57 protein-coding genes, 1 tRNA gene and 1 pseudogene (1 of these 59 cut by a window edge) are annotated in these 55,655 nt (G+C 72.0%); 37 read left to right on the forward strand and 22 right to left on the reverse strand.

The features are described from left to right. Positions 1-234 precede the first annotated feature (234 nt). Together AB0G01_RS09430 and AB0G01_RS09435 are read left to right on the forward strand one after the other, a co-directional pair. Positions 235-1,950 (forward strand): DEDD exonuclease domain-containing protein, encoded by a 1,716-nt coding sequence (locus AB0G01_RS09430; protein ID WP_360941738.1) that lies wholly within the window; start codon positions 235-237, stop codon positions 1,948-1,950. 36 nt (positions 1,951-1,986) lie between these two features. Beyond that, positions 1,987-2,271 (forward strand): Lrp/AsnC ligand binding domain-containing protein, encoded by a 285-nt coding sequence (locus tag AB0G01_RS09435; RefSeq protein ID WP_360941741.1) that lies wholly within the window; start codon positions 1,987-1,989, stop codon positions 2,269-2,271. A 60-nt stretch (positions 2,272-2,331) separates the two neighbouring features. Here the strand turns inward: AB0G01_RS09435 and AB0G01_RS09440 are convergent, their stop codons facing one another. The 4 genes from AB0G01_RS09440 to AB0G01_RS09455 are packed head-to-tail and all read right to left on the reverse strand — an operon-like array spanning position 2,332 to position 6,585. Beyond that, entirely contained in the window at positions 2,332-4,002 is a 1,671-nt protein-coding gene (locus tag AB0G01_RS09440) for a cytochrome bc complex cytochrome b subunit (RefSeq protein ID WP_360941744.1), read from the reverse strand. Continuing rightward, positions 3,999-5,123 (reverse strand): ubiquinol-cytochrome c reductase iron-sulfur subunit, encoded by a 1,125-nt coding sequence (locus AB0G01_RS09445; protein WP_360941747.1) that lies wholly within the window; start codon positions 5,121-5,123, stop codon positions 3,999-4,001. Before AB0G01_RS09445 ends, AB0G01_RS09440 begins: the two co-directional genes overlap by 4 nt. Further along, positions 5,120-5,929, reverse strand: a complete 810-nt coding sequence (locus AB0G01_RS09450) for a cytochrome c (protein ID WP_360941750.1) — start codon at positions 5,927-5,929, stop codon at positions 5,120-5,122. The genes AB0G01_RS09445 and AB0G01_RS09450 overlap by 4 nt, the downstream gene beginning before the upstream one ends. A gap of 47 nt (positions 5,930-5,976) precedes the next feature. Beyond that, positions 5,977-6,585, reverse strand: coding sequence for a heme-copper oxidase subunit III (locus AB0G01_RS09455; RefSeq protein WP_360941753.1), 609 nt, complete (start codon positions 6,583-6,585; stop codon positions 5,977-5,979). An 83-nt stretch (positions 6,586-6,668) separates the two neighbouring features. Here AB0G01_RS09455 and AB0G01_RS09460 point away from each other — a divergent pair. From AB0G01_RS09460 to AB0G01_RS09475, 4 genes and pseudogenes are all read left to right on the forward strand, one after another. Beyond that, positions 6,669-7,064: pseudogene (locus AB0G01_RS09460) on the forward strand (hypothetical protein); the annotation flags it as partial. 58 nt (positions 7,065-7,122) lie between these two features. After that, positions 7,123-7,533 carry a hypothetical protein gene (locus AB0G01_RS09465; protein WP_360941756.1) on the forward strand — a complete coding sequence of 137 codons (411 nt, stop codon included), beginning with the start codon at positions 7,123-7,125 and terminating at the stop codon, positions 7,531-7,533. A gap of 5 nt (positions 7,534-7,538) precedes the next feature. Continuing rightward, on the forward strand, positions 7,539-8,594 hold the full coding sequence (trpD, locus tag AB0G01_RS09470) for an anthranilate phosphoribosyltransferase (protein ID WP_360941759.1): 1,056 nt from the start codon (positions 7,539-7,541) through the stop codon (positions 8,592-8,594). Between the two features lie 84 nt (positions 8,595-8,678). After that, complete coding sequence (locus tag AB0G01_RS09475; RefSeq protein ID WP_360941762.1) at positions 8,679-9,353, forward strand: lysophospholipid acyltransferase family protein; 675 nt, start codon at positions 8,679-8,681, stop codon at positions 9,351-9,353. 108 nt (positions 9,354-9,461) lie between these two features. On the opposite strand, the gene AB0G01_RS09480 is transcribed toward AB0G01_RS09475, so the two are convergent. After that, complete coding sequence (locus AB0G01_RS09480) at positions 9,462-9,878, reverse strand: cytochrome c oxidase subunit 4 (protein ID WP_360941765.1); 417 nt, start codon at positions 9,876-9,878, stop codon at positions 9,462-9,464. A 12-nt stretch (positions 9,879-9,890) separates the two neighbouring features. After that, the gene (locus AB0G01_RS09485) at positions 9,891-10,844 is read right to left on the reverse strand and encodes a cytochrome c oxidase subunit II (RefSeq protein WP_360941768.1); all 954 of its coding nucleotides are present in this window, start codon (positions 10,842-10,844) and stop codon (positions 9,891-9,893) included. A 191-nt stretch (positions 10,845-11,035) separates the two neighbouring features. On the opposite strand from AB0G01_RS09485, the gene asnB reads away from it, so the two are divergent. Next, positions 11,036-12,964 (forward strand): asparagine synthase (glutamine-hydrolyzing), encoded by a 1,929-nt coding sequence (asnB, locus tag AB0G01_RS09490; RefSeq protein ID WP_360941771.1) that lies wholly within the window; start codon positions 11,036-11,038, stop codon positions 12,962-12,964. 72 nt (positions 12,965-13,036) lie between these two features. Here asnB and AB0G01_RS09495 read toward each other — a convergent pair whose 3' ends face one another. Beyond that, positions 13,037-13,450 (reverse strand): MerR family transcriptional regulator, encoded by a 414-nt coding sequence (locus AB0G01_RS09495; RefSeq protein ID WP_360941774.1) that lies wholly within the window; start codon positions 13,448-13,450, stop codon positions 13,037-13,039. Between the two features lie 112 nt (positions 13,451-13,562). Between AB0G01_RS09495 and AB0G01_RS09500 the strand changes: the two genes are divergently transcribed. Both AB0G01_RS09500 and AB0G01_RS09505 read left to right on the forward strand, forming a co-directional pair. Beyond that, complete coding sequence (locus AB0G01_RS09500; RefSeq protein ID WP_360941780.1) at positions 13,563-14,747, forward strand: MFS transporter; 1,185 nt, start codon at positions 13,563-13,565, stop codon at positions 14,745-14,747. Between the two features lie 77 nt (positions 14,748-14,824). Further along, the gene (locus tag AB0G01_RS09505; RefSeq protein ID WP_360941783.1) at positions 14,825-14,995 is read left to right on the forward strand and encodes a hypothetical protein; all 171 of its coding nucleotides are present in this window, start codon (positions 14,825-14,827) and stop codon (positions 14,993-14,995) included. Between the two features lie 97 nt (positions 14,996-15,092). Here AB0G01_RS09505 and AB0G01_RS09510 read toward each other — a convergent pair whose 3' ends face one another. Then, positions 15,093-15,467: an iron-sulfur cluster assembly accessory protein gene (locus AB0G01_RS09510; protein ID WP_360941786.1), complete on the reverse strand. Its 375-nt coding sequence runs from the start codon at positions 15,465-15,467 to the stop codon at positions 15,093-15,095. 90 nt (positions 15,468-15,557) lie between these two features. Further along, positions 15,558-16,580, reverse strand: a complete 1,023-nt coding sequence (locus AB0G01_RS09515; RefSeq protein WP_360941789.1) for a glycerate kinase — start codon at positions 16,578-16,580, stop codon at positions 15,558-15,560. Positions 16,581-16,631: 51 nt separating this feature from the next. Between AB0G01_RS09515 and AB0G01_RS09520 the strand changes: the two genes are divergently transcribed. The 5 genes from AB0G01_RS09520 (at position 16,632) to AB0G01_RS09540 (ending at position 20,178) form a co-directional block, all read left to right on the forward strand. Next, positions 16,632-17,261 carry a DUF3043 domain-containing protein gene (locus AB0G01_RS09520; protein WP_360941792.1) on the forward strand — a complete coding sequence of 210 codons (630 nt, stop codon included), beginning with the start codon at positions 16,632-16,634 and terminating at the stop codon, positions 17,259-17,261. 243 nt (positions 17,262-17,504) lie between these two features. Next, positions 17,505-18,152 (forward strand): hypothetical protein, encoded by a 648-nt coding sequence (locus AB0G01_RS09525; protein WP_360941795.1) that lies wholly within the window; start codon positions 17,505-17,507, stop codon positions 18,150-18,152. A gap of 51 nt (positions 18,153-18,203) precedes the next feature. Next, positions 18,204-18,755 (forward strand): DddA-like double-stranded DNA deaminase toxin, encoded by a 552-nt coding sequence (locus AB0G01_RS09530; RefSeq protein WP_360941798.1) that lies wholly within the window; start codon positions 18,204-18,206, stop codon positions 18,753-18,755. Beyond that, a complete protein-coding gene (locus AB0G01_RS09535; RefSeq protein WP_360941801.1) occupies positions 18,749-19,162 on the forward strand; it encodes an Imm1 family immunity protein in 414 nt (137 codons plus the stop codon). Before AB0G01_RS09530 ends, AB0G01_RS09535 begins: the two co-directional genes overlap by 7 nt. A gap of 29 nt (positions 19,163-19,191) precedes the next feature. Next, positions 19,192-20,178, forward strand: a complete 987-nt coding sequence (locus tag AB0G01_RS09540; protein WP_360941804.1) for an aldo/keto reductase family protein — start codon at positions 19,192-19,194, stop codon at positions 20,176-20,178. A 91-nt stretch (positions 20,179-20,269) separates the two neighbouring features. On the opposite strand, the gene AB0G01_RS09545 is transcribed toward AB0G01_RS09540, so the two are convergent. Continuing rightward, the gene (locus tag AB0G01_RS09545; RefSeq protein WP_360941807.1) at positions 20,270-20,470 is read right to left on the reverse strand and encodes a hypothetical protein; all 201 of its coding nucleotides are present in this window, start codon (positions 20,468-20,470) and stop codon (positions 20,270-20,272) included. 75 nt (positions 20,471-20,545) lie between these two features. Here AB0G01_RS09545 and cobU point away from each other — a divergent pair, with 75 nt between their 5' ends. The 3 genes from cobU to cobS are packed head-to-tail and all read left to right on the forward strand — an operon-like array spanning position 20,546 to position 22,894. Next, entirely contained in the window at positions 20,546-21,103 is a 558-nt protein-coding gene (gene cobU / locus AB0G01_RS09550) for a bifunctional adenosylcobinamide kinase/adenosylcobinamide-phosphate guanylyltransferase (protein ID WP_360941810.1), read from the forward strand. Next, entirely contained in the window at positions 21,100-22,137 is a 1,038-nt protein-coding gene (cobT, locus tag AB0G01_RS09555) for a nicotinate-nucleotide--dimethylbenzimidazole phosphoribosyltransferase (RefSeq protein ID WP_360941813.1), read from the forward strand. Before cobU ends, cobT begins: the two co-directional genes overlap by 4 nt. 40 nt (positions 22,138-22,177) lie before the next feature. After that, entirely contained in the window at positions 22,178-22,894 is a 717-nt protein-coding gene (gene cobS / locus AB0G01_RS09560) for an adenosylcobinamide-GDP ribazoletransferase (RefSeq protein ID WP_360941816.1), read from the forward strand. A gap of 27 nt (positions 22,895-22,921) precedes the next feature. Here the strand turns inward: cobS and AB0G01_RS09565 are convergent, their stop codons facing one another. Further along, complete coding sequence (locus tag AB0G01_RS09565; protein WP_360941819.1) at positions 22,922-24,022, reverse strand: branched-chain amino acid aminotransferase; 1,101 nt, start codon at positions 24,020-24,022, stop codon at positions 22,922-22,924. A 119-nt stretch (positions 24,023-24,141) separates the two neighbouring features. Next, positions 24,142-25,338 carry an amino acid permease gene (locus AB0G01_RS09570; RefSeq protein WP_360941822.1) on the reverse strand — a complete coding sequence of 399 codons (1,197 nt, stop codon included), beginning with the start codon at positions 25,336-25,338 and terminating at the stop codon, positions 24,142-24,144. Between the two features lie 196 nt (positions 25,339-25,534). Here AB0G01_RS09570 and AB0G01_RS09575 point away from each other — a divergent pair, with 196 nt between their 5' ends. Next, a complete protein-coding gene (locus tag AB0G01_RS09575) occupies positions 25,535-27,031 on the forward strand; it encodes a leucyl aminopeptidase (RefSeq protein WP_360941825.1) in 1,497 nt (498 codons plus the stop codon). 73 nt (positions 27,032-27,104) lie between these two features. Here the strand turns inward: AB0G01_RS09575 and AB0G01_RS09580 are convergent, their stop codons facing one another. Then, a complete protein-coding gene (locus tag AB0G01_RS09580) occupies positions 27,105-27,713 on the reverse strand; it encodes an NAD(P)H-binding protein (RefSeq protein WP_360941828.1) in 609 nt (202 codons plus the stop codon). A gap of 52 nt (positions 27,714-27,765) precedes the next feature. Here AB0G01_RS09580 and AB0G01_RS09585 point away from each other — a divergent pair, with 52 nt between their 5' ends. Continuing rightward, on the forward strand, positions 27,766-28,329 hold the full coding sequence (locus tag AB0G01_RS09585; protein ID WP_360941831.1) for a TetR/AcrR family transcriptional regulator: 564 nt from the start codon (positions 27,766-27,768) through the stop codon (positions 28,327-28,329). Between the two features lie 52 nt (positions 28,330-28,381). Here AB0G01_RS09585 and AB0G01_RS09590 read toward each other — a convergent pair whose 3' ends face one another. Continuing rightward, positions 28,382-28,702: an oxidoreductase gene (locus AB0G01_RS09590; protein WP_360941834.1), complete on the reverse strand. Its 321-nt coding sequence runs from the start codon at positions 28,700-28,702 to the stop codon at positions 28,382-28,384. A 175-nt stretch (positions 28,703-28,877) separates the two neighbouring features. Between AB0G01_RS09590 and lpdA the strand changes: the two genes are divergently transcribed. The 7 genes from lpdA to AB0G01_RS09625 all read left to right on the forward strand — a co-directional run bounded on the left by lpdA (position 28,878) and on the right by AB0G01_RS09625 (position 36,103). Then, positions 28,878-30,248, forward strand: a complete 1,371-nt coding sequence (gene lpdA / locus AB0G01_RS09595) for a dihydrolipoyl dehydrogenase (RefSeq protein WP_360941836.1) — start codon at positions 28,878-28,880, stop codon at positions 30,246-30,248. Positions 30,249-30,302: 54 nt separating this feature from the next. Beyond that, entirely contained in the window at positions 30,303-32,174 is a 1,872-nt protein-coding gene (gene sucB, locus AB0G01_RS09600) for a 2-oxoglutarate dehydrogenase, E2 component, dihydrolipoamide succinyltransferase (RefSeq protein ID WP_360941839.1), read from the forward strand. A gap of 138 nt (positions 32,175-32,312) precedes the next feature. Further along, positions 32,313-33,197, forward strand: coding sequence for a TIGR01777 family oxidoreductase (locus AB0G01_RS09605; RefSeq protein WP_360941842.1), 885 nt, complete (start codon positions 32,313-32,315; stop codon positions 33,195-33,197). Further along, a complete protein-coding gene (locus tag AB0G01_RS09610) occupies positions 33,194-33,811 on the forward strand; it encodes a phosphatase PAP2 family protein (protein ID WP_360941845.1) in 618 nt (205 codons plus the stop codon). Before AB0G01_RS09605 ends, AB0G01_RS09610 begins: the two co-directional genes overlap by 4 nt. Continuing rightward, positions 33,798-34,541 (forward strand): lipoyl(octanoyl) transferase LipB, encoded by a 744-nt coding sequence (gene lipB / locus AB0G01_RS09615; RefSeq protein ID WP_360941848.1) that lies wholly within the window; start codon positions 33,798-33,800, stop codon positions 34,539-34,541. The genes AB0G01_RS09610 and lipB overlap by 14 nt, the downstream gene beginning before the upstream one ends. 61 nt (positions 34,542-34,602) lie before the next feature. Next, positions 34,603-35,616, forward strand: coding sequence for a hypothetical protein (locus AB0G01_RS09620; protein ID WP_360941851.1), 1,014 nt, complete (start codon positions 34,603-34,605; stop codon positions 35,614-35,616). Between the two features lies 1 nt (position 35,617). Then, positions 35,618-36,103, forward strand: a complete 486-nt coding sequence (locus AB0G01_RS09625; RefSeq protein WP_360941854.1) for a helix-turn-helix domain-containing protein — start codon at positions 35,618-35,620, stop codon at positions 36,101-36,103. On the opposite strand, the gene AB0G01_RS09630 is transcribed toward AB0G01_RS09625, so the two are convergent. Beyond that, positions 36,088-37,023 (reverse strand): LLM class F420-dependent oxidoreductase, encoded by a 936-nt coding sequence (locus AB0G01_RS09630; protein ID WP_360943269.1) that lies wholly within the window; start codon positions 37,021-37,023, stop codon positions 36,088-36,090. The two genes, AB0G01_RS09625 and AB0G01_RS09630, sit on opposite strands and share 16 nt — an antisense overlap. Positions 37,024-37,369: 346 nt before the next feature. Between AB0G01_RS09630 and AB0G01_RS09635 the strand changes: the two genes are divergently transcribed. Together AB0G01_RS09635 and lipA are read left to right on the forward strand one after the other, a co-directional pair. After that, the gene (locus AB0G01_RS09635) at positions 37,370-38,290 is read left to right on the forward strand and encodes an oxidoreductase (RefSeq protein WP_360941857.1); all 921 of its coding nucleotides are present in this window, start codon (positions 37,370-37,372) and stop codon (positions 38,288-38,290) included. Positions 38,291-38,304: 14 nt separating this feature from the next. After that, positions 38,305-39,306: a lipoyl synthase gene (gene lipA / locus AB0G01_RS09640; protein ID WP_360941860.1), complete on the forward strand. Its 1,002-nt coding sequence runs from the start codon at positions 38,305-38,307 to the stop codon at positions 39,304-39,306. A gap of 148 nt (positions 39,307-39,454) precedes the next feature. Here lipA and AB0G01_RS09645 read toward each other — a convergent pair whose 3' ends face one another. The 4 genes from AB0G01_RS09645 to AB0G01_RS09660 form a co-directional block, all read right to left on the reverse strand. Then, positions 39,455-39,634 (reverse strand): hypothetical protein, encoded by a 180-nt coding sequence (locus tag AB0G01_RS09645; protein ID WP_360941863.1) that lies wholly within the window; start codon positions 39,632-39,634, stop codon positions 39,455-39,457. Positions 39,635-39,800: 166 nt separating this feature from the next. Next, positions 39,801-39,875, reverse strand: a tRNA-Val gene (locus AB0G01_RS09650). Between the two features lie 39 nt (positions 39,876-39,914). Then, positions 39,915-40,379, reverse strand: coding sequence for a peroxiredoxin (locus AB0G01_RS09655; RefSeq protein WP_360941866.1), 465 nt, complete (start codon positions 40,377-40,379; stop codon positions 39,915-39,917). A 91-nt stretch (positions 40,380-40,470) separates the two neighbouring features. Further along, on the reverse strand, positions 40,471-40,902 hold the full coding sequence (locus AB0G01_RS09660; protein WP_360941869.1) for a DUF3052 domain-containing protein: 432 nt from the start codon (positions 40,900-40,902) through the stop codon (positions 40,471-40,473). A 294-nt stretch (positions 40,903-41,196) separates the two neighbouring features. On the opposite strand from AB0G01_RS09660, the gene aceE reads away from it, so the two are divergent. The 3 genes from aceE (at position 41,197) to AB0G01_RS09675 (ending at position 47,573) form a co-directional block, all read left to right on the forward strand. Beyond that, positions 41,197-43,944 carry a pyruvate dehydrogenase (acetyl-transferring), homodimeric type gene (gene aceE, locus AB0G01_RS09665; RefSeq protein ID WP_360941872.1) on the forward strand — a complete coding sequence of 916 codons (2,748 nt, stop codon included), beginning with the start codon at positions 41,197-41,199 and terminating at the stop codon, positions 43,942-43,944. 334 nt (positions 43,945-44,278) lie between these two features. Continuing rightward, positions 44,279-46,315, forward strand: a complete 2,037-nt coding sequence (locus AB0G01_RS09670; protein WP_360941875.1) for a substrate-binding domain-containing protein — start codon at positions 44,279-44,281, stop codon at positions 46,313-46,315. After that, a complete protein-coding gene (locus AB0G01_RS09675) occupies positions 46,308-47,573 on the forward strand; it encodes an ABC transporter substrate-binding protein (RefSeq protein ID WP_360941878.1) in 1,266 nt (421 codons plus the stop codon). Before AB0G01_RS09670 ends, AB0G01_RS09675 begins: the two co-directional genes overlap by 8 nt. 23 nt (positions 47,574-47,596) lie before the next feature. Here AB0G01_RS09675 and pnuC read toward each other — a convergent pair whose 3' ends face one another. Beyond that, complete coding sequence (gene pnuC / locus AB0G01_RS09680) at positions 47,597-48,220, reverse strand: nicotinamide riboside transporter PnuC (protein WP_360941881.1); 624 nt, start codon at positions 48,218-48,220, stop codon at positions 47,597-47,599. 229 nt (positions 48,221-48,449) lie between these two features. Between pnuC and AB0G01_RS09685 the strand changes: the two genes are divergently transcribed. After that, positions 48,450-48,617, forward strand: coding sequence for a hypothetical protein (locus tag AB0G01_RS09685; RefSeq protein ID WP_360941884.1), 168 nt, complete (start codon positions 48,450-48,452; stop codon positions 48,615-48,617). Between the two features lie 24 nt (positions 48,618-48,641). Here AB0G01_RS09685 and AB0G01_RS09690 read toward each other — a convergent pair whose 3' ends face one another. Both AB0G01_RS09690 and AB0G01_RS09695 read right to left on the reverse strand, forming a co-directional pair. Next, the gene (locus tag AB0G01_RS09690) at positions 48,642-49,451 is read right to left on the reverse strand and encodes a hypothetical protein (RefSeq protein WP_360941887.1); all 810 of its coding nucleotides are present in this window, start codon (positions 49,449-49,451) and stop codon (positions 48,642-48,644) included. Between the two features lie 214 nt (positions 49,452-49,665). Then, the gene (locus AB0G01_RS09695; RefSeq protein ID WP_360941890.1) at positions 49,666-51,222 is read right to left on the reverse strand and encodes an alpha/beta fold hydrolase; all 1,557 of its coding nucleotides are present in this window, start codon (positions 51,220-51,222) and stop codon (positions 49,666-49,668) included. A gap of 609 nt (positions 51,223-51,831) precedes the next feature. Here AB0G01_RS09695 and AB0G01_RS09700 point away from each other — a divergent pair. The 5 genes from AB0G01_RS09700 to AB0G01_RS09720 form a co-directional block, all read left to right on the forward strand. Next, entirely contained in the window at positions 51,832-53,019 is a 1,188-nt protein-coding gene (locus AB0G01_RS09700) for a helix-turn-helix domain-containing protein (RefSeq protein ID WP_360941892.1), read from the forward strand. A 170-nt stretch (positions 53,020-53,189) separates the two neighbouring features. Then, the gene (locus AB0G01_RS09705; RefSeq protein WP_360941894.1) at positions 53,190-54,125 is read left to right on the forward strand and encodes an ACP S-malonyltransferase; all 936 of its coding nucleotides are present in this window, start codon (positions 53,190-53,192) and stop codon (positions 54,123-54,125) included. Then, the gene (locus tag AB0G01_RS09710; protein WP_360941896.1) at positions 54,122-55,099 is read left to right on the forward strand and encodes a beta-ketoacyl-ACP synthase III; all 978 of its coding nucleotides are present in this window, start codon (positions 54,122-54,124) and stop codon (positions 55,097-55,099) included. Before AB0G01_RS09705 ends, AB0G01_RS09710 begins: the two co-directional genes overlap by 4 nt. Positions 55,100-55,163: 64 nt before the next feature. Further along, positions 55,164-55,403 (forward strand): acyl carrier protein, encoded by a 240-nt coding sequence (locus AB0G01_RS09715; protein WP_360941899.1) that lies wholly within the window; start codon positions 55,164-55,166, stop codon positions 55,401-55,403. Continuing rightward, on the forward strand, positions 55,400-55,655 hold the 5' portion of the coding sequence (locus AB0G01_RS09720; RefSeq protein ID WP_360941902.1) for a beta-ketoacyl-[acyl-carrier-protein] synthase family protein. Its footprint extends 980 nt past the window's final position; 256 of the gene's 1,236 nt are visible here — the first part of the coding sequence; the start codon lies at positions 55,400-55,402; its stop codon lies off the right edge, out of view. The genes AB0G01_RS09715 and AB0G01_RS09720 overlap by 4 nt, the downstream gene beginning before the upstream one ends.

Below are 55,655 nucleotides of genomic sequence, written 5' to 3' on the forward strand. Positions count from 1 at the left end.
GCGGAGCGGGGAGAGCGGAGCGGGGAGAGCGGAGCGGGGAGAGCGGAGCGGGGAGAGCGGAGCGGGGAGAGCGGAGCGGGGAGAGCGGAGCGGGGAGAGCGGAGCGGGGAGCGTGATGGGAGGCGGTAGAGCGGGGAGGAGGGCGGGGGCTACAGGGCGGCGAGGGGCGATTGCGGTGGGATGTGGTCGTCGGGGGTGCGGGGAATGTCGTACCTCCTCGCTACGGTGCCCTCGATGAGTACCGCCGTCCCCTCCCAGCTCTCGTTCGACGAGCTCGGCACCCCGTTGCGCGACATCACGTTCGTCGTGTTCGACCTGGAGACGACCGGTGGCAGCGCCGCCGCCGACACGATCACCGAGATCGGCGCGGTCAAGGTGCGGGGCGGGCAGGTGCTCGGCACGTTCTCCACCCTGGTCGACCCCGAGCGCGGGATACCGCCGCAGATCGTCGCCCTGACCGGGATCACCCAGCTCATGGTCACCGGCGCGCCCCGGCTGGCCACCGTGCTGCCCGCGTTCCTGGAGTTCGCCGCCGGGGCCGTGCTGGTCGCGCACAACTCCGGTTTCGACGTCGGCTTCATGAAGGCCGCCTGCGAGCGACACGGCTACCACTGGCCCCGGCCGAGCGTGGTGTGCACGGTCAAGCTCGCCCGCCGGGTGCTGTCCCGCGACGAGGCCCCGAGCTGCCGGCTGTCCGCGCTGGCCGAGCTGTTCCGGGTCGCGACCACCCCCAACCACCGGGCGCTGGTCGACGCGCAGGCCACCGTGGAGGTGCTGCACCACCTGCTGGAGCGGGTCGGCTCGGTCGGCGTGCACTCGCTGGAGGAGCTGCTGGCCTACCTCCCCGAGGTGACGCCCGCGCAGCGCCGCAAGCGGGAACTGGCGTCGCACCTGCCCTCGACGCCCGGCGTGTACCTGTTCCGCGGTCCGTCCGAGGAGGTGCTCTACGTCGGCACGGCTTCGGACCTCCGCAGACGGGTGCGGCAGTACTTCACCGCGTCGGAGGGCCGGCAGCGGGTGCGCGAGATGGTCGCGCTGGCCGTGCGGGTGGACGCGGTCGAGTGCGCGCACTCCCTGGAGGCCGAGGTGCGCGAACTCCGGCTGCTCACCGCGCACAAACCCGCCTACAACCGGCGGTCGAAGAACCAGGGCGGCTGGTGGTGGCTCGCGCTCACCGAGGAGCCGTTCCCGCGCCTCTCCCTGGTCCGCACACCGCGCGCGGGTGCCCTCGGCCCGTTCCGGTCCCGCCGGGTGGCCGAGGCCGCCCAGGAGGCCCTGCTGGACGCCGTGCCGGTGCGGGCGTGCGCGCAGCGGATCTCGGCCCGGAAACCGACCGGCACGCCGTGCGCGCTGTTCGAGATGGGCCGGTGCCGGGCCCCGTGCGCGGGCCGGCAGTCGGTCGAGGAGTACGCCCCCGCCGTGACCGCGCTGCGGGACCTGGTCGCCGGCCGGGACACCGCGCCGCTGCACGGCGTGGCCGCCCACCTGGCCGAGCTGTCCGGCGCGCACCGGTTCGAGGACGCCGCGGCCCACCGCGACCGGCTCTCGACCCTGGTCCGGGCGCTGGACCGGGGCCAGCGGCTGGCCGGCCTCGCGGCGCTGCCCGAACTCGTCGCGGCCCGCCCGGACGGTGCGGGCGGCTGGGAGTTCGCCGTGGTGCGGCACGGCCGGCTGGCGTCCGCCGGCGTGGCCCGCCGGGGTGTGCCGCCGATGTCCGTGGTGGCCGGCCTGGTCGCCGCCGCCGAGACCGTCCTCCCCGACGACGGCCCGCTGCGCGGCGCGCCGCCCGAGGAGACGTCGGTGGTGCTGCGCTGGCTGGACCGGCCGGGTACCCGGCTCGTGCACTGCGACCGGCCGTGGACGTCACCGGCGGCGTCCGCCGGGGCGTGGCGGGCGTGGGTCGAGCTCGCCGAGGCCGGCCGGGACCAGTACCGGATCACGGGCCACTAGCATGTGCACACCCCGACCTTGAACGAGGAGGACGCCGTGATCACCGCGATCGTGTTGATCCAGGCCGCCGCCGAAACCATCCCGGACGCGGCACAGGCGATCGCCGACATCGAAGGCGTCACCGAGGTCTACTCGTGCGCGGGCGATGTCGACCTGATCGCCCTGGTGAAGGTGGCTCGGCACGAGGACCTGGCCGAGCTGGTGCCCGGCCACATCTCCAAGGTGCCCGGCGTGCTCAACACCGACACCCACATCTCCTTCCGCTCCTACTCCAAGCGCGACACCGAGGCCTCCTTCTCCGTGGGCCTCGACGAGAGCTGACCCGGGCGACGCGAAACGGCCCCGCACCCTCCCGGGTGCGGGGCCGTTCGGCTGTCGTCGTCAGTCCTCGGGCTGGGCGGGCCTGCCCGCGAGCTCGTCCGAGGGCTTGTTCTCCCCGGTGAGGGCCGTCTTCGGCTGGCCGGAGTCGTGGCGGGCCCGGCCGAGCGCCGCCGTCTCCTCCGGCGAGTCCGGCGTCATGAAGCTGCCGGGCACCGGGTGACCGGCGGACCCGAGCTTGTTCATCTTCTTCGGCACCGGAGCGCCCTGGTAGGCCAGGGGCAGCGGGTGGCCGTGGTCGTCCACCGGACTGAGGGGCTGGTGGACCTCGATGAACTCGCCGTGCGGCAGGCGCTTGATGATGCCCGTCTCCACGCCGTGCTCCAGCACCTCGCGGTCGGCGCGCTGGAGGCCGATGCACAACCGGTAGGTGAGGAAGTACGCCACCGGCGGGATCACCAGCAGGCCGATGCGGCCCATCCACGTCGTCGCGTTCAACGAGATGTCGAACTTGTACGCGAAGATGTCGTTCGCGCCCATCACCAGCAGCACCATGAAGTACGAGATGGCCATGACGCCGAGCGACGTCCGGACCGGCACGTCGCGCGGGCGCTGGAGCAGGTTGTGGTGCGCGTAGTCCTTGGTCAGCTTGCGCTCGATCCACGGGTAGACCGCCGCGAGGCCGGTCAGCAGCGGCAGGCCGAGGATGAACGGCCAGAACGGTGCCGGGACCGTGTAGTCGCCGAGGTACATCTCCCACGCGGGCCACACGCGGACCAGGCCGTCGGTCCAGCCCATGTACCAGTCGGGCTGCGAGCCCGCCGAGACCTGGGCCGGGTTGTACGGGCCGATGTTCCACACCGGGTTGATCTGGAAGACGCCGCCCATGATGGCCGTGACCGCCACCACGACCGCGAAGAAGCCCCCGCCCTTGGCCGCGAACACCGGCATGATGCGCACGCCGACGACGTTGGTCTCCTTGCGACCGACCCCGGGGAACTGGGTGTGCTTCTGGTACCAGACCAGACCCAGGTGGACCGCGATGAGCGCCAGGATGATGGCCGGGATGAGCAGGATGTGCAGCGTGTAGAGCCGGGGGATGATCTCCGTGCCGGGGAACTCCCCGCCGAAGGCCAGCCAGTTCAGCCAGGTGCCGATCACCGGGATCGAGATCAGCAGGGCCGCCATCACCCGCAGGCCGGTGCCGGAGAGCAGGTCGTCGGGCAGCGAGTAGCCGAGGAAGCCCTCGATCGCGCCCAGCATGAACAGCAGGATGCCGATGACCCAGTTGATCTCCCGGGGCCGGCGGAACGCGCCGGTGAAGAAGATCCGGAACATGTGGATCACGATCGCGCCCATGAACAGCAGTGCGGCCCAGTGGTGGACCTGGCGCACGAACAGGCCGCCGCGCACGTCGAAGGAGATCTGGAGCGTCGACTCGAACGCCCGCGACATCTCCATGTTGTTCATGTTCGTGACGCTGCCGTGGTACAGGACCTCCTCCATGGAGGGGTCGAAGAACAGCGCCAGGTACGTGCCGGACAGCAGCAGGATGATGAAGCTGTACAGCGCGATCTCGCCGAGCAGGAACGACCAGTGGGTCGGGAAGACCTTGTTGATCTGCCGCCGGATGCCACCGGCCATGTGGAACCGGTCGTCAGCCCACTTCGCGGCCCCGCCCGCCACCCTGGCGGCGGCGTTCTGCCGCTTCGTCGGCGTCGTGATGCCGCTCATGACTTACGCTCCCAGAACGCCGGACCCACAGCCTCGATGAAGTCGCCGCGGGCAATCAAGTATCCCTCTTCGTCCACCGTGATCGGAAGCTGGGGAAGGGCGCGGGTCGCCGGACCGAACCGGGGCTTGCCGTAGTGGAAGACGTCGAACTGCGACTGGTGGCACGGGCAGAGCAGCAGGCCGGTCCGCTGCTCGTACAGCGAGGTCGGGCAGCCCAGGTGCGTGCAGATCTTCGAGTAGGCGTAGAAGTCGCCGTAGTTGAAGTCCTCCTGGCCGTCCCGCTTGATGACCTCCTGGCCGGGGCGCAGCCGGATCAGCATGACCGGGTTGTCGGCCCGCTTCATGGCCGCGATCAGGGCTTCTTCGTCGCCGCGCTCCGACTCGCGGAACGGGAACACCGTTTCGAAACCGCCGGCGTCCAGGTCCTCCGGGCGCACCAGCGCGACCTCGTGCATCCGGCCGGTGCTGCGGCGCAGGTAGATCTTCTCGCCGTTCTCGGCCTTCCAGCCGGTGTGCCAGAGGGAGTTCTTGGTCTCGCTGTCCGACCACGGGTTCTTGATCAGGCCGCCGAGCGGCACCGCCAGCACACCGAGGCCGAACACGCCCGCGCCCAGGCCGGCGGTCCGCTTGATGAGCGACCGGCGGCCGAGGGTGGAGCGCGCGCCCGTGTCGGCCAGCTCGGCCAGCACGGTCGCCCGGTCGACCTCCGGGGAGCCGCCGTCGTGGCGCTGCTGGACGGCCAGCTCCTCCGGGATGAACTTCTTCGTGTAGAGCAGCGCGCCCACGCCCAGCGCCAGGATGGACAGACCCAGCGTCGCGCCGATGACCGGCGTGTACAGGCTGTAGATCCAGTGCCCGGGGGTGTTGGGCTCCTCGTACTTCCAGGGCCAGAACAGGAACGCGGCGAGGAAGGCCACACCGGACAGGGCCGCGATGAGGAACCACAGCGCGACGGAGCGCTCGGCGCGCCGCTCGGCGCGGGTGCCCTTGACCGGCCACCGCTCCTCGTAGTGGACGAGCTCGACGCCGTCGAGCTGCGTGCCGAGCCGCACCAGCTCGTCCCGGCTCATCCCGGCGAGTTCGGCCTCGTCGGGCACGTTGTTCGGCTTCTCGCCGCTCATGCCTTGGCTCCGATCCAGAGGGTCACGCCGATCAGGGCGGCGATACCCACGATGAACGCGATCAGACCCTCCGATACCGGCCCGAGGCCGCCGAGGGGGGCTCCGCCGGGGTTGTTGTTCCCGTCGGTCACCGACTTGATGTACGCGATGATGTCCTTCTTCTCCTCCGGCGTGAGCTGCCGGTCGGAGAACTTCGGCATGTTCTGCGGGCCGGTGAGCATCGCCGTGTAGAGCTGCTCCTCCACCACGCCGTCCAGCTCGGGTGCGAACTTGCCGGACGACAGCGCCCCGCCGCGACCGGTGAAGTTGTGGCACGCCGCGCAGTTGAGCCGGAAGAGCTCGCCACCGCGGGCCGGGTCCTCGCCGCGCAGCGCCTCGCCGCGCTCCTCGGGGGTCTGCGGGCCCGCGCCGCGCGACTGGATGAACGCGCCGAGCGCGTCGATCTCCTCCGGCGTGAACACCGGGGGCTTGCGCTGGGCCTGGGCCTCCTGGCGGGCCATCGGCATCCGGCCGGAGGACACCTGGAAGTAGACGGCCGCCTCGCCCACGCCGATCAGGCTCGGGCCCCGGTCCTCGACGCCGTCGAGGTTCTTGCCGTGGCAGGAGATGCAGGTGTTGTTGTAGAGCTGCTCGCCCAGTCGCACCTGGGCCGGGTCGTCCTGCGCCTGCGCGGTCTGCGGCTGCGGCGCGAGCGCGCTGAACAGGAAGCCCGCGGACAGCAGCGCGAAGCCCAGCGCGAGGAGGCCCGAGATCCGCCTGCGCAGCTTGGTGCCGCGCTTCCGGGCCCGTGTGGTGTTGGTGGTCATGTGTGCGGCAACCCTTGCTGGTGTGAGTTCGGGGTTCGTGCTGGTCGTCAGGGCACGATGTAGATGATGGCGAACAAGCCGATCCAGACGACGTCCACGAAGTGCCAGTAGTACGACACGACGATCGCCGAGGTCGCCTGAGCCGGGGTGAACTTGCTCAGCTTCGTGCGGACCAGCAGGTAGCCGAACGCGATCAGACCACCGATCACGTGCAGACCGTGGAAGCCGGTCGTGAGGAAGAAGACGGTGCCGTACGCCGAGCCGGGGATCGTGGTGCCCTCTTCGACGAGGGTCACGTACTCCCCGGCCTGACCGGCCACGAAGATCGCCCCCATGATCAGCGTCACGAGGTACCACCGGCGCAGGCCGAAGACGTCACCGCGCTCCGCGGCGAACACGCCCCACTGGCACGTGAACGACGAGGCCACGAGGATGATCGTGAAGAACAGTGCGTAGGGCACGTTCAGGTGCGTCGGTGCCGGGGGCCAGGGGCCTTCGTTCTGGGCCTTCACCGTGAAGTACATGGCGAAGAGCCCGGCGAAGAACATGAGCTCACTGGACAGCCAGACGATCGTGCCGACGCTGACCATGTTCGGGCGGTTCAGCGAGTGCACGCGCTGGCCGATGGAGGGCGCTGCCGTTGTCACACGACGCATTATTGCTTGCAGGTTTTCGCTCCGCCCATCGGGTCCGGAGCTGTCCGGCGGGTTGTCCAGGTCACACAGGTGGTGAGGTCCTCGTGGGGTTGTTGAGCCGGTTGCGCGAACGCCGGAGGCGGAAGGCCGAACCGGTCCCGGAGGTCGATTCACCCGGCCTGGTCGTGGTCGCCGGGTCCTTCGACTTCGCCGACGCCGACTCGGCGGTGCTCGCAAGATCGACAAATCTCCGCCCCGACGCGCCCGCCGTCCTGCGACACCACCTCACGCTGCCGCCTGACCAGGTAGAACGCGCGCGAGAACTGCTCGCGCAGGACGGTTGGACGCTCACCGGAGGTGCGGTCGCGCACGCCCTGAGGGTCCAGGTCCTGACCGCCCTGTCGTGCGCGCAGGAGCGTTCCAGGATGGCGAGCCTGGCCCAGCGGCTGGGCGGCGACTGGATCGGTTGGGATGCTCTCCAGGTCCCGCAAGGGCCCGCGCAGGCGAGCCCGCTAGCATCAGCCAACCTGGCACCCGACCCGCCGGAGGATCACGCAGATGAGCACGCAGACGACCAGGATCCTGGTGTTCAGCCACCGCCCCGAGGTGCGTGAGACGATCATCACTGCGGTGGGCCGCAGGCCGGCCCCCGACCTGGGCCGGGTGGAGTACGTCGAGTTCGGCGCGATCGCCGACGTCCTGTACGAGATGGACAACGGCAAGGTCGACCTGGCCATCCTCGACGGCGAGGCCCAGCCCACCGGTGGCATGGGCCTGTCCCGCCAGCTCAAGAACGAGATCACCGACTGTCCCCCGATCGTGGTGGCGGTCCGCCGCAAGGACGACCGGTGGCTGGCGACGTGGTCGCAGGCGGACGCGGTGCTGGTGCACCCGCTCGACCCGCTGGCCGCCGCCGAGACCGTCGCCGAGGTGCTGCGCTCGACCTCCACGCCCGTAGTGCGGGGGTGAGCGCGGTGACCGAGCGGAGCTGGCCGTTACTGCTCAACCAGCTCATCGACCGGGTCGACCTGTCCGAGGACGACACGTCGTGGGCGATGGACCAGATCATGTCCGGAGCCGCCACCGCCGCCCAGGTGGGCGGTTTCGCCGTCGCGCTCAGGGCCAAGGGCGAGACCCCCGAGGAGGTCGACGGCCTGGCGAACGCGATGCTCAAGCACGCGCGCCGGTTCACCGTCGAGGGCCGCGCGGCGGACATCGTCGGCACCGGCGGGGACAACTCGCACTCGGTCAACATCTCCACGATGGCCGCCGTCGTCACGGCGGCGGCCGGCGTGCCGATCGTGAAGCACGGCAACCGCGCCGCGAGCTCCCAGTGCGGCACCGCCGACGTTCTGGAAGCCCTCGGCGTGGCGATCGACCTCCCCCCGGCGGGCGTCCAGGCGACGGTCGCCGAGCTCGGCATCGGCTTCTGCTTCGCCCCGGTCTTCCACCCGGCGTTCCGCTACACCCTCGCCCCGCGCCGTGAACTGGGCATTCCCACCTCGTTCAACCTCCTGGGCCCCCTCACCAACCCGGCGCTGCCGAAGGTCGGCCTGATCGGCTGCGCCCGGAAGTCGGCCGCGCCCCTGATCGCGGGCGTGTTCGCGAGGCGGGGCAACACGGCCCTGGTCGTGCGCGGGGACGACGGCCTCGACGAGATCACCACCACCACGACCACCACCGTCTGGGTCGCCCAGGACGGCGTGGTCCGGGAGACCAGGATCGACCCGTCGGTCCTGGAGATCCCCCCGGCCCTGCCCGACGACCTGCGCGGCGGTGACGCGGCGTTCAACGCCGAGGTGGTGCGGGACCTGGTGGGCGGGAAGCCGGGAGCGGTGCGCGACGCGGTCCTGCTGAACGCGGCCGGGGCCATCGCCGCCCACACCGGCCTGGGCGACGACCTGCACGCGGACCTGGCCGGTGCCCTGGGCCGGGCCGCCGCCGCGATCGACACGGGCCGGGCCGCCGACCTGCTGCGCAGGTGGGCGGCCCGCTCGACGGAGCTGAAGGCCGAACTACCGGACGCCTGACCGCGAACGCCCCCGCCATCACCCGATCTGAGGTTTCCACCACCTCTCCACTGCCGGGTGATGGCGGGGGTGGATGCTGTTCCCATGCTCTACACGGTGATGAAACGGGTGGTCGCCCCCACCGCGAAGCTGGTCTGGCGGCCGACGGTCGAGGGCTTGGCGAACATCCCCCGGACGGGCCCGGTGATCCTCGCCCCGAACCACCTGTCGTTCATCGACAGCATCGTGATCCCCGTGGTCGTCCCCCGCCGGGTGTCGTTCCTCGCGAAGGCCGAGTACTTCGAGGGCACCGGCGTCAAGGGAGCCCTCTCCCGGTACTTCTTCGGCGCGCTGGGGCACGTTCCGGTGCGCCGCGGCATCGGGAGGGCCGCCCGCGCCTCCCTGGACACCGCGGCCGAGATCCTGGCCGCCGGCGGAGCCTTCGCGATCTACCCGGAGGGCACCCGCTCCCTGGACGGCCACCTGCACCGCGGCCGGACCGGCGTGGCCAGGATGGCCCTGGAATCCGGTGCCCCGGTCGTCCCGGTGGGCCTGATCGGCACGGACCAGGTCCAGCCGGTGGACGCGAAACTGCCTCGCATCCGGCCCGTGACCATCCGCTTCGGCGAGCCCCTGGACTTCTCCCGGTACGCCGGGATGCACGAGTCCCTGCCCGTCCTGCGCTCGGTCACCGACGAGATCGTCTACCGCATCCTCGACCTGTCCGGCCAGGACTACGTGGACCGCTACCAGGCGGGCTCCACCGACCAGGCGGCCTGACCCGGCCCCCCGACCCCGGAAACGACACGGGGCCGCCTCCCCGAGGGGAGGCGGCCCCGGCACGCTCACGTGCCCGGTCGTACCCGGTCCGGCAGTGCCCGGCCGTGCTCAGTCGTGGTTCGGCCCGGTGTGGTACTCGAACACCAGTCCACCCACCATCACCAGCAGCACGACCACGGCGATCACCAGCAGCCACACGTACCAGAACGCCAGCGCCACGGCGGCCAGCGCCGCCGACGCCGCCAGGCCGATCGGCCAGTACGAACCCGGGCTGAAGAAGCCCAGCTCACCGGCACCGTCGGAGATCTCGGCGTCGGCGTTGTCCTCGGGCCGGACCTCGATCCGCCGGGCGACGAACCGGAAGTACGTGCCCACGATCAGCGCCAACCCACCGGTCAGCGCCAGGGCGACCGTGCCGGTCGGCTCCACGTGGTCGGTGTCGGCCCACGTCCAGTAGCCGTACACCGCGGCCACCAGGAACGAGAACACCATCACCAGGTCGAAAATGCGCGCTTCGATCTTCATCGCAGATCCCTCCTACCGACCGCCGCCGGACGACGCCTCGCGGACGGTCCGATCGGTGTCGAAGGGCTTGGTCGTGACGGCGTAGGGCGTGCAGAGCTCACCGCAGTCCAACTCGGTGAGCGCCTCGGACGCCGTGTACAGCAACCCGGTCTCCGGGTTCTTCTCCGCGCGCAGGTCCATGTACCGGTCGAACACCGCCGGCTCCAGCACGCGGATCTCGAAGTTCATCACCGCGTGGTAGACGCCGCACAGCTCCGCGCACCGGCCGACCAGCGACCCGGTCCGGTCGATCCCGCTGATCTCGAAGGACGCGTCCTGGTTGTTCTTGTGCGGCTGCGGGAAGACGTCCCGCTTGAAGTGGAACTCCGGCACGTAGAACGAGTGGATGACGTCCGTGGACTCCAGGTTGAACAAGATCCGCTTGCCCTGCGGCAGGACCATCAGCGGCACCTCGCCGGACGAACCGACGGTGCTCACCACGGGGTCCTCGCCGTTCACGGGCTGCGCGCCGGGGATCTTGTACTGGGGGTACTTGAACTCCCAGTTCCACTGGAACGCGACCACGTCCACGGTCACGTCGGCGTCGCCGGTCTTGTTCGTGACGAAGTTCTGGGTGATCGCGGTGAAGTAGAACAGCACCGCGACGATCACCGTCGGCACGACGATGAGGACGAGCTCCAGCGGCAGGTTGTAGGCCACCTGGCGGGGCAGTTCCTCGCCCTTCTTGCGGTGGAAGGCCACCGACCAGAGGATCAGGCCCCAGACGATCGCACCGACCGCGAGCGCGGCGACGACCGACCAGGTCCACAGCTCCTGCATGCGGTGCGCCTGCTCCGTCACGCCCACTGGCCAGCCGAAGCGCAACACCTCTTCCGTGGAGCAACCCGTGGCCCCGACGCCGACCAGGCCGACCAGCCCGACGACTTTCGCCAGCCGCGCTGCCCTGGTGCCCTCCTTCAGGCCCACTGCTCGCCGCCTCCTCGTTGAAAGCTCGCAGGCAAGAGCGGACTTCAACCCTTGCCGGATCATGCGGGAGCGTAGCTCAGGCACCGTGTCACCACCCCTCGGGGGCCGCACCCGCACGGTGCAGTTTCGGTCACACGAAGGGGTCCCGGCATACTGGTCACTTCTCCACACCCCACGAAAGGTGCGACGGCGTGTGCGGCCTGGTTGGACTGGTTTGCCCTGGCGAGAACGAAGCGCACCACTCGCGCTCTGCGGTGGCGGCCGCCATGCGCTGCCAGCGGCACCGCGGCCCCGACGAGACGGGTACCTGGCAGGGTGGCGAGGTCGTGTTCGGCTTCAACCGCCTGTCCATCATCGACATCGAGCACTCGCACCAGCCGTTGCACTGGGGGCCGCCGGAACTGCCCGGCCGGTACACCGTCAACTTCAACGGCGAGATCTACAACTACCTGGAGCTGCGGGCCGAGCTGACCAAGCAGTTCGGCGCGGTGTTCGCCACGGACGGTGACACCGAGACAATCGTCGCCGCCTACCACTACTGGGGGCCGGCGGCCGTCGGCAAGCTGCGGGGGATGTTCGCGTTCCTCATCTGGGACTCCGAGCGCAAGGTCGTCTTCGGCGCGCGGGACCCCTTCGGCATCAAGCCGCTGTACTACGCGTCCGGCCCCGGCGGGGTGGCGTTCTCCAGCGAGAAGAAGTCCGTGCTGGAGCTCGCGCCGACCCTGGGCATCCGCCCGGAGCTGGACCGCAAGGCCCTCCAGCACTACCTGATCCTCCAGTACGTGCCCGAGCCGGAGTCGCTGCACGGGCAGGTCCACCGGGTCGAGTCCGGCACCTCGTTCACCGTGCAGCCGGGCGGCCAGGTGGTCGCCGAGCGCTACTTCCCGGCCACCTTCCGGCCGCGCGCGGTGCACGGCGCGGCGGACGAGAACCGGCTGTACGACGAGATCACCGCCGCGCTGCGGGACTCGGTGGCCAAGCACATGCGGGCGGACGTCACGGTCGGCGCGTTCCTGTCCGGCGGCATCGACTCCACCGTCATCGCGGCGCTGGCCAAGGAGCACAACCCGGACCTGATCACCTTCACCACCGGGTTCGAGCGGTCCGGCTACTCCGAGATCGACGTGGCGGCCGAGTCCGCCGCCGCCATCGGCGTCAAGCACGTGGTCCGGGCGGTGACGGCGCAGGAGATGATGGACGCGCTGCCGCTGATCACCTGGTACCTGGACGACCCGGTGGCCGACCCGGCGCTGGTGCCGCTGTGGTTCATCGCCCGCGAGGCGCGCGAGCACGTGAAGGTCGTGCTGTCCGGCGAGGGTGCCGACGAGCTGTTCGGCGGCTACACGATCTACCGCGAGCCGCTGTCGCTGGCCCCGTTCGAGAAGGTGCCGGGCGCGCTGCGCAAGGCCATGGGCCGGGTGTCCACCAAGATCCCGCAGGGCGTGCGCGGCAAGGACCTGCTGCGGCGGGGCGCGCTGACCCTGGAGGAGCGCTACTACGGCAACGCCCGGATCTTCCTGGACGACCAGCTCAAGCAGGTGCTGCGCACCTACGACCCGAACGTGTCGCACCGGGACGTGACCGCCAAGCCGTACCGCGAGTCCCAGCAGTGGGACCCGGTGACCCGGATGCAGCACGTCGACCTGTTCACCTGGCTGCGCGGCGACATCCTGGTCAAGGCCGACAAGATGACCATGGCGAACTCGCTGGAGCTGCGGGTCCCGTTCCTGGACCCCGAGGTGTTCCGGATCGCGTCGCAGGTGCCGTCCGAGCTGAAGCTCACCAAGGAGACGACGAAGCACGCCCTGCGCCGGGCGATCCGCGACATCGTCCCCGCCCACGTGCTCAACCGCCGCAAGCTGGGCTTCCCGGTGCCCATCCGGCACTGGCTGAAGGACGAGATGCACGACTGGGCCGTGGACATCGTCCGCCAGTCGCAGACCGACCAGTACATCGACAAGAACGGCGTGCTGCGGATCATCGAGGAGCACCGCTCCGGCGTGGCCGACAACAGCCGCCGGATCTGGGCGCTGCTCGTGTTCATGCTCTGGCACGGCATCTTCATCGAGGGCCGCCTCCGCCCGGTGGTCCCCGAGCCGCACTACCCCGTCAAGCTCTGACCAGCGCGAACCTCGAAAGCCCCCGGCACCCGCCGGGGGCTTTCCGCTCGTCCACCCGCCGCCCGGACGTGCTCAGCCGGGAACGTCCACGCACTCCCCCGCGCCGGCGCGCTTGGCCACCAGGAGCACCTCGACGTCGGCCACCAACCGCGTCAGGTGCGCTTTGCTGCGCTCCAGCGAGCCGATCCGCCGCTCCACCGCCGACAACTCGTCGTTGAGCATCTCCAGCAGCGGGACGCACCTGGCCTCGTCCTCCGGCAACTCGATCTCCTCGCCGAACGCGTGCGCCAGCACCAACCGCACCAGCCGCACGTTCAGCCCGGACGCGATCAGGCAGCGGACGCTGCGCACCCGCTCCACATCGGACTCGTCGTACACGCGGTAGCGCGATTCCGTGCGCCGGGGCCGCACCAACCCGTGCTGGTCGTAGTAGCGCAGCATCCGCACGGTCGCCCCGGTCCGCTCGCTCAACTCGCCGATCCGCACCCGCCACCTCCACGTCGGTCCCGGCCCACGGGTATTCCCGAACCCGGGCAGAAGAGCCCTCGATCACCGAAGCTTGACCCTGACGTCAGTGTCACACTTTAGCGTCGTCCGCGTGATCGCTCTCGTCCTGATGTTGTGCGCGTTCGCCGTCGGAACCTCCGAGTTCATCGTCGTCGGCGTGCTGCCCGAGGTCGCCGCGGACCTCGACGTGACCCTGCCCACCGCGGGCCTGCTGGTCACCGCGTACGCGGTGTCCGTCGCGGTCGGCGGTCCCGTCCTCACCGTCCTGACCGGCCGCCTGCCGCGCCGGTCCCTGCTGATCGCCGTCATGGTGCTCGCGCTGCTGGCCACCTCGGCCTGCGCCCTGGCCGGCGACTACACCACCCTGATGGCCGCCCGCATGGTCGCGGCGCTGGCCCAGGGCCTGTTCTTCGCCGTCGCCTCCCAGATCGCGGTGGCCGCCGTGCCGCCGGAGAAGCAGACCGCCGCCATCGCCAAGGTGGTCAACGGCGTGGCGCTGTCCACCGTCCTCGGCATCCCGGTCGGCACCCTGGTCGGCCAGAACCACGGCTGGCGCGCGTCGTTCGCGCTGGTCGCCGCCCTGACCCTGGTCGGTCTGATCGGCGTCGTCCTGGGCGCGCCGAAGGTGGCGCACGAACCGGACGCGGGCGTGCGGGCCGGCCTGTTCGCGTTCGGCAAGCGGACCGTGCTGCTGGGTCTGCTGACCACCGTGCTGTCGTTCACCGGCATGATCACCGCGTTCACCTACCTGGCACCCGCGCTGCGCGACGTCACGGGCTTCAGCCCGGCGTGGGTGACCGGGGTGCTGCTGGTCTACGGCCTCGGGACGATGGTCGGCAGCACGATCGCCGGCCGGGTCCCACCGGGCTCCACCGCGAAGGTCCTGCCGATCCCGCTCGCCGCCCTGACCGTGCTCCTGCTGGCCCAGGGCTTCCTGCTGGAGACCGCGGTGACGGCGGTGGTCGCGGTGTTCGTGCTGGGCGCGACGGCGTTCGCCTCCGGTCCCCTGCTGCACACGTTCCTGATGAGCCAGGCCGGCTCGGCGGCGGGTCTGGTCGCCTCGGTGAACATCTCGGCGTTCAACGTGGCCGCCGCGCTCGGCCCGATGCTCGGCGGGGCCGTCATCGCGGGCGGCTTCGGCTTCCAGTGGATCGCCGCGGTGGGTGCGGTCCCGACCGTCCTGGGCGTGCTCGTGGCCCTGGTCGTCGCGAGGCTGGTGCGTCGAGGGGCCGCACCCGCCACCGAACCGTCCGGTACCGCCCACGCACCCGCGTGACCAGGGACAACCCCCGCCGGGCGACTACCGCCCGGTAGGGGTGTCCGCAGGGGCGGTGTCCGCATAACGTCGCGGGCGTGAGGAACACCGAAGCGGACACCCTGGACGAGTTGATCGACGACTGCACCGCCATGCCCGCGGAGCTGCGCGGCCGGGCCGACACCCCGCCCGAGCCCCGGCCCGCCACCCCGTGGCAGGTCACCGACGACTGCGTGGCCCAGGTCGCCGGCCTCGACACCTACGTCTGACCGACGACCCGCCGGCTCCACGCGCACCGGACGACGCGAACGGCCCCCGCCGGAGCGGGGGCCGTTCGCGGTCTGGCCGAGAACCCGGGTGGACGACTCAGTGGAAGGAGTCGCCGCAGGCGCACGAGCCGCCCGCGTTCGGGTTGTCGATCGTGAAGCCCTGCTTCTCGATCGTGTCCACGAAGTCGATCACCGCGCCCTCGACGTACGGGGCGCTCATGCGGTCCACGGCGACCTTGAGCCCGCCGAAGTCCCGCAGGGCGTCACCGTCGAGCGTGCGCTCGTCGAAGAACAACTGGTAGCGCAGACCCGCACAGCCGCCGGGCTGGACGGCGATGCGCAGGTGCATGTCGTCGCGCCCCTCCTGGTCGAGCAGCGCCTTGGCCTTCACGGCCGCCGGGTCGGTCAGCGTCACGCCGTGGGTGGGCGGTGCTTCAGGAGTCGGGGTGACTGCGTCCTGAGCGGTCGTCATAGCTCTCCCTCGGAGGTCCTTTGCGGGCATCTGTTCCCTGGAAACACGGGCGGTACCCGCTTTGTTCCTTACCTCATGGTCGCACAGTCGTCAGGAGCGGGAGTGTGACCACTGCCTCGCCACGTGGGCGGCGAGCGCCGACAGGGTGCCCGCCGGGTCGCCCAGGGACCTCGTCGCGGACCCGGCGTGCTCGCTGACCGAGTACGACTCCCGCACCCCCGCCGCACCGGCCTCGCGCCGCCCCACCGTCACCTGACCGGCCAGGACCAGGCAGGGGATGCCCCGCTCGGCGGCCCCGCCCGCCACCGCCGTGACCAGCTTCCCGCGCAACGACTGCCAGTCGAAACTGCCCTCGCCGGACACCGCGAGATCGGCGGCGTCCAGCGCCTGGTCCAGCCGCGTCAGCGACCGGACCAGCCCGGCCCCCGACACCACCGAGGCACCCAGCGCCAGCAGCGCCGCACCCAGCCCGCCCGCCGCACCCGCGCCGGGCAGGTCCCGCACCGGCTCCAGCGCGGCCATCGAGGCCAACCGCGCCTCCAGCCGCCGGACGACCTCCGGCGAGGCACCCTTCTGCGGTCCGAACGTCGCAGCCGCCCCGTGCGGGCCCAGCAGCGGGTTCTGCACGTCCGAGGCGGCGACGAGCCGAGCGGAGACCGACGACACCGCGGACAGCAACCCAGCGCCGCCATCCGTCGTCGCGGACCCGCCCAGCCCCACGACGATCGTGTGACACCCGGCACCGTCCGCAGCCGCGACCAGCTCACCCACGCCGCGCGTCGAGGCGGTCTCCACGGACGACGCCCGTTCGTCGGCGGGGATCAGGTGCAGGCCGCAGGCCGTCGCGGACTCGACGTAGGCGGTTCCGTCCCCGCTCACCAGCCACCGCGCCTCGACCTCCTCCCCCCGAGGTCCCGACACGACGGACGTGCGCACCTCACCGCCCAGCGCGCCGTGCAGCACGTCGACGAACCCCGGCCCGCCATCCGCCAGGGGTCGGAGCAGCAGGTCGTCACCGGGAGCCGCCGACCGCCACCCGGAGGCGATCGCGTCGGCGGCTTCCCGAGCTGTCAAGGTCCCGCCGAAGCAGTCCGGAGCGATCACCACGCGCACCTCGCGAAGGGTACGTAACCCCCCACAGCGCCCATCTCCTACTCTTGGGGAGTGAGGTTCCTGCGCCGCAACGCCGACGAAGCCGTCCCGACCGCCGAAGAGACGCCGGCGGAGGTGACGTCCGCCGACCCGGCGCGCACCCCGGCGAAGGGCAAACCCACCCCGAAGCGCCGAGAGGCCCAGAACAAGCGCAGGGGCCCGGTCCCGCCCCCGCCCCGCACGCAGCGCGAGGCACTCAAGCGGATGCGCGGCAACAAGCAGAGCAAGGAAGAGCGCCGCGCGGCCTCCGTCGAGCGCCGCCAGCGCATGATGGCCGGCGAGGACAAGTACCTGCTCCCCCGCGACCGGGGGCCGGTCAAGGCCTACATCCGCGACGTCGTCGACTCCCGCCGCAACCTCATGGGCCTGTTCATGCCCCTGGCGATCCTGGTCTTCGTCGCCCTGCTGGTACCGCAGCCGGCGGTGCAGCAGTACGCCACCCTCCTCACGACGTTCATGCTGTTGGCGATGGTCGTCGAAGGCGTGGTCCTCGGCCGCGTGGTCGCCAAGCGCGTCCGGGCGAAGTTCCCGGAGGACACCACCCGGGGCCTGTCCATCGGCTGGTACTCCTTCATCCGGGCCAGCCAGCTCCGCCGCCTGCGCGTCCCCAAGCCCCGCGTGACCTACGGCACGAAGGTCTGACCAGCTCCACCCCACCGGTCCAGCCGACGCACCCCGTCCCGGGCTGGGCGGCACGGAGTTCCGACCCCTCGGCCGCAGCGGTCTGACCACCAGCGAGACCTCGCACGGCAACCGGCTCACCCTGAACGGGGCTGTGCTCTCCGTTCGGAGGTCACGACGGTGACCGGCCCAGTAACGTCGAACTCCCGCACGCACACGTGGGAGTGGCCGATGGGCACAGCGGAGCAAGGCGCGGACAACCGGGTGATCGCCGACACGGTGACCGGTCCTGTCGTGATGGCCTACAACATCCACGGCGGCGTCCATTACAAGGCCCCCTCGGCTGCGGGACGGGCGGGCAAGGTCGCGGCCGACGCAGGGGTCACGCTCCTCCTCGTCGTCCTCTGCGCGGCCGGCGTGAAGCAAGGGCTCGACGACACCCGGTACGACCTGGACGACCCCGTGTTCACGTCCACGCCGGACGTGTGCGGCGTACTCAGGGCCACCCCCGGGTTGGAGCGGTGGTTTCCAGGTGCCGAGGAACGCAGCCCCTTGGACAGAGGGCCGGGCACGAGATCCTGCTCGTGGTTCCGCCCCGAACGGAGCGACTTTCTCCACGTGAGGGTCACCCTGACCGTCGACGCACGGGCCGCCGCCGAGCACATGGGACCGCTACGGGCCACCACGGACCGCTGGAGCGCCGAACCGGGCCTCGGCGACGAGGCGTTGACGGACCTCCCGGCGTCGACGGGTGGCAAGCAGGAGTTGCGGACGGTGGTCTTCCGGGTGCGCAACGCCGAGGTCCAGGTCAACCACAGTCGGCACGACGGCGAGAGAGGTCCGGGACTCGTCGACCGCGCGCTCGTCATGGAAAGCGCCTTTGCGATCGAAGCACAGCTTCTCGATCCTTGAACCCGGACAGTTCATGAGCCACCCGAATGATCCGGTACCAGGCTGAGTCGCATGGAGTTCCGACGCCCGGCCGCAGCGGCCCGACCATCAGCGGAGACCTCGCACGGCAACTGGCTCACCCACGGCTCGCAGGTCGAGGACCAGACGCTCAGCCAGAGCCTCGAATCCCGCTTTCCGCTCCCCTCTGAGATTGCCGGGGCTGCACGTGCCGACCGGCTCCGTCGGCGACTTCCGCCACCTGTGCAACCCGGGGCCGGCACCAAGTCACACGGCTGGTGGTTCGTCGATGAAAGCCCGGCGGAAGAACTGGTCGGTGGCGAAGGTCCGGACGCACAAACCGCCTTCGAAGCCCTTCGACGAGAGGGCTATCCGCGTCCGGGGATGCCCTTCGTGTCGATGCACGTCGAGATGAAGCCGGCCGTGCGAATGATCAAAAACGATATCCGCCACGCCACACTGGTGATCGACAATGTGCCGTGCGGGCTCATCCTCGGTTGTGAAAAACTGCTCGGCGTCGTGCTACCCACCGGCTTCTCGCTCACCGTGCACGGTACCGACGGGTATCGGCGGACCTTCACCGGAGGACAGGAACCACCGTGGTGACGTTGCAGGCGATCTACGACCAGTCAACCGCGGAGAACCCGTTCCTGATCCGCACTCAGGAAGACATGGACGAGTTGGTGGAGCGGGTGCGCACCGCGTCCGCCGGCCACCCCTGCCCCACCATCGTCGAGATCACCAACGCCGAGAATCCGTTCAGGTCCCCCGTCGTCAACGCGGGCATCGGCGCGGACCGGGGCTTCGTCCACGAGAACTGGCACCCCCAGCGCGCCACGCAGGGCGACCCGGACGCGACCGGCGTCGTCGTGTACGACGTGCAGGGGAACGCCGCCGACATCCCCGCCATCCGGGAAGTCCCCCTCCACGTCGTCCGCGAAGTCCTCGCCGCCCACCTCGCAGGCAACGGCCAGGCCCCCGAGGACTCTCCCGACCTGCACATCGTTAGCTAGCCGAAGCACCCGGTACTAGGCTGGGTCGCATGGAGTTCCGACGTCTCGGCCGCAGCGGCCTGAACATCAGCGAGATCTCGTACGGCAACTGGCTCACCCACGGCTCGCAGGTCGAGGAAGACCAGGCCACCGCCTGCGTCCGGGCCGCGCTCGACGCCGGCATCACCACCTTCGACACCGCCGACGTGTACGCCAACACGAAGGCCGAGGAGGTGCTCGGCCGCGCCCTGGACGGTGAGCGCCGCGAGTCCGTCGAGATCTTCACCAAGGTCTTCTGGCCCACCGGCCCCGGCGGTCCCAACGACAAGGGGCTCGGTCGCAAGCACATCCACGAGTCGATCAACGGTTCGCTGAAGCGGCTCAAGACCGACTACGTCGACCTCTACCAGGCGCACCGCTTCGACCGCACGGTCCCGCTGGAGGAGACCATGCAGGCCTTCGCGGACGTCGTCCGCCAGGGCAAGGCCCTCTACATCGGGGTCTCGGAGTGGAACGCCGAGCAGATCGCCCGGGGCGCGGCGCTCGCCCGCGAGCTCAACGTGCCCTTCATCTCCAACCAGCCCCAGTACTCGATGCTGTGGCGGGTCATCGAACCGCAGGTCGTCCCGACCTCCGAGCGCGAGGGCATCAGCCAGATCGTCTGGTCCCCGATCGCCCAGGGCGTGCTCACCGGCAAGTACCTGCCCGGTCAGCCCGTCCCCGCCGGCTCCCGCGCGACCGACGAGAACGGCTCGAAGTTCATCGGCCGCCTGCTGCGCGACGAGGTCCTGGAGAAGGTCCAGAACCTGAAGCCGCTCGCCGAGGAGGCCGGGCTGTCCCTCGCCCAGCTCGCCGTCGCGTGGGTGCTCCAGAACCCGAACGTGGCCTCGGCCATCATCGGCGCTTCCCGCCCCGAGCAGGTGACCGAGAACGTCAAGGCCGCCGGCGTGAAGCTCGACGCCGGACTGCTGGAGAAGATCGACGAGGTCCTGGACGGCGTCGTCGAGACGGACCCCCGCCACACCGTCACCCCGTGACCTGACGAAGGCCCCCGCCGAGCGGGGGCCTTCCTCCTGCTCCACCGCACGGCCTGCTCCACCGCACGCCGGCATCACCGCACGGCAGGCATCACTTCACGGGCGACAACGACATCGGCCCGTACACCTCGGATTCGCTGCGCAGCAGCGTCACCTGGGCGACCCCGAGCGCGGCCAGCGATTCCCACGAGGCGTTGAACCAGTCCTCGGCCTCGCCCTGGCCCGAGAATTCCACAGCCGGTCCGTCGAGCTCCCGGCCCTGCTCGTCCTGGTACCGCCAGCGGTACTCCACGACGGCCTCCCGTGCTGTATTCCAGGTAACGTCTCCTGGTCAGGCTATGTCTTCCCAACCCGGATGGAGTGCGGTGTGACGCGTCGGACACTGGTCCTGGGCGGCGCGCGATCAGGCAAGTCGGCCCACGCCGAGGGCCTGGTCACGGATGACGTCGTCACCTACGTGGCGACCGCCCGCCGCTACCCCGACGACGTGGACTGGTCGCTGCGCATCGCGCAGCACGTGGCCCGCCGCCCCACCACGTGGCACACCGTCGAGGCCCCGGCCCCGGGCGACCTGGTCGCGCTGCTCACCGCCACCGCCGAGAGCGACCCGCCGATCCTGGTGGACGACCTGGCGACGTGGCTGGCCGGCGCGCTGGACGACGCGGGCGCGTGGGAGGGGCACGGCATCGCCGAGGTCGAGCAGCGGTGCCGGCAGCTCGTGGACGCAGTGTCCCAGACCCGCGCCCGACTGGTCCTGGTCTCGGCGGAAGTCGGGCTGGGGGTGGTGCCCGGCACGCATTCTGGCAGGCTCTTCCGGGATCACCTCGGTTCGCTCAACGCGCGGCTGGCCGAGGTCTGCGACGAGGTGCTGCTGGTCGTCGCCGGAATCCCACTGCGACTGCGCGAAGCCGGAGGTACTCGGTGACCATCGTGTTCCCGCCCGTCGACCCGCCGAACGAGGGCACCCGCCGCGAGGCCGTCGCCCGGCACGGGGTGCTGACGAAACCCGCCGGCTCGCTGGGCAAGCTGGAGGAGCTGGGCGTCTGGGTGGCCGCGTGCCAGGGCGCGTGCCCGCCGCGACCGTTCACCCGGCCGCGGGTGATCGTCTTCGCGGGCGATCACGGCGTCGCCCGGCACGGCGTGTCCGCCTACCCGAGCGAGGTCACCGGTCAGATGGTGGCGAACTTCCTGGCCGGTGGCGCGGCGGTGAACGTGCTGGCCACGGTCGCCGGCGCGACCGTCCGGGTGGTCGACGTGGCGGTCGACTCGGACACCTCCGTGGGCGACTCCAAAGTCCGTCGCGGCTCGGGGTCGATCGACCGCGAGGACGCGCTGACCCGCGAGGAGGCCGAGCAGGCGATCGAGCTCGGTCGCAGGCTGGTGGACGACGAGGTCGACGGCGGTGCGGACATCCTGATCGCCGGCGACATGGGGATCGGCAACACCACCCCGTCCGCCGTGCTGATCGCCGCCCTCACCGGGTCCGAGCCGGTGGCCGTGGTCGGCCGGGGCACGGGCGTGGACGACCGGGGGTGGATGCGCAAGACCGCCGCGATCCGGGACGCGCTGCGCCGCGCCCGCCCGGTGATCAGCGACCCCGTGCGACTGCTCGCCACCGCCTCCGGCGCGGACATCGCCGCCATCGCGGGCTTCCTGGCCCAGGCGGCGGTGCGCCGCACCCCGGTGATCCTGGACGGGGTCGTCGTCGGGGCGGCGGCGATCGTCGCCGAGGAGCTCGCCCCCGGTGCCCGTGAGTGGTGGGTGGCCGGGCACAAGTCGGCGGAGCCCGCGCACGCCCTGGCGCTCAACCACCTCGGCCTGGAGCCGCTGCTCGACTTCGACCTCCGGCTCGGCGAGGGCACCGGCGCGGTCGCCGCGCTCCCGCTGGTCGCGATGGCGACGAAGGTCCTCGCGGAGATGGCGACCTTCGACGGCGCGGGCGTGTCCGGGCCGGCCTGATGGACGGCCCGCCCCCCGGCACGCCCCCGGGCACCGCCTGATGCGCTTGGCCCTGTCCTGGCTGACCGTGCTGCCGGTGCACGTCGACCACGTGGACGCGCGGTCGGCCGGGCGCGCCATCACGTGCGCACCGCTCGTCGGTCTCCTGCTCGGCCTCGCGTCCGCCGCCGCGCTGCACGGCCTCGCGCTCCTCGGCGCTCCCCCGCTGCCGGCCGGTTTCCTGGTGGTCGGGGGTCTGGCGCTGGCCACCCGGGGCATGCACCTGGACGGCCTGGCCGACACCGCCGACGGGCTGGGCTGCTACGGCCCGCCCGAACGCGCCCTGGAGGTCATGAAGCAGGGCGGCGCGGGCCCGTTCGGGGTCGTCGCGCTGATCGTCGTCCTGGGCGGGGAGGCCGGCGCGCTCCCCGCCGTGTCGTGGGGCGCGGTGGTCCTGGCGCTGACCACCGGACGCGCGGCGTTCGTCCTGTGCTGCCGGAACGGCATCCCGGCCGCCCGCCCGGAGGGGCTGGGCGCGCTCGTCGCGGGCACCCAACCGGCACCCGTCGCCCTCGCGTGGTGGCTGGCGCTCATCGCGGCGGGCTGCTTCGTGTCCCCGTGGCACGGGCCGATCGCCGTCGTGCTGGCCGGCGCGCTCGTGCTGCTGCTGATCCGGCACACCCGCCGCCGGTTCGGCGGGATCACCGGCGACGTGCTCGGCGCGGCGTGCGAGACGGCGAGCCTCGTGGTGCTCGCCGTCTGCTCACTCTCCCCGTGAGACACCCACCGGGCCGGTCCGGCCGGCTCAGGCCAGCGTGGTCATCCAGCCGTGCGGGTCCTCGGCCAGACCCTGCTGGATGCCGGTCAGCCCTGCCCGCAGCCGGAGGGTCACCTCGCCGGTCGCCCCGCCCGACACGCTGAACTCGCCACCGGCGTGCTTCACGTGGCCGACCGGCGTGATCACCGCGGCCGTGCCGCAGGCGAACACCTCGGTCAGCTCGCCGGACCCGGCCTTCTTCTCCCACTCCTCGGTGGAGAAGCGCCGCTCCTCCACCGCGTAGCCGAAGTCGGCGGCCAGCCGCAGCAGCGAGTTCCGGGTGATGCCCGGCAGCAGCGCGCCGGACAGCTCGGGCGTGACGATCCGCGCGTCCGCGCCGGAGCCGAGGACGAAGAACAGGTTCATCCCGCCCATCTCCTCGACCCAGCGCCGCTCCACGGCGTCCAGCCACACCACCTGGTCGCAGCCCTGCTCGGCGGCCTGGGCCTGCGCCACCAGCGACGCCGCGTAGTTGCCCGCGAACTTGGCCGCGCCGGTGCCGCCCGGCGTCGCGCGCACGTACTCGGTGGACAGCCACACCGTCACCGGCTTGAGGCCGCCCGAGAAGTACGACCCGGCGGGCGAGGCGATGAGCACGTAGACGTACTCGGACGAGGGCCGCACGCCGAGGCCCTTCTCCGACGAGTACATGAACGGCCGCAGGTACAGCGACTCCTCGTGGTCGGCGGGCACCCACCGGCTGTCGATCCCGACGAGTTCCCGGACCGAGCCCAGGAACAGCTCGTCGGGCAGCTCGGGCATGGCGAGCCGGCGGGCGGACGCGCGGAAGCGCTCGGCGTTCGCCTCGGGCCGGAAGGACGCGATCGACCCGTCGGGCCGGCGGTACGCCTTGAGCCCTTCGAAGATCGCCTGGCCGTAGTGCAGCACCATGGCCGCCGGGTCCAGCTCCAGCGAGTGGTACGGCTCGACTGCGGCGTCGTGCCAGCCCTGTTCGCGGTTCCAGCGGATCGTCACCATGTGGTCGGTGAAGTGCTGCCCGAAGCCCGGATTGGCGAGTACCTCCGCGACCCGCTCCGGGGTCGCCGGCTGCGGATTGGGGGTCCGGGTGAAAGGCAACGCGGTCGTCATGCCAGCACACTAGCCGCCGGTGGGACTTCGGAAAATCGTCGTCCCGACGCTCGGACGTCCGACTTCGCGGTGGCCACGCACGTACGGGTCCACCTCGCGCCCGCCACCCGCGCCCCGCGTCACCCGACCGACTGGCGGATGCGCCCGAGCCCGAGCAGCCCCGTGCCCACCACCAACCCGATCCCGGTGATGAGCAGCGCGTCGGCCGGCGCGCTCATCGCCAGCAGCACCGACAGCCCCAGCCCCAGGCACGCCGTGCGCATCGGCCAGGTCCGGTCCTCCTGGAGCAGCACCCGCGCCGACGCGTTGGTGAAGCCGTAGTAGAACGCCGTGCCGCACGCCCCGACCGCGAACGCCGTGGCGGTGGGCAGCAGCAGGAACGCCGACGCGGCCAACGCGACCGCCACCACCTCCAACGGCCACCGCGCGCGGATGTTCGGCAGGTCCCCGTTCTCCACCAGCCCGAGCAGCGTGCGCCGCGCGCCGCCTAGCACGAAGATCAGCACCGACACCGCCGCCACCGCCGCACCGACCGCCAGCAGCGGCAGCAGGGACCGCCCGTCCGCCGCCACCAGCGCGTCGCGCAGGGGTGCCGGCGACAGCGCCAGCCGGGCCGCCCCGAGCTGGTGCACCACGGCGGCACCGACGCCGAGCGTGACCACCAGCACCACCACCACCAGCACCGGGATCGCCACCCGCAGCACGCCCGGGGAGAACACCCGGTCTCCGCGCACGGGCGCGGTGATCCGCTCGAACCCGGTGAAGGCCGCGAACATCAGGCCCGACGCGCCCATGATCCCGTCGAACCCGGCCGCCTCGACCGGTCCGACCGGGTTCGCCGCCGGCGCGACCGAGAAGCACACCAGGACGACGACCCCGAGCACGGCGAGCACCACCAGCACCGCCGCCCAGGCCACGAACCGGGCCCAGTACCGGCCGACCACCGCCGTCAGCACGAGCACGCCGAGCCCGGCCGCCACCCGGTCCGCCGGGAACACGTAGGCCCCGAACGCCCCGGCCACCGCCGCCGCCAGCCCGGCCCGGCCGATCAGGTGCGCGCTCGCGCCGATCCGGGCCGGCCACGGTCCGAGCTGGTTGCGGATGTAGGCGTAGCCGCCGGCCGCGTCCGGGTAGGCCCGCTGCTGGTCGGCCGTGGAGTAGGCGCAGCAGAGCGCGGTGAGGGCGGCGAGGACGAGCGCGGGGAGGAACCACGGGCCCGCGACGGCGGCGGCGGGTGCGAATCCGACGAGGATTCCGGCACCCAGGGTCGCACCGAGCGCGAGCACCACGGCCCCCGCGCGGGGCGTGGCAGTCACCGCTACACAGTCCCAGACGGACCGGAGGACCGCTGACGGCCGGCCGGTCGACCCACGATCGTGTTAATTGTTACTTTCCGCTATCGAAGGTGCGGCGGTCCCCTCTCTGACCAAGACCTTTAGCATTCGTCACGATCCACCCACGTTCCCGCCGCACGACCAGGAAGTGCCGGGAGGACCCCGTCAAGGAGCCGCAGTGACCGCCCCCAAACTGGCCATCACCGACAGTGAGCTGAGCACTACACCCGTCGACGCCGTGGTGGTGGGCACCATCCAGGGGCCGGACGGCCTCGTCCTCACGGGTGCCGCGGCGGCGGTGAACGCCGCGTTCGACGGCGGGTTGCCGGCCATCCTCACCACCCTGGGCGCGACCGGCAAGGCCGAGGAGATCGTCTCCGTCCCCACCCTCGGCAAGCTCGCCGCGCCCCTCCTGATCGCCGTGGGCCTGGGCAAGGCGGACGGCGACCAGGTCGACGAGGAGCAGGTGCGCCGCGCGTCCGGTGCCGCCGCCCGCGCCCTGGTCGGCAAGAAGCGCGCCACCACCACGCTCTCCGCGATCCACCTCGGTGCGGCCGTCGAGGGCACGGTGCTCGGCGCGTACCAGTTCACCGCCTACAAGTCGTCGGCCGGCGAGGCCCCGGTGGCCCGCGTCGACCTGGTCGCGCCCACCGGGGGCACGATCAAGGCGCACCGCGCGACCCTCAAGGCGTCCACCGCGGTCGCGGAGGCCGTCGCCGCGACCCGCGACCTGATCAACACCCCGCCGAACGACCTCTTCCCGGCCTCCTTCGCGGAGCGGGCGACGGCGCTGGCCCAGGGCGTCGACGGGCTGGAGGTCGAGGTCCTGGACGAGAAGGCGCTGCGCAAGCAGGGCTTCGGGGGCATCCTCGGCGTCGGCTCGGGTTCGTCCCGGCCGCCGCGCCTGGTCCGGGTGACCTACCGGGGTCCGCGCGCGGGCAAGAAGGTCGCCCTGGTGGGCAAGGGCATCACCTTCGACACCGGCGGCATCTCCATCAAGCCGGCGGCGGGCATGGACGAGATGACCTCGGACATGAGCGGTGCGGCGGCGGTCGTGGCGACGGTCGTGCTGGCGGCGAAGCTGAAGTACCCGCTGGAGGTCACCGCGTGGGCCCCGCTGGCGGAGAACATGCCGTCGGGCACCGCGTACCGGCCTGGCGACGTGCTCACCATGTACGGCGGCAAGACCGTCGAGGTGCTCAACACCGACGCCGAGGGCCGCCTGGTGCTGTCCGACGCGATCGCGCGGGCGTGCGAGGACGGGCCGGACTACCTGATCGAGACCTCCACGCTCACCGGCGCGCAGGTCGTGTCGCTGGGCAAGCGGACGGCCGGCGTGATGGGCTCCGACGAGTTCCGCGACCGCGTCGCGGCGCTCGGCCGCGCGGTGGGCGAGAACGCCTGGGCCATGCCGCTGCCCGAGGAGCTGCGCGGCGACCTGGACTCGCGGGTCGCGGACCTGGCGAACATCGCCGGGCACCGCTTCGGCGGGATGCTGGTGGCCGGGATCTTCCTGCGCGAGTTCGTCGCCGACGGGGTGCCGTGGGCGCACGTCGACATCGCGGGCCCGTCGTTCCACTCCGGTGCGCCGCACGGGTACACCACCAAGGGCGGCACCGGCGTGCCGGTCCGCACGCTGGCCGCCGTGCTGGCGGACATCGCCGCGAACGGCTGATCTTCCGACCTCGGCGGAGGGGGACCCGCAGCACGGCGGGTCCCCCTCCGCGCTTCCGCCGCGACCCGCGCGCTCAGTACCCCACCGCGATCGCCTGCCCCGCCGTGGACGGGTCCTCGGCGCAGGCCACGATCAGGTCCGCCAGGTCCGCGCGCGAGATGGTGTTGCCCCGCCTCAGGTTCGCGTCCACCGCCGTCCGGTACTCGCCGGTGTGCCCGCCGTCGGTCAGCCGGGGCGGCCGGACGATCGTCCACTCCAGACCGCTCGCCCGGACCACCCGCTCCATCGCCGCCATGTCGCCCCACGCGTCCCGCAGCACCCGCCGCAGCACGGGCTTGACCAGGTAGCGGCTCGGCGCGGTGTCCTGCTCGTCCACCGTCATGCCGCTGTTGCTGACCACGATCAGCCGCCGCAGTCCCCGGGCCCGCATCGCCCGCACGATGGTCGCCGTGCTGTCGGCCTGCACCGTGGTCGGCCCGCGCCCCCGCGTGCCGATCGCGGTGACCACCACGTCCGCGCCCGCGACCACCGACCCGATCGACTCCGGGTCGGTCACGTCGGCCACCGCGTCGCGCCCGTTCGCCGTCCGCACGACGGCGGTGACCTCGTGCCCGGCGGCCCGCGCCCGTGCCACGACCTGGGCCCCGGTGCCGCCGCTCGCTCCGAACACGGTGATCTTCACGTCGAACCCCCTCGGTGGTTGGTGAGTACTCACTAACCACTAGGATTACCACATGACCACACGCGACCGCATCCTCGACGCGGCGGCCCACGTGATGCGGACGAAAGGGCTCGCCCGCGCGACGACCAAGGAGATCGCGAAGGCGGCGGAACTGTCGGAAGCGGCGCTGTACAAGCATTTCCAGGACAAGACCGGGTTGTTCCTGGCGGTGCTGAAAGAACGCGTGCCGAGCGACCTCGGCGCGCTGCTCGCCGAACTGCGCGCGGGCGAGGGCGACGTCCGGGAAAACCTGGAACGGGTCGCGCGCACCGCGCTCGGCTTCTACACCGAAACGTTCCCGATCGCCGCGTCGGTCTTCTCCGAACCGACTTTGCTGGCCGCGCACAGGGATGTGCTCCGGCACCGGGGCACAGGCCCCCACCTGCTGGTCGAGGCGTTGGCGGGCTACCTCGCGGCGGAACGGGAAATCGGTCGACTACCGGCGTCGGCGGACCCCCGCGCGGCGGCCGGGCTGCTGCTCGGCGCGTGCCAGTACGCCGTGTTCCTGGGGTTCTTCACCGACTGGCCCACCGACCCGCGCGGAATCGTCGCCGCGCTCTGGTCCGGCCTCGGCTGACCGGCACCGCCGACCCGGGCGGAATGCCGGTTACCCGCGCACCGGGCGGCGCTCAGCCGTTCTGCTCCTTGCGGCGGGAGTACTCGCGCATCCGCTTCGGGTAACCCACGATGCCCGCGTCGTAGATCGGGATGCGCAGTTTCTTCGCCAACTTCTTCGCGCCGTCGGACCCGTCGATGCGCCGCCGGGTCCACTCGCCGTCGTGCGCGACCAGCACCACCGTGGTTTCCGTCACGGTGGTCTTGGGCTCCACGTACGCCTCGACCCCGCGCCGGTCCGCCGCCCACTTCTCCAGGTGACCGGTATCCGTGGACGTGGACGACCGCAGCACGCCTGGGCGCTGCTTCCTGCGAAAACGGTCGAACAGGCCCACCGGGCCACCTCCCGTAGCGACTCCTGGCGACCATGGTGCCGGCGCGGGTGTGAAGGCGTGGGCAAATCCTCCGAAGAGGACACCGCGTCGCCGTACCCCGTGAAGTAGTGACAAGATGGCAATCACCCGCGCGCACCCGCGCGATGTAAGGCAACAAGCCCTCCAGGGAGATCCCGTGACCGACACCTCCGCCGACCTTGTGATCCTCGGTGGCGGCTCGGGCGGCTACGCCTGCGCGTTCCGCGCGGCCGAGCTCGGCCTGTCCGTCGTCCTGGTCGAGAAGGACAAGCTGGGGGGCACCTGCCTGCACCGCGGCTGCATCCCGACCAAGGCGCTGCTGCACGCCGCCGAGGTCGCGGACAACGCCCGCGAAGGCGACCAGTTCGGCGTGAAGTCCTCCCTGGAGGGCATCGACATGGCCGGCGTGAACTCCTACAAGGACGGTGTGGTCAGCCGCCTGTACAAGGGCCTCCAGGGCTTGGCGAAGGCGAACAAGGTCACCCTCGTGGAGGGCGCGGGCACGTTCGTCGGCCCGAACACCGTCGAGGTGGGCGGCGACCGGTACACCGGCAAGAACGTCGTGCTGGCCACCGGTTCCTACGCGCGCAGCCTGCCCGGTCTGGAGATCGGCGGCCGGGTCGTCACCAGCGACCAGGCGCTGAACCTGGACCACGTGCCGGAGAAGGTAGTAGTGCTCGGCGGCGGCGTGATCGGCGTGGAGTTCGCCAGCGTGTGGGCCTCGTTCGGCGCGGACGTGACCATCGTGGAGGCGCTGCCCCGCCTGGTCCCCGCCGAGGACGAGTACGCCTCCAAGCAGTTGGAGCGCGCCTTCCGCCGGCGCGGCATCAAGTTCAAGACCGGCGTGAAGTTCACCGGCGCGACGCAGACCGATTCCGGCGTCTCGGTGCGGCTGGAGTCCGGCGACGTGCTGGACGCCGACCTGCTGCTGGTCGCCGTCGGTCGCGGCCCGAACACCGCCGGCCACGGCTACGAGGAGGCCGGCGTCGCGATCGAGCGCGGCTTCGTGGTCACCGACGAGCGGCTGCGCACCACCCTGCCGAACGTCTTCGCCGTCGGCGACATCGTGCCCGGCCTCCAGCTCGCGCACCGGGGGTTCCAGCAGGGCATCTTCGTCGCGGAGGAGATCGCCGGGCAGCACCCGAAGGTCATCGACGAGGCCGGCATCCCGCGGGTCACCTACTGCAAGCCGGAGGTCGCCTCGGTGGGTCTCTCCGAGGCCGCGGCCAAGGAGAAGTACGGTTCGGTCGAGACGTTCGTCTACGACCTGGCGGGCAACGGCAAGTCCCAGATCCTGAAGACCGCCGGCGGCGTGAAGCTGGTCAAGGCACCCGACGGCCCGGTCGTCGGTGTCACCATGGTCGGCGAGCGGGTCGGCGAGCTGATCGGGGAAGCCCAGCTCATTTATAGCTGGGAGGCCCACCCCGAGGACGTGGCTCCGCTGATCCACGCCCACCCGACCCAGACAGAAGCCCTCGGCGAGGCCTTCCTCGCCCTGGCCGGCAAGCCGCTGCACGTGCACGGCTGACCGTCGCACCCCAGTCAGCCGATACCCGACCCACGCACGAGGAGTCAGCGAACGATGGCCTTCTCCGTCCAAATGCCCGCACTCGGCGAAAGCGTCACCGAGGGCACGGTCACCCGCTGGTTGAAGCAGGAGGGTGACCGCGTCGAGGTCGACGAGCCGTTGCTGGAGGTGTCGACCGACAAGGTGGACACCGAGATCCCGTCCCCGGCGGCGGGTGTCCTCCAGAAGATCGTCGTCCAGGAGGACGAGACCGTCGACGTCGGCGCGGAGCTCGCCGTCATCGGCGACGGCGACGCCGCTCCCGCGCAGGATTCCTCCCCGGAACAGGAGTCCGCCGGGCAGGAGTCCGCCGGCCAGGAGTCCGCCGGCCAGGAGTCCGGTGGGCAGGACGCCGGTGACCAGGAGTCCGCCGAGGAGCAGGCCCCCGAAGCGCGGGACGAGGAGCCGGCCGAGCAGGCCGCCCCGGCCGAGGAGCAGGAGTCCGCGCCGTCCGGCGACGCGGCCGAGGGCACCCCGGTGACCATGCCGGCGCTCGGCGAGAGCGTCACCGAGGGCACCGTGACCCGCTGGCTGAAGCAGGTCGGCGACTCGGTCGCGGTCGACGAGCCGCTGCTGGAGGTGTCCACCGACAAGGTCGACACCGAGATCCCGTCCCCGGTCGCGGGCACGCTGCTGGAGATCACCGCGGGCGAGGACGAGACCGTCGAGGTCGGCGGTCAGCTCGCGGTCGTCGGCTCGGGCTCCCCCGCCCCGAAGGCCGAGCCCGCACCGGCCCAGCAGGCACCGGCCCAGGAGGCGTCGGCCCAGCAGGCGGCGAAGCCCGCCGAGCAGGCACCGGCCCCGAAGCCCGCGCCGAAGGCCGAGCCGGAAGCGCAGCCCGAGCCGGAGGCGAAGCCGGCCGAGCGGGCACCGGCACAGCCCGCGCCCGAGGCCCGGCAGCAGTCCCAGCCGGCCCAGCACGCCAAGGCCGGGTCGTCGGACGACGCCGACGGCGCGCCGTACGTGACGCCGCTGGTCCGCAAGCTGGCTTCGGAGAACGGCATCGACCTCGGGACCCTCAAGGGCACCGGCGTCGGCGGCCGGATTCGCAAGCAGGACGTGCTGGCCGCCGTCGAGGCCGCCAAGGCCCCGGCCCCCGCACCCGCCGCCGCACCGTCCGCGCCGGCCCAGCGGGTCGCGACCGCGCCCGCCGCCGACGGCGGCAAGCGCGGCACCGTGCAGAAGCTGCCCCGCCTGCGGCAGATCGTGGCGCAGCGGACCCGCGAGTCGCTCCAGGTGTCCGCGCAGCTCACCCAGGTGTTCGAGGTGGACGTCACCAAGATCGCCCGGCTGCGCAACCGCGCCAAGGCGGCGTTCGAGCAGCGCGAGGGCACCAAGCTCACGTTCCTGCCGTTCTTCGCGAAGGCCGCCGTCGAGGCGCTCAAGCAGCACGCGGTGCTGAACGCGTCCATCGACGAGGAGAAGAAGGAGATCGTCTACCACGGTGCCGAGCACCTGGGTATCGCGATCGACACCGAGCGCGGCCTGCTCAACGCGGTGATCGCGAACGCGGGCGACCTCAACCTGGCCGGCCTGTCGCACAAGATCGGCGACCTGGCGACGCGGGCCCGGTCGAACAAGCTGACCCCGGACGAGCTGACCGGCGGCACGTTCTCGCTGACCAACCTGGGCAGCAACGGCGCGCTGTTCGACACCCCGATCATCCAGCAGCCGCAGGTCGGCATCCTGGGCGTCGGCGTGGTGAAGAAGCGCGCCGTGGTGATCACCGACGACAGCGGCGACGACACCATCGCGATCCGCTCGATGGCCTACCTGGCCCTCACCTACGACCACCGCCTGGTGGACGGCGCGGACGCGGGCCGGTTCCTCACCACCGTCAAGAACCGCCTGGAAGAGGGCGCGTTCGAGGCCGACCTGGGCCTCTGAGCCCAGGCCGTCGGGCCACCTTCCGCCGAAGCCGTTCCGGGACCCGTCCCGGAACGGCTTCGGTCTTTGCGGGGTCAGTGGCGCTCCTGACACCCGGGCCGCTGTGCACCACGCCGGTCACTGCGAGACGATCAACGCATGCGGGTAGTGGTCGCGGGTTCGTCCGGTTTCATCGGCACCAGTCTGGTCGCCGCGCTGCGCGGCGCGGAGCACGAGGTCGTCCGCCTGGTCCGCCGCCGGCCGACCGCGCCCGACGAGCGCGGCTGGGACCCGCCCGCCGGGCAGCTCGACCCCGGCGCGCTGGACGGCGCGGACGCGGTGGTCAACCTGTGCGGCGCGGGGGTGGCGGACAAGCGCTGGGACCACGCCCGCAAGCAGGTGCTGCTGGACAGCCGGACGGTGCCGACCGAGGTGCTGGCCTCGGCGGTGGTCGAGCACGGGGTGCCGACCCTGGTCAACGCGAGCGCGGTGGGCTACTACGGCGACACCGGGGACGAGGTGGTGGACGAGGCCACGCCGGCCGGCACCGGGTTCCTGGCCGAGATGTGCCGGCAGTGGGAGGCGGCCACCGAGGCGGCGGCGTCCCGGCGCGTGGTGCGGCTGCGCACCGGTCTGGTGATCAGCCCGGCGGGCGGGTTGTTCGGCAAGCTCAAGCCGCTGTTCCAGTTCTTCCTCGGCGGGCGGCTGGGCGACGGGCGGCAGTACATGCCGTGGATCTCGCTGGACGACGCGATCGCCGCGATCCAGTTCGTGCTGGAGCACGAGTCGGTCGAGGGCCCGGTGAACCTGACCGCGCCGAGCCCGGTGACCAACGCCGAGTTCACCCGCACGGTCGGGCACGCGCTGCACCGGCCGACGCCGTGGGTGGTGCCCGGGTTCGCGCTCAAGGCGGTGCTCGGCGGGATCGCCGAGGAGGGCGTCCTGGCGGGTCAGCGCGCGGTGCCCAAGGTGTTGGAGCGCCACGGCTTCCACTTCCTGCACCCGGCGTTGGGCGCGGCGGTGGCGGCGGCCGTCGCCGGATGACCGGCGGCCCCCGGGCGCTCGTCGCGGTGGCGGGCGTGCTGCTGGTGCTGGCGTCGGTCGCGCTCGGGATCGCGGTGCGCGGGACCCCGCCGGGGCCGGACGTGGCCCTGCGCGACCGCGCCCGCGAGCTGGGGCCGGCCTTCGTGGGCGCGGCGGACGTGGTCAGCTTCCTGCTCAGTCCCGGCATGGCGGTGGTCGCGGTGGTGTCGCTGGGGCTGCGGGCGCTGCTGGCGCGCGAGGTGCTGGTGCTCAAGGCGGCGGTCCTGCTCGGCGTCTCGTGGTGCACGGTCCTCGCCCGGTTCGGCTACGACCGGGTGCGCCCGGTGGTGTTCGACCTGCCCTCGTACCCGAGCGGGCACGTGACGGCGGTGACCGCGGTGGCGTTCACCGGGGTCGTGCTGTGCGCCCACCTCGCCCGCCGCCACCTGCGCACGGCCGTCGTGCTGGCGGTCGCGGCGGTGGCCCTCACGGCGGCCAGCCGGGTGGCGCTGACCATGCACTGGTTCACCGACACGGTGGGCGCGGCGCTGGCCACGACGGGGGTCGGCCTGCTCGCGGCCCTGGCCCTGCGGCTGCTGCCGGCCGGCGTAGGGTCGAGGCGTGAGCAGTCCTGAACCCTCCTGCCGCACCTCGACGGACCCGATCGACGTGCGCGAGCTGGGCACCACCGACTACCTGGCCGCGTGGGACCTGCAACGCGAACTCGTCGAGGCCCGCGCGGACGGCGACATCGGCGACACGATGCTGTTGCTGGAGCACCCCCCGGTCTACACCTGCGGCCGGCGCACCGAGGCCGAGGAGCGCCCCCGGGGCGGCGACATCCCGGTCATCGACGTCGACCGCGGCGGCAAGATCACCTGGCACGGTCCCGGCCAGCTCGTGGGCTACCCGATCGTCGGCCTGACCGAGCCGATGGACGTGGTGCAGTACGTGCGCCGCCTGGAGCAGGCGCTGATCCACGTGTGCGACCAGCTCGGCGTGCGCACCGGCCGGGTGGACGGCCGCAGCGGCGTGTGGATCGCGGCGGACGACCGGGGCGTGGAGCGCAAGATCGCGGCGATCGGCATCCGGGTGCAGCGCGGCGTGACCATGCACGGCTTCGAGATCAACTGCAACGCGGACCTGGCCGGTTTCGGCGCGATCATCCCGTGCGGCATCCGGGACGCGGGCGTCGCGTCGCTGTCGCACGAGCTGGACCGCGAGGTCACGGTGGCCGAGGTGCTGCCGCTGGCCCGCCAGGCGGTGATCGACGCGCTCGACGGCGTGCTGCCGTTGACCGAGCGCACGATCATCCGTGAACAACCGGTGGCCGCCGGCGTCACGTTCGCGGTGCAAACCCCCTGACAACCCCGAATCTCCCCTTCTAGTATTCCGGAATTACGGACTACCAGAGGGGAGATTCGTCGTGCTCCTGACTCGACGGCACCTGCTCTCCGCCTGTGGTGTGGCGGGCAGCGCCCTGCTGCTGCCCTCCTCGCCCGCTGCGGCGGACCCCGATCCCGACGACTGGCTGGGCTGGTTGCGCGCGAACCGCCGGCACGTCGCCGCGGTGCTGGACGACGGCCGGGGCGGGCGGCTCGCCCACCGGCCCCACGAGCGGCAACCCCTGGCGGCGGCGGTGCGGGCGGTGCACCTCGCCGGCTACGACCTCGCGGTGCGGGGCGGCCAGGCCGACCCGGGCGAGCGCGTCCGCGTCGGCGACTGGGAGAAGTACCACCTGGGGATGGACGACGGCGCGCACCGGGAAGCCCTGCGCGCGTTGGACCTGAAGTCCACCAACGGCCTCACCGCCGACGACCCCAACGCCACCGTCACCCTGGACGACCTGGTCGCGGTGGCCGCCCGGCACGGCGACCACGCCGCCCTGGACCACCTGCGCGACCGGCTGGGCGAACGGACCCTGCGCACGGCCGCGATCCGGGGCGGCTGGCCGGACGCCCCGGTCCCGTCCCTCCTCGGCGAGTGGCTGCGGCTGGTGCTCGGGCGCGCGGTCGACGTCCAGCGGTACCTGGCCGACCCACAGCTCCAGTTGGAGGTCATCGGCCGGCTGCCGAACGTCCCGAAGAGCTACGCGGGACAGCGGCCCTTCACGCGCACGACCTCGCGCAGCACGGCGGCCGGCCTGCACCGGCTGCTCCGCGCGCTGGACGGGTTCCCGCGCGCCCTGGCCCACCTGGAGCACGGCCGGACCGGACCGGACGGCGTGGCCGGCATCGGGTTCACCGGCGGCGCGCTGCCCGGCGTGCTCACCCTCGGGCTCCGCGTCCGATGGCGGGACGGCCGGGTCGGCACGGCGGCGGTGCTCGTCGAGGAGGTCGACGATCACCGGTCCGGCACCGCCCCGGCGCTGGTCGAACTGGTGCTCGACGCCCTGCTTGACCCCGCTGCGCCGGGGCGATTCCAGGTGAGCCTCTCGTAGGATGTCCACGGTGGACCTGGTGCAGCGACTTGCCGAGCTGGAGCAGCGCGTGGCGGCCCTGGAGGGCGACGGGCGCGAGAGCGTGGTGCTGCCCGAGGCCGAGGACGCCGGCGGCGCGTTCGGCTACGGCGGGCGGGTGTCGCTGGGCGGCGGACGGGTGACCTGGCAGATGGACGTGACACCGGAACGCGCGCTGTCCCTGGCCGACCGGCCCCGGATCGAGGTGCTGGCCGCGCTGGCGCACCCGGCGCGGGTGGACATCGTGCGCTCCCTGCTGGCGCAGGGCCCGCAGCCGGCGGCGGCGCTCCAGGAGGCCGCCCGGCTCGGCTCCACCGGCCAGCTCTACCACCACCTGAAGGCGCTCACCGGCTCCGGCGTGGTGGAGCAGGACAAGCGCGGGAGCTACCGGCTGCGCAGCGCGGCCACCATCCCCGTGCTCGTCCTGCTCACCGCCGCGTCGGACGTCGCGGGTCAGCTCCGGACCTGAGGCGCGACCTCGGCCGCCACCAGCTCCAGGTGGTCGAGGTCGGCCAGGTCCAGCACCTGGAGGTAGACCCGGCCGATCCCGGTCGCGGCCTGCCACTCGCCGAGCCGCTCGACGACCTCGGCGGGGGTGCCGGCCAGGCCGTTCTCCTTGAGCTCGGCCACCTCGCGACCGATCGCCGCCGCCCGGCGGGCCACCTCGGCGTCGTCCCGGCCCACGCACAGCACCAGGCCCGCCGAGCGGGTCATCGTGGCCGGGTCGCGGCCGATCTCCCGGCACGCCTGGTCGACCCGCTCGAACTGCCCGGCGGCGAACGCGACGTCGACGAACGGCAGGTTGAACTCGGTGGCGTACTTCGCGGCCAGCGCGGGCGTGCGCTTCGCGCCCGTGCCGCCGATCACCACCGGGACCGGCGACTGCGCGGGCTTGGGCAGCGCGGGCGAGTCGGCCAGCGCGTAGTGCTTGCCCTCGAACGAGAACCGCTCGCCCACCGGCGTGCCCCACAGGCCGGTGATGACCGCGAGCTGCTCCTCGAACAGCTCGAACCGCTCCCCCAGCGACGGGAAGCGCAGGCCGTAGGCGGCGTGCTCCTCCTCGAACCAGCCGGTACCGAGGCCGAACTCGACCCGACCGCCGGACATCACGTCCACCTGGGCCACCGAGACCGCGAGCGGGCCGGGGTGGCGGAAGGTCGCGGCGGTGACCAGCGTGCCCAGCCGGATCGTCGTGGTGTCGCGGGCCAGGCCGGCCAGCGTGATCCACGCGTCGGTCGGGCCGGGCAGCCCGTCGCCGGGGCCCATCCGCAGGTAGTGGTCGGACCGGAAGAACGCGCCGTAGCCCGCGTCCTCGGCGGCGCGGGCGACGCGCAGCAGGTCGTCGTAGGAAGCCCCCTGCTGGGGCTCGGTGAAGATGCGCAGCTCCAGTTCCACGGCTCAACGCTAATCGCCGCCCACCGGTGCCCGCGATCCGACGCCCCGGACTGTTCCGCGTGGGCCTGCGGGCCCCGCTCCCGACGTATGCCGCCACGATGGCGCAGGTGGTGCCGTCGCCGGCGGTGATCCCGGTGGCGCGCTCGTAGTCGTCGAGGTCGGGGCCGCCGCCCACAGCGCGAACGGCACGGTGTCGTGGACGCCGCCGAGGGGCGCGTCCGTGCAGGGAGTCCGGTGCGGGCGTTCGTCGATCGACGGTCATCGTGGCCCTCCTCACCGCAGGCGGGGGCGTGGTCCCCCGGGTTCGCCAAGAGCGCCTGACGCCGGTTAGGTGGTGACCATGAAGTGGACCGAAGCGGACATCCCCGACCAGACCGGCCGCACCGCGCTGGTCACCGGGGCGAACTCGGGTCTCGGCCTGCGCACCGCCGAGGTGCTCAGCGCGAAGGGCGCACGGGTCCTGATGACCTGCCGGTCCCCTGAACGGGGGCAGCGCGCGCTGGAGCAGGTGCTCGCGACCGGCGGCGCGGCCGAGCTCGTCGCGCTGGACCTGGCCGACCTCATGTCGGTCCGCGACGCCGCCGCCGAGGTGCGCGACCGGACCGACCGGCTCGACGTGCTGATCAACAACGCCGGTGTGATGGCCTGTCCGCTGGAGCGCACCGCCGACGGCTTCGAGCGCCAGTTCGGCACCAACCACCTGGGCCACGCCGCGCTGACGTGGCGGCTGGTGCCGCTGCTGCGCGCGACACCGGGGGCCCGCGTGGTGACCGTGTCCAGCCTCGCCCACCAGCAGGGCGCGGTCGACCTGGCCGACCCGAACTACGAGGTGCGCCGGTACTCGGCGTGGGGCGCGTACGCCCAGTCGAAGCTGGCGAACCTGCTGTTCGCCGGGGAGCTCGACCGGCGCTGCCGCCGGGCGGGAGCGGACGTGACGTCCGTCGCCGCGCACCCGGGCCTGACGGTCACCGAGCTCAGCTCCACGATGGCCCGCGCGCAGCGCAACCCGCTGCTGGCGCTGGGCGCGAAGATCACCGGGCTGTTCTCGCAGAACGTGGCGATGGGGGCGTTGCCGCAGCTCTGCGCGGCCACGGCACCCGACGTGGAGGGCGGCGGCTACTACGGCCCGGACGGGTTCCGCGGCACCCGTGGCCACCCGGCCCGCGCGATCTCCACGGCGGCGGCCCGCGACGAGCTCGTGGCGGGCCGGTTGTGGGACCTGACCGCCGATCTCACGGGCGTCACGCCCGACCTCCCGTGACGTAGGGTTGGCCCGTGACCGTCGTACCTGAGGGTCGGAAGCTGCTGCGACTAGAAGTCCGCAACAGTCAAACGCCCATCGAGAAGAAGCCCTCGTGGATCAAGACCAAGGCGAAGATGGGCCCCGAGTACCGGGAGCTCAAGAGCCTGGTCAAACGCGAGGGCCTGCACACGGTGTGCGAAGAGGCCGGCTGCCCCAACATCTACGAGTGCTGGGAAGACCGCGAGGCCACCTTCCTGATCGGTGGCGAGCAGTGCACCCGGCGCTGCGACTTCTGCCAGATCGACACCGGCAAGCCCGCCGACCTGGACCGCGACGAACCGCGCCGGGTGGCCGAGTCCGTGCAGGCGATGGGCCTGCGGTACTCCACGGTGACCGGTGTGGCGCGTGACGACCTGGCCGACGGCGGCGCGTGGCTGTACGCGGAGACGGTCCGGCAGATCCACGAGCTCAACCCCGGCACGGGCGTCGAGCTGCTGATCCCGGACTTCAACGCGGTCCCCGAGCAGCTCGCCGAGGTGTTCGGGTCCCGGCCCGAGGTGCTCGCGCACAACCTGGAGACCGTGCCGAGGATCTTCAAGCGCATCCGCCCGGCGTTCCGCTACGAGCGGTCGCTGGAGGTGATCACGAGGGCCCGCGAGGCCGGCCTGGTCACCAAGTCGAACCTGATCCTGGGCATGGGCGAGACCCCGGAGGAGGTCGCCGAGGCGCTGCGCGACCTGCACGCCGCGGGCTGCGAGATCATCACGATCACCCAGTACCTGCGCCCGTCGCCCCGGCACCACCCGGTCGAGCGCTGGGTGAAGCCCGAGGAGTTCGTGACCCACAAGGAGACCGCCGAGGGCATCGGCTTCTCCGGTGTCATGGCCGGTCCCCTGGTCCGCTCCTCCTACCGCGCGGGCAGGCTCTACGCGCAGGCCGTGCAGAAGCGCGGCGACGTGCTGCCGGAGCACCTCCACCACCTGTTGCAAGCGGGCAGCGCGGCCCAGGAGATCACCTCCCTGCTGGCCCGCTAGATCCCCCGTCCGCGAACGCCCGGCCTCGATCAGGCCGGGCGTTCGTCATGTCCGGGGTCCGTCGGGTCGGGAGTCCGCTCACGCACGACCGCACCGCCCACGGCGGCGGGCCGGAAAAGGGCGCGCGGACATTTCGACCGGGTTTTCCTCACTCGCCGGCGCTGTTCGTCGACAATGGCGTCGACTCGGGTCCGGTACTGGTCAGACTCGTGCCCGCGTCCTCCACGCCCCACAGTTCCAGCAGGCTGGAGACGGCGAGCCGGATGCCCTCGTAGCTCTCGCTCGGCAGGTCCGACGGGAGCTTGACGTGGAGCTCCGGGTTGTGCATGAGTCCAGCGTCCCGGCAGGCAGACGCTCACGCAATGCCCTGATAGTGGAATCCCCGAATGATGGGAAAGGCCATGATGAGAATGATTCGGAGTGTCCCACCGGCCGAATAAGAGCCGAATTTCGTCCATTTTCGAAGAAAATGTGAACCTGCACACACTGCACACTGGTGGGCGCGACAGGATTCGAACCTGCGACCGCTCGGGTGTAAACCGAGTGCTCTTCCGCTGAGCTACACGCCCGGAGGCGTCCACCCCGCTCGGGGCGACGCCGGAACGCTATCAGGACTTCAGCGCGGCCACTGCCTTCTTCCAGGCCTCCTGGTCGCGCGCCTCGCCGGGCGCGTTGACCTCGGCGTAGCGCACCACGCCCGCCCGGTCGATCAGGAACGTGCCCCGGTTGGCCAGACCGGCGGTCTCGTTGAACACGCCGTACTCGGCCGCGACCGCGCCGTGCGGCCAGAAGTCCGAGAGCAGCGGGAACGAGTACCCCTGCTGGTCGGCCCACGCCTTGAGGCTGAAGGGGGTGTCCACGGACACCCCGACGACCTGGACGCCCTCGTCCTCGTACGCCGCGAGCTCGTCCCGCACCTGGCACAGCTCGCCGGTGCAGATCCCGCTGAACGCGAACGGGTAGAACACCAGCAGCACGCTGCGCTCGCCGCGGAACGACGACAACGTCACCGGCTGCTTGTTGTAGTCGTTGAGCGTGAAGTCCGGAGCCTCCGAACCGACCTCGACCGCCATGCCACACCCTTCCGCGCACCGACCCGAGAAGACGGGCTCCACGCTTGCGGAGCCCGTCGTCGAGCCTAGCGGCAGCGCGGTCGGGTGGTGCTCAGCGCTTGGTCTTGGCCGACTTCGGGGACACCAGTCTGGTGGCCGTCCAGTCGGGGCTCACGGCGAGGTTCGAGGTCTGGGCGAGCCCCGCGGTCGACACGCTCTCGGCGATGTCACTCGGCTCGACGTGACCCTCGCGCCCGGTCTTGGGCGTCAGGACCCAGATCACGCCTTCCTCGGCCAGCGACGTGGTGGCGTTGATCAGGGCGTCGGTCAGGTCGCCGTCGTCGTCGCGCCACCACAGCACGACCACCTCCACGACGTCGTCGGTGTCCTCGTCGAGCAGATCGCTGCCGACTCGCTCTTCGACGGCGGCACGCAGGTCGTCGTCGACGTCCTCGTCCCAGCCGATCTCCTGGACCACGTTGCCCGGTTCGATCCCGAGCCTGTCGGCGACACCGATCTTGCCGGCGTCTTCCGCGGCGACCACGGCTTCCACTCCTCCAAGTACACAAGAGCGGCAGTCGGGTTCGACTGCCGCGCGATGTCACTACCAGTCGCGGTTAGCGAACACTGTCGGGCCTGCCGAGCGCAACCGTAACAGCCAAGACACGCCGCATCGGGTACCCCGGGATGCGTTCCTCCATCCGGATGAGGCACGCTCTACATACCTCCTATTCGCGCGCGCGAGAGACACGATCCAGAACTACTCACGGGTAGCAGTGCCCGGATCGGGTACCTCGGGTGACGATGGGAGTCAGAGACCCCGGAACGAGGAGATCCCTTGAGCCCCCAGAACACTCCCGAACGGGTGCACGTCATCCGTGACGGCCTGGCCGCCCACCTCCCGGACATCGACCCGGAGGAGACCGCGGAGTGGCTGGAGTCCTTCGACGCCGCGCTCAAGGGCGGCGGGCAGCAGCGGGCCCGCTACCTGATGCTGCGGCTCCTGGAGCGGGCGAGGGAGAGTCACGTCGGTGTACCGGCGCTGACCAGCACGGACTACGTCAACACCATCGCCACCGAGCGTGAGCCGTGGTTCCCCGGCGACGAGGAGGTCGAGCGGCGCTACCGGGCGTGGATCCGGTGGAACGCGGCCATGACGGTGCACCGCGCGCAGCGGCCCGGCGTGGGTGTCGGCGGTCACATCTCGACCTACGCCTCCTCCGCGAGCCTCTACGAGGTCGGCTTCAACCACTTCTTCCGCGGCAAGGACCACCCCGGCGGCGGCGACCACGTGTTCATCCAGGGCCACGCCTCGCCCGGGGTGTACGCGCGCGCCTTCCTGGAGGGCCGGCTCTCCGCCCAGCAGCTCGACGGGTTCCGCCAGGAGTACTCGCACGCCGGCCCCGGCGGCGGCCTGCCGTCGTACCCGCACCCGCGGCTGATGCCGGACTTCTGGGAGTTCCCGACCGTCTCCATGGGCCTGGGCCCGATGAACGCGATCTACCAGGCCCGGTTCAACCGGTACCTGCGCGACCGCGGCATCAAGGACACGTCCGACCAGCACGTCTGGGCGTTCCTCGGCGACGGCGAGATGGACGAGCCGGAATCGCGCGGCCTGCTCCAGATCGCCGCCAACGAGCAGCTCGACAACCTGACCTTCGTGGTCAACTGCAACCTCCAGCGCCTGGACGGCCCGGTCCGCGGCAACGGCAAGATCATCCAGGAGCTGGAGGCGTTCTTCCGGGGTGCCGGCTGGAACGTCATCAAGGTCATCTGGGGCCGCGAGTGGGACTCGCTGCTGCACGCGGACCGCGACGGCGCGCTGGTCAACCTGATGAACCAGACGCCGGACGGCGACTACCAGACCTACAAGGCCAACGACGGCGCGTATGTGAAGGAGCACTTCTTCGGCCGCGACCCGCGGACCAAGGAGCTGGTCTCGCCGATGACCGACGACGAGGTGTGGAACCTCAAGCGCGGCGGTCACGACTACCGCAAGGTCTACGCGGCGTACAAGGCGGCCACCGAGCACCACGGCCAGCCGACGGTCATCCTCGCCAAGACCATCAAGGGCTACGGCCTGGGCCCGCACTTCGCCGCGCGCAACGCCACGCACCAGATGAAGAAGATGACCCACGAGGACCTGAAGCTGTTCCGGGACAGCCTGCGCATCCCGATCCCGGACAGCGACCTCGACCCGTACCTGCCGCCGTACTACCACCCCGGTCAGGACTCGCCGGAGATCCAGTACCTCCAGGAGCGCCGCAAGCAGCTCGGCGGCTACGTGCCGGAGCGCCGGACCAGGGCCAAGGCGCTGGTGCTGCCCGGTGACAAGGTCTACGACGTGATCCGGCGCGGCTCGGGCAAGCAGGAGGTCGCCACCACCATGGCGTTCGTCCGGCTGGTCCGGGACCTGGCCAAGGACCCGGAGATCGGCAACCGGATCGTGCCGGTGATCCCGGACGAGGCGCGCACGTTCGGCATGGACTCGATGTTTCCGGCGCAGAAGATCTACAACCCGAACGGGCAGCTCTACACGTCCGTGGACGCCCAGCTCATGCTGGCGTACAAGGAGTCCGAGCAGGGCCAGATCCTGCACGAGGGCATCAACGAGGCCGGTTCGACGGCGTCGTTCACCGCGGCGGGCACGTCTTACGCCACGCACGGCGAGCCGATGATCCCGATCTACATCTTCTACTCGATGTTCGGGTTCCAGCGGACCGGCGACGGCCTGTGGGCGGCGGCCGACCAGATGGCGCGCGGTTTCGTGCTGGGCGCGACGGCGGGCCGCACCACGCTGACCGGCGAGGGCCTCCAGCACGCTGACGGGCACTCGCTGCTGCTCGCGCACACCAACCCCGCGGTGGTCTCCTACGACCCGGCGTGGTCGTTCGAGGTGGCGCACATCGTGCGGGACGGCCTGCGGCGGATGTACGGCGAGAACGCCGAGAACATCTTCTACTACATGACCGTCTACAACGAGCCGTACCAGCAGCCGGCCGAGCCGGCGGGCCTGGACGTGGACGGCCTGCTCAAGGGCCTGTACCGCTACCAGGCCGGGCCCGGCACGGGTCCGCGCGCCCAGGTGCTGGCCTCCGGCGTGGCGATGCCGTGGGCGCTCAAGGCGCAGCGGCTGCTGGCCGAGGACTGGGGCGTGCAGGCCGACATCTGGTCCGCGACGTCGTACTCCGAGCTGCGCCGCGAGGCGGTCGAGGTGGACCGGCACAACCTGCTGAACCCCGACCAGGAGCCGAGGGTGCCCTACGTGACCCGGGTGCTGTCCGAGGCGGCCGGTCCGGTGGTGGCGGTGTCGGACTGGATGACGGCCGTGCCGGACCTCATCCGGCCGTACGTGCCGACCGACATGACGACGCTGGGCACGGACGGCTTCGGCTTCTCCGACACCCGCCCGGCGGCGCGGCGGCACTTCCTGGTCGACGCCGAGTCGATCACGGTGGCCACGCTGGCGGCGCTCGCCAGGCGCGGCGAGGTCGAGCAGTCGTTGGTGGTGCAGGCGGCGGGCAAGTACCGCATCGACGACGTGAACGCGGCGGGCCCGTCCACCTCGGACGCGGGTCTCGCGTAGCGGTCGGGCACAGCGGGTTTCGCGAGGCGTGTGGGGCTCCACCCGATCGGGTCGGGCCCCACACGCCTTTTTGCGGGCTCGCGAGCGAGGGGCGCTCCTACGATCTGCGTCACGGAACCGGTGAGGGGCGGAAGCCACCCGCGCGATACCCGTAGCGGCCCCTGAGAGGCGCTCTGGCACCGCGCGGCGGGGAGATCGACATCCGGGGAGGGGGCCGACGGCCACGGGCTCCTCAGCGGCGGCCGGGCGGGGGCGGTGGGCATTCGGGCCGTTCCGCCCACCGCGGGTGTGATCCACACCATAGAATCGGCGGGACACGCCGACGAGGGGGGCAATGGGGACGCCGCGGCCCGCGGTCCACCGGACGATGCTGGCGGTGGACGTCTGCGGGTTCGGCGCGCTCGGCCGCAGCCAGCAGCAGGCGGTGCGGCACGGGCTCTACGCGGCGTTGGAGGCCGCATTCGTCGAGTGCGGCGTGCCGTGGGACGACGACTGGGACGGCACCTACCACGAAGACCGCGGCGACGGGCTGTTCGTGCTGGTGCCCGCCGGGGTGCCGAACAGCCGCGTGGTATCCGCCCTGCCCCACGCGCTGGTGGGCCAGTTGCGCCGGTACAACGCGATGTTCCGGCCGCAGACCGGCATCCGGCTGCGCGCCGCGATCACCGCCGGCGAGGTGCTCAACGACGGCAACGGCGTGATGGGCGACGGGCTGGTGCTGGCGTTCCGGCTGCTGGACTGCGCCGCGCTGCGCGACGAGGTGACCCGCCGGCCGGGCGAGCTGGCGCTGATCGTGTCCGACCGGTTCTACCAGGACGTGGTCCGCGACGACGCGGGGTGCGACCCGGACTCGTACCGGCGGGTCCCGGTGGACGTGAAGGAGGTGCGCGGCGCGGCCTGGCTCAGCCGGCCCGACCACCCGCACACGCCGTCGTCCGCCCGACCGCCCCGGCCGGCGGCGCGGGTCCGGTGGGCCGTGCCGGTGCTGGCCGTGCTGCTGGCCGCCCCGCTGTCCTGCGACGCGCTGCTGGGCGCGCCCGCGCCGGAACCGCCGTGCCCGAACCCGGTGCAGCTCAACGTGCTCACCTCGGCGGAGAAGGCGGACGTGGTGCGGACCCTGGCGGCCGAGTTCGAGGACCGGTCGCGGACCTTCGACGGCACCGGGTGCAAGCAGGCCGACGTGTACGTGGCGGTGGGCGTGTCCGAGCGGAGCGCGGCGGCGCTGGGCCGGGGCTGGCCGGACGGCGACGTGGCCGCGCTGAGCCCCGAGCCGCACGTCTGGTTGCCGGACACCGGGTGGGAGGTGGCCGAGGTGCGCGCCATCCTCGCCGACAGCGGGCGCACCGACGTCGAGCTGGACGAGCGCGGCCCGGTGGCGTACTCGCAGCTCGTGCTGGGCGTCGCGCCGGACCGGGCGCGGAACCCCTCGTTCGAGTGGCGGGAGCTGGCCGCGTTCCGGACCCTCGCGGCGGTCGACGCGGACGCGTCCGGCGCGGGCCTGGCGGCGGCGGCGGCGCTGGTGCGGGCCGAACTCGACGTCGAGGTGCTGGACGCGGCGGTGCTGGACGGCCCGGACGTGGCGCGGCGGTTGCGGGACGTGGCGCTGCGCACCGCGCCGCAGCCGGCCGGCCCGTGCCCGGCGGCGGACCGGGCGGTGCTCGGCTCGGAGAAGGCGATCCGCGACCTGACGTGCCTCCAGGCGGTCTACCCGACGGGCGGCACCGTGCACCTGACCCACCCGTTCGTGTCGGTGGTGCGGCGCGACCGGCCGCGCAACGTGCGGCGCGAGGCCGTCGTCCAGCGGTTCCAGGACCACCTGGGGGACGGGTCGGCGCAGGAGGCGTTCCGGCACGCCGGCTTCCGCGACCAGGACTGGGTGCCCGAGCCGCACGAGGGAATCCGGCCGGACCGGCAGCCCGCGCTGGCGCTGGAGGTGGACGCGACGGCGGTGCGCGCGGCGTGGCGGTCGGCCGGCCGGTCGACCCCGGTGGTGCTCGCGGTGGACGGGACGGCGCGCGCGGAACAGCTCGCGGACCGGCTCACCGAGCGGATCCGGCCGCGCGGCGAGGTGCTGCGGCTGGACTTCGCGCCCGGCGACCTGGCGGGCGTGGTGGAGCGCGGCGTCGCCGAGTTCGGGTCGGACCGGCCGATCGTGGTCCTCAGCGGCACCGCGACCGCCGCGCCGGTCCGACCGCCGGTGCTGGACTCGCCGGTGACCGTGTACGGGGTGGGGTTCGCCGAGGGGGCGTGCTCGGCGGTCAGCCAGCTCGGCGTGTTCCGGGCCGCGTACCGGGGGGACTGCTTCGCCGAACGGGACGTGGACCGGGCGCTCGACCTGGTGGCGGACGGACTGTGGGGTACCGATGGCTAGGCAGCGGGGGGCGTTGACCAGGTGGCTGGTGCCGGTGGTGGTGGCACTGCTGGTCGCGGCGTGCGGTGTGCCGGCGATCGACCCGGCGCGCGACGGCGTGGGGCGGATCACCTTCGTCGACAGCCAGGACCTGTCGAACCGGCAGATCAAGCAGCGGGTGGACGAGTGGAACGCCACCGCCCGGCGGGGCGAGCAGGTGACGTACGTGCCGCTGCCGACGCCGACGGACGCCTACCGGGCCCAGCTCATGGCCCGTGCGCAGGACCTCGTGGGCGCGCGGGGCGACTACCAGGCGCAGTGCTACGACGTGATGACGCTGGACGTGGTGTGGACGGCCGAGTTCGCCAGGTCCGGCTACCTGGTCCCGCTGTCGCCCGAGGAGTTCCAGGCGGAGCAGTACCTGCCCGCGACGATCAGGTCCGTGGTGGTGGACGGGCGGTTGTGGGCGGTGCCGTGGCGGGCCGACGTCGGGGTGCTCTACTACCGGTCCGACCTGCTGGCCGCCGAGGGCCTGGTCTGGCCGGCGACGTGGTCGGAGCTGGAGCGGACGGCCGAGGTGCTGGGGCCGAAGCACCGGATCGCGGGGTACGTCGGGCAGCTCGACCGGTACGAGGGGCTGACGGTGAACGCCCTGGAAGCGGTGTGGGCGCACGGCGTCGAAGAAGGCCGGTGGAACTGGGACTCGCCGGAGGCGCGGGCCGGGATCGGGATGCTGGCGCGGGGCATCGAGGAGGGCTGGATCCCGAAGGAGGCGCTGACCTACGACGAGTCGGACAGCCTGACGGAGTTCAAGGAGGGTCGGGCGCTGTTCCTGCGCAACTGGCCCTACGCCCGGGAGGTCCTGGAGGCGTCGCCGTTGAAGGGGAAGTTCCGGATGGCGGCGCTGCCCGGCCCGGGGGCGCTGGGCGGCTGGAACCTGGCGATGTCGCGGTGCTCCCAGCACCAGTTGACCGCGCGGAAGTTCATCCGGTTCCTCGCCGGGGAGGCCAGCCAGCAGGTGCTGCTGGAGCAGGCCGGGTACCCGCCGTCGCTGCGGGCGCTGTACCGGAAACCCGAGCTCAACGCGCGGCTGCCGCACCTGGGAGTCCTGCGCACGGCGGTCGAGAGCGCCCGCAACCGGCCCGTGACCGCGCACTACGAAGAGGTGACGCGGGTCCTCCAGGGCGCGTTGCACGCCGGTCTGGGCAATCCCGGGTCGCTGGACGCGGAGCTGAGACAGTTGTCGACCGACGTGGCCCGCGCGCTCAGCGGTCGCTGAGCGGTGGCCGGGTGGGCCCGGGGTCAGCGGGTCGCGGCGAGGGCGGCTCGTTTGGCTTCGCGGTTCCAGTCGATCCACCCGCGCACCACGAGGACGGCGAACACGGAGTAGACCGCCGCGCTGAAGTACAGGCCCGAGTGCAGTTGCAGGGGCACGCCGATCGCGTCCACCGCCAGCCACACCAGCCAGAACTCCACCAGGCCGAGCCCTTGCAGGGCGAACGCCAGGACCGTGCCGACGAAGATCGCCGCGTCGGGCCACGGTGCCCACGACGCGTCCAGCGCGTCCAGGACCAGCGCGAACCCCGTCGTGCCGACCACGAAGACCACCGCCACGGCGATCCGCTCGCGGAGCGTGCCCCTGCGGACCACCACGCCGAACACCGGGTCGCGCCGCCGCGTCCACGCCCACCAGCCGTACACGGTGATCAGCGCGATCACGACCTGCCGCGCGGCGGTGCCGCCGAGGTGCGCGGACAGGTAGACGACGAAGAGCAGCGTGACCGAGACGAGTTGCACCGGCCACGTCCAGAGCGTCCGGCGTTGCGCCAGGTAGACGACGACCAGCGCGAACACCTGGCCGATGAACTCCGCGTAGGACACGAACTGGCCGAACACCGTGAAGCCGTGGTCCATCAGGGCCCGCATCGCGCTCTCCCCTCGTCTCTTCGCGGGCAACACCCGGCCGCGCTCTCGGATTCCCGGGGTAACGCCGGCCACAGCTCTCGTGGACACCTCGACCTCCGGCCGGAGTACACCCCCGCCGCCTACCCTCCCACCGCGTGAGGGCCGTTGCCCCGGCTTTGGCGCTACTGGTGGCCGCCTCCCGGGTCTCGTCGGACGGGCCGGGTCCCAGGGCGCGGGAGGAGGTGGACGAGTGGCGTACGGCGTACGGGCGAGTGGCCCGGTCAACGTCCGCGTGGTGTCCACTGTGGACTTGGCGAGCCGGAGCGCGTCGGCGGGCGGCACGACGGCGGGCGGCGGCGTGCGGACCGACGCGAGGAGCCCCGCCCGGGTGGGGCGGGGCTCCTCGGATTTCACCTGATCAGGTGTTCTGCCGAACCTCGGCTCAGCGGTCGGTGGGCGGCATCTGGATCCCGGAGGGCGGGGTCGGGGCGTCCGCCGACGTGGGGCGGCTGGTCCGGCTCGTGGCCGACGCGGTCGGGCGCGGCGGCATCACCGGGTCGTGGGACTGGCGCGGAGCCGGGGCGTGGCCGGAGGTCTCCTGCTGCACCCGGTGGAGCCAGCCCTCCCAGCGCTGCTGCATCGGTCGCACCAGGCCGCCGCCGACACCGATCACGATCACGCCCGCCACCGTGGCCAGCACGGTGATCAGCACCGGCATGGTGACCGAGACGGCGATGCCGAGCTGGTTCAGCGCCGCGATCACGCCGAGCGCCACGATGAAGCCGTAGGTGATGTTGCCGAGCAGCCTGGTGTAGGACCGGTTGCCGAGGGCACCGGTCACCAGGCCGCGCAGCGCCTTGCCGATCGCGGCGGCGACGAGCACGAGCACCATGGCCACGACGATGCGCGGCAGGTACGCGATCACGTCGTTGAGCAGGGCGCTCACCGCGTTGCCGGTGCCGAAGACGCCGAACGCGAGCTGGAGCGCGATCAGCAGCACGAAGTAGTAGACGATCTTGACGATGAGGCCGGACGCGTCGATCGGCGACTGGGCCAGCGCGCCGCCCAGCCCGGACCTCTCGACCAGGCGGTCGAAGCCCACGCGCTTGAGCAGGAAGCCGACCCCCTTGGCGAGCGCCTTGGCGATGAGCCAGCCGACCAACAGCACCAGCAGGAAGCCGAGGAGCTTCGGTACGAACGTGGCCACCATCGCCCACGCCTGTCCGAGTCCTTCGGTGATCTGGGAGCCCACGACGTCCCTCCTCGAATGTCGCTCGATGTTGCCTGGCGAGATCGTTTCCCAGGCCGCATCACCCGGCAACCTGAAGTGCCGGCACGAAAGAGTGACTGACGTGGCGCGCGCGGCCGGAACAGTCCAGAGTGGAATGACCGGTGGGGACCGGGGAGAGGGAAACGCCCGACGCGCTTCGTGCGCGTCGGGCGTTTCCGATTTCCGGGCGGTGTCCCTAGGGACGCGGCTTGGGCGGGCGGGGTGCCCCCGGCCCCGTCCACGTGACGAACCCGCGTCCGTCCAGATAGGACTGCACGTCCGTGCGGACGTCCTCGTCCGGACGGGGGTCGCCGGGGCAGATCGAGCTGCTGTCCGGCAGCACGCCGTTCACCAAGTAGTGGTTCACGTTGGCGTTGACGCACCGGTTGCCGCTGCCGTAGACGCCGTGCTTGCCCTCGTCCCGGACGGTGATCAGGCTGTGACCCAGGCGCGCGGCCATCGCCGGACCGCTCTCGTACTGGGTCTGCGTGTCGCCCTCGGCCTGCACGACCACCCCGATCGGGTACCCGGCGCGCTGGAGCCGCACCGGGGGCTCGGGTGGCGTGAACGACCGGTACGTGCACGTGGTCGGTGCCGCGCGGAGCACCCCGAACCCGTACGGGTAGCGGTCGCGGAAGACCCGCATGTCCTCGTAGTAGGTCTCGATGTCGGTCGGCCAGTCGACCTCGCACACGACGGTGTTGAACACGCCGGAGACGAACTCGGTCTGCCCGGCGCGGGCCATCGCTTCGAGGGCCGGGGTGGACGTCCGGGCGGCACCGGTGGGCGCGGGGCTCCTGAGCTCGCTCACCGAGTCGGCGATCTCCGCCCAGAGCGGGCGGTAGCGCGTGCCCACGCCCAGCGCGGAGTCGAACGTGGTGCGGCTCTGGGCGGGAGCCGGGTCGGTCGCGAGCCGGGCGGCGATCCGCTCGACGGTGGCCACCACGTCGGCCCCGGTCTTGCCCAGCCCGAACTTCGAGTCGCGCGCGGCGGCCCACTCGGACCACTGGTCGACGTTGCGGCGGTAGGCGATGGCCTGCGCGCGGAACTGCCCGCGCCAGACCCAGTCCGGGTGCACGGACGAGTCCAGCACGCTGCGGTCGAGGCGCTCGGGGAACAGGCTGCCGTAGACCGCACCCAGGTAGGTGCCGTAGGAGTAGCCCAGGTAGTTGAGCTTCTCCTCCCCCAGGACGGCGCGGACGACGTCCAGGTCGCGGGCGGTGTTGGCGGTGTTGATGTGGGGCCGGATCGCGCCGCCCGATCGTTGGCACGCCTCCTCGGCGGCCCGCGCCTCGGCCGCCCACTTGGGGAAGTCCTCGTCGGACGGCCGCGTGTCCGGCGTGGCGAAATCAGGCGAGGTCCGGCAGTTGAGCGCGGTCGACGCGCCCACGCCGCGCGGGTCGAACCCGATCAGGTCGTAGACCCTGGCGGGGGCGGACTGCGCCAGGACGTTCGGCATCTTGAGCCCGGACCCGCCCGGACCACCGGGGTTGAGGACGAGGATGCCCCGGCGCGCGGCCGGGTCGCCGGCCTTGCGGCGGCTGATGCGGACGGAGATGTGGTCGGTGGTCGGGTTGCGGTAGTCGAGCGGCAGGACCACGTCGGCGCATTCGAGGGTGTTCTCGCAGGCGGCCCACGTCAGGTGCTGCGTGGTGAACGGGGTCAGGTCAGGGGGGTCGGCGGTGGCTGTCGCTGGGATCGGGACGGACAGGGCGGTGACTAGGGCCAAACCGGCTGACACGTGCCTGCGCACGGCGGACCTCCCGGGTGTTGGCAGATGACCATCCGAAGGTAGGTCCGTTGCGGTGGGTCGTCAGGTCCAGTCACTCGTTGGTGTGGGCGGTGCGGCCGGCACGAGGTGGAGCCGAGGGACGGGGCGGCGAGGGCGGAGCGGCGGGGCGGCAAGGGCGCGGCGGCGGCAGGCCGGGACGGCGGCGAGGGCGGGGAGGCAAGGGCGCGGCGGGGTGATGGCGGTACGGCGGGCGGCGGCGCGGGTCGATTGTCGGTGGTCCGTGGAATAATGGTGTCGGGGGCCGGAGGCCACGCCCGAGCATTTTGTGGTTTGCCGGGAAGCGGCTTCGGAGTGGCCTTGGGCGCGGCGGTATAAAGCCGGAGATAAAAGCCCGCGCTCGCCACCGGGCAGGCCGCCGCGCAGACCGCCGGGCAGGCCGCCGGGGGAAACAAAGATCCGCCGCGTCCCCCCGGGTGACCCGGTCGGGACGGCCGCGCCGGCCGCACGGGGAGAACGCGACTCGGCGGGGTGGTGTCGCGGTGCCGGCGGGGGTGGTGTTCGCGCTTGTCCGGAGGGTGTTTCGGGTGGTCGGCGGGGCCTGGGGTCGGGGCGCGTGCGATCGTGGTGGGCATGAGCGGGTCTGACGAGGTGGTGCCGGCGTTGTCTCGGGAGACGTTGCGGACCTTGCAGCGGGCCTCCGGGGACCTCGCGTCGGCCAGTGTCGCCGAGATGGAGGCGCGACTCCCCTGGTTTCGGCGGATGCCCGCTGATCAGCGCGCCGGGGTGCTGCTGCTCATCCAGAACGGGGTGGCCGGGTTCGTCTCCTGGCTGCACGACCCGCAGCAGGCCATCCGATTGACCGCCGAAGCCTTCCGGGCCGCCCCCAAAGACCTTTCCCGCTGGGTCAGCCTGCGGCAGACCGTCGAATTGGTTCGAATCGCCCTGGAGTTGTTCGAGCAGTTCCTGCCGAAATTGGCGGACGGGGACGCCGAGCGGGCCCTGTTGACCGAGGGCGTGTTGCGGTACGGGCGGGAGATCGCGTTTTCCGCCGCCACCTCCTACGCGGCGGCGGCCGAGGCCCGGGGGGCGTGGGACGCCCGGCTCGAAGCCCTCGTCGTCGACGGCATCGTGCGCGGGGACGCCGAGGAGTCCCTGTTGTCCCGCGCCACCGCCCTGGGGTGGGACCCGGCCGCCGAGGCGACCGTCCTGGTCGGCAACCCGCCGTCCGACGACCCGCCCGCCGTGGTCTTCGAGGTGCGCAGCAGGGCGGCCCGGATGTCGCGGCCCGTGCTGCTCAGCGTCCAGGGGTCGCGGCTGGTCGTGGTGCTGGGCGGGGAGACCGGGAGCGGGGACGCCCTGGCGCGCCTGGCCGACGCCTTCGGGGCCGGGGCGGTCGTCGCCGGGCCGTCCGTGTCGAGCCTGGCCGACGCGCACCGCAGCGCCAGCGACGCGCTGTCCGGGCTCCGGGCCGTGGTGGGGTGGCCCGCCGCGCCCCGGCCGGTCCGGTCCCTGGACCTGTTGCCGGAGCGGGCGCTGGCGGGGGACCCCGAGGCCGAGTGGCAACTGGTCGACCGCGTCGCCCGGCCGCTGGAGGACGCGGGCGGGGCGCTGCTGGACACCGTGGACGCCTTCCTGGAAGTCGGGGGGGTCCTGGAGGCGTGCGCGCGGCGGCTGTTCGTCCACCCGAACACCGTGCGCTACCGGCTCCGCAGGGCCACCGAGCTCACCGGGAGGAACGCCAACGACCCCCGTGACGCCCTGGTGCTCCGGGTGGCGCTGGCCGTGGGACGGCTGGCGCGGGCTCGCGGGTTGTGGTGACCCTCGAACGGGTGTGATGGACGACGCACGTCCCATATGGCCCGTTATCAGCCGTGCCCCACAACACAGGACGTGGTTCGACGTTCATCTTTGAGTCACATTTGTAGAGACCCTACAAACGTTGCCCTCTCGTTTCGTCAGCGGCGGCATCCCGGGAGACCGCCGAAAACGTGTTCAGTGGGCGGGTGATCGCGCTCCTCGCCCCCGGACAGGGGTCCCAGACGCCCGGCATGTTCACCCCCTGGCTCGCGGTCGAGGGGGCGGCCGAGCGCGTCGGGGCCTGGTCCGAGGCGACCGGGTTGGACCTGCTCCGGTTGGGCACCACCGCCGAGGCCGACGAGATCAAGGACACCTCCGTCACCCAACCGCTGGTCGTGGCGCTGGCGCTGCTCGCGTTCGAGGAGCTCCGCCGCCGGGTGTCGCTGCCCGTGGACACCGTCGTGGCCGGGCACTCGGTCGGCGAGCTCGCCGCCGCCGCGATCGCGGGTGTGCTGAGCACCGACGACGCCGTGGCGCTGGCCGCCGTGCGGGGAGCCGCGATGGCCGCCGCCTGCGCGCTCGAACCGACCGGCATGGCCGCCGTGCTCGGCGGCGAGGAGGAGGCGGTGCTGGCCCGGCTCCACGAGCTGGGCCTGGTCGGCGCGAACCGGAACGGCGCGGGGCAGATCGTCGCCGCGGGCCCGCTGGACGCGCTGGACAAGCTGGTCGAGAACCCCCCGGAGCGGGCGAAGATCCGCCGGCTCCAGGTCGCGGGTGCCTTCCACACCGAGTACATGGCCCCCGCCGAAGAGGCGCTGCGCGCCCGTGCCACCGCGATCACCGCGGCGGACCCGGCGCTGCCGCTGCTCTCCAACGCCGACGGTGCCGTGGTGACCTCCGGCCCCGACGTGCTGAACCGACTCATCTCCCAGGTGACCCACCCCGTGCGGTGGGACTCCTGCCAGGCGACGCTGGCCGCGCGCGCCGTGACCGCGGTGGCCGAGCTGCCTCCCGCGGGCACGCTGACCGGCCTGGCGAAGCGCGAATTGAAGGGCACCCCCACCTTGGCAGTGAAGACCCCGGACCAGCTCGACGCGCTCGTGGAGCTGCTGGAGGCGTCCGCATGACCTCCCTCGCCGCCCCCACCGGGCGCGCCGGCTCCCGCATCCTCGGCATGGGCAGCTACCAGCCCGAGACGATCGTCAGCAACCACGACCTCGCGCAGGTCGTGGAGACCTCCGACGAGTGGATCCGGGACCGCGTCGGCATCGCCAACCGGCGGATCGCGAAGCCGGACGAACTCCTGGTCGACATGACGATCGCGGCCGGCGCGAAGGCGATCGCGGACGCCGGGCTGGAGCCCTCCGACATCGAGGCCGTGCTGGTCGCGACCTGCACCATGCCGTCGATGATCCCGAACGCGGCGGCGCAGGTCGCCTACGGGCTCGGCGTCCAGGCCGGTGCCGCGTTCGACGTCAACGCCGCCTGCGCGGGCTTCTGCTACGCGCTGGCCACGGCGTCCGACCTGGTCCGCGCGGGCACCGCCGAGCACGTGCTCGTGATCGGTGCCGAGAAGCTCAGCGACTGGGTGAACCCGGTCGACCGGTCCACCGCGATCATCTTCGGCGACGGCGCGGGCGCGGCGGTCGTCGGCCCGTCCGACGAGCCGGGCATCGGCCCGGTCGCGTGGGGCAGCGCGGGGGACATGTCGGAGATGATCCAGGTGCCCGACCGGCACTCGTTCATCTCCCAGGAGGGCCAGTCGGTCTTCCGCTGGGCGACCACGCAGATCGCACCCATCGCCCTGCGTGCCGTCGAGCTGGCCGGCATCGAGCTGTCCGAAGTGGACGTGTTCGTGCCGCACCAGGCCAACCTGCGGATCATCGAGGCGATCGCGAAGCGGTTGCGCGCCAAGGGTGCGCGTGAAGACCTCGTGATCGCGCGTGACATCGTGGACTCCGGCAACACCTCCTCCGCCTCCATCCCGCTCGCGCTGGACCACCTGCGCACGGCGGGCGAGGCGCGCAGCGGGGACGTCGCCCTGCTCGTCGGCTTCGGTGCCGGCCTGTCCTACGCGGGACAGGTCGTCCGACTGCCGTGACCCGAAGTCAGACTCCGGTGGGACACCCCAGCCGGCGGGAGCAAGAAGAAGGAAGGGATTTTCAGTGAGCAACGAGGACATCCAGAAGGGGCTCGCCGACATCGTCGAGGAGGTCGCCGGTGTCGAGGCGGCCGATGTGACGGCGGACAAGTCCTTTGTGGACGACCTGGACATCGACTCGCTGTCCATGGTGGAGATCGCCGTGCAGGCCGAGGACAAGTTCGGCGTGAAGATCCCGGACGACGAGCTGGCCAACCTCAAGACCGTGGGCGATGCGGTGAACTACATCGCCAGCAACGCATGACCACTGTCAACGACGTCGTCGTCACCGGGCTGGGTGCCACCACCCCGCTCGGTGGCGATGTCGCCTCCACCTGGGATGCTCTGCTCGCCGGGCGCAGCGGTGTGAAGCCGCTGGTGACGGACTGGGTGGAGCGGTTCGAGCTGCCCGTGCGGATCGCCGCGCGGCTGGCCGTCGAACCGACCGAGATCCTGCCGCGCGTCGAGGCGCGCCGGCTGGACCGCTGCGAGCAGGTCGCCGTGGTCGCCGCCCGCC

Source organism: Actinosynnema sp. NPDC023587, from assembly GCF_040640215.1.
GTDB lineage: Bacteria > Actinomycetota > Actinomycetes > Mycobacteriales > Pseudonocardiaceae > Actinosynnema.

Bases quoted from the DNA above. Each gene is read 5' to 3' on its own strand.
- AB0G01_RS09670 (WP_360941875.1), top strand. From the start codon at position 44,279: ATGGGGACGCCGCGGCCCGCGGTCCACCGGACGATGCTGGCGGTGGAC.
- pnuC (WP_360941881.1), bottom strand. From the start codon at position 48,220: ATGCGGGCCCTGATGGACCACGGCTTCACGGTGTTCGGCCAGTTCGTG.
- sucB (WP_360941839.1), top strand. From the start codon at position 30,303: ATGGCCTTCTCCGTCCAAATGCCCGCACTCGGCGAAAGCGTCACCGAG.
- AB0G01_RS09440 (WP_360941744.1), bottom strand. From the start codon at position 4,002: ATGAGCGGCATCACGACGCCGACGAAGCGGCAGAACGCCGCCGCCAGG.
- AB0G01_RS09710 (WP_360941896.1), top strand. From the start codon at position 54,122: ATGACCTCCCTCGCCGCCCCCACCGGGCGCGCCGGCTCCCGCATCCTC.
- AB0G01_RS09655 (WP_360941866.1), bottom strand. From the start codon at position 40,379: ATGGCGGTCGAGGTCGGTTCGGAGGCTCCGGACTTCACGCTCAACGAC.
- AB0G01_RS09625 (WP_360941854.1), top strand. From the start codon at position 35,618: ATGTCCACGGTGGACCTGGTGCAGCGACTTGCCGAGCTGGAGCAGCGC.
- AB0G01_RS09585 (WP_360941831.1), top strand. From the start codon at position 27,766: ATGACCACACGCGACCGCATCCTCGACGCGGCGGCCCACGTGATGCGG.
- AB0G01_RS09450 (WP_360941750.1), bottom strand. From the start codon at position 5,929: ATGACCACCAACACCACACGGGCCCGGAAGCGCGGCACCAAGCTGCGC.
- AB0G01_RS09610 (WP_360941845.1), top strand. From the start codon at position 33,194: ATGACCGGCGGCCCCCGGGCGCTCGTCGCGGTGGCGGGCGTGCTGCTG.
- AB0G01_RS09645 (WP_360941863.1), bottom strand. From the start codon at position 39,634: ATGCACAACCCGGAGCTCCACGTCAAGCTCCCGTCGGACCTGCCGAGC.
- AB0G01_RS09465 (WP_360941756.1), top strand. From the start codon at position 7,123: ATGAGCACGCAGACGACCAGGATCCTGGTGTTCAGCCACCGCCCCGAG.
- AB0G01_RS09565 (WP_360941819.1), bottom strand. From the start codon at position 24,022: ATGACGACCGCGTTGCCTTTCACCCGGACCCCCAATCCGCAGCCGGCG.
- AB0G01_RS09635 (WP_360941857.1), top strand. From the start codon at position 37,370: ATGAAGTGGACCGAAGCGGACATCCCCGACCAGACCGGCCGCACCGCG.
- AB0G01_RS09510 (WP_360941786.1), bottom strand. From the start codon at position 15,467: ATGACGACCGCTCAGGACGCAGTCACCCCGACTCCTGAAGCACCGCCC.
- AB0G01_RS09675 (WP_360941878.1), top strand. From the start codon at position 46,308: ATGGCTAGGCAGCGGGGGGCGTTGACCAGGTGGCTGGTGCCGGTGGTG.
- AB0G01_RS09455 (WP_360941753.1), bottom strand. From the start codon at position 6,585: ATGCGTCGTGTGACAACGGCAGCGCCCTCCATCGGCCAGCGCGTGCAC.
- AB0G01_RS09430 (WP_360941738.1), top strand. From the start codon at position 235: ATGAGTACCGCCGTCCCCTCCCAGCTCTCGTTCGACGAGCTCGGCACC.
- AB0G01_RS09540 (WP_360941804.1), top strand. From the start codon at position 19,192: ATGGAGTTCCGACGTCTCGGCCGCAGCGGCCTGAACATCAGCGAGATC.
- AB0G01_RS09700 (WP_360941892.1), top strand. From the start codon at position 51,832: ATGAGCGGGTCTGACGAGGTGGTGCCGGCGTTGTCTCGGGAGACGTTG.
- AB0G01_RS09445 (WP_360941747.1), bottom strand. From the start codon at position 5,123: ATGAGCGGCGAGAAGCCGAACAACGTGCCCGACGAGGCCGAACTCGCC.
- cobS (WP_360941816.1), top strand. From the start codon at position 22,178: ATGCGCTTGGCCCTGTCCTGGCTGACCGTGCTGCCGGTGCACGTCGAC.
- AB0G01_RS09475 (WP_360941762.1), top strand. From the start codon at position 8,679: ATGCTCTACACGGTGATGAAACGGGTGGTCGCCCCCACCGCGAAGCTG.
- AB0G01_RS09530 (WP_360941798.1), top strand. From the start codon at position 18,204: ATGGAGTTCCGACGCCCGGCCGCAGCGGCCCGACCATCAGCGGAGACC.
- AB0G01_RS09605 (WP_360941842.1), top strand. From the start codon at position 32,313: ATGCGGGTAGTGGTCGCGGGTTCGTCCGGTTTCATCGGCACCAGTCTG.
- AB0G01_RS09480 (WP_360941765.1), bottom strand. From the start codon at position 9,878: ATGAAGATCGAAGCGCGCATTTTCGACCTGGTGATGGTGTTCTCGTTC.